The organism is Nitratidesulfovibrio sp. 1201_IL3209, assembly GCF_036763125.1.
GTDB lineage: Bacteria > Desulfobacterota > Desulfovibrionia > Desulfovibrionales > Desulfovibrionaceae > Cupidesulfovibrio.
The window spans coordinates 1-48555 of sequence record NZ_JBAIYT010000031.1; the positions used below are offsets into that span (position 1 = coordinate 1).

Here is a 48555-nt window from a genome sequence, read left to right on the forward strand (position 1 = left end):
GTCCGGGGGAGGAGACCCTTTTCCAAAAGGGTCCCTCCCCCGGAAGAATTTGGGTTTGTCAGCAGTCTGAAAGGGAGGCCCCATGGGGCCTCCCTTTGTCGTTCACTGTTCCGGGGGGGGGGGAGGGGGGGGCGGTCCGGCTATTTGGCCACCTTGGCGCGGCGCAACTGGATGTAGGCGTTGCGCACCGAGGTGTACGGCTCCACCGCGCTCTTGGTCACGGCCTCGTAGCTGGAGATGGTCTCGTCCGCCTTGTTGAACTCGCCGTAGGCCCGGCCCGCGAAGTAGGTGAGGTCGTCGTCCACCATGTAGCCGAACGGGTCGGCGAAGTAGTCGCCCGCAAGGCCCACGCTGTCGCGCAGGGTGCTGGGGCCGATGACCGGCCAGACGATGTAGAAGCCTTCACCCGCGCCCCATACGCCCAGGGTCTGGCCGAAGTCTTCCTTGTCCGGTTCCACGATGGGCTTGTCCTTCTTGGCCACGTCGATGAACCCGGCCATGCCCACGGTGGAATTGATGATGAACCGGCCCATCTCCACCCCGGCCTCCATGGGCTTGCCCTGCAACAGACAGTTCAGGAAGCGGATGGGAAAGGCCAGGTTGTGGAAGAAGTTGCGCACCCCGCTGCGCAGTTCGTCGGGGGTCACGGCCACGTAGCCCTGGTGCACCGGCTTGACGACCTTGAGCAGCAGCGCGTCGTTGATGGCGAACCACATGCGGTTCCAGCCCTCCAGCGGGTCGGGCACCATGTCCTCGTTGCCGGTGTCGTAGTCGTCGAGATCGGCGGAAATGGTGGGCGCGGCATGCTGCGCGCCTTCGGCGGGCGTGTCGGCGCGCGCGGCCGCCGGGGCCAGCAGCAGGGCGCAGGCAAGGCATGCCGTGTACAGCGCGAGTGTGATGCGGAACGAACCTGCGGGCATGGAAACTCCCTCCGGGAGCGGATTCATGGTGCGTGCGCCGGGCACGGCCCGTTCCGGCTAGCCGGGCTGGCCCGATTGGGCGGACTGGCCCGACTGGCCCGATTGAGCTGACGGGGCGGGTTGGGCGGGCTGCTTGCGCACTTCCTCGGCCTTGGCCTGCACCCGCTCGATGAGCTGGTCGGCGGTGCCCTTTTCCAGCAGGTCCTGGAACTGGGTGCGGTAGTTCTTGACCATGCTCACGCCCTCGATGATCACGTCGTACACCACCCAGGCCTGCTGGCGGTTCTGGAGCATGCGGTAGGCCACGGGCACCTGCTTGTCCTTGATCACCACGGTGGTCTGGACCTCGACCTTGTCGCCCTTGCCGCTGACCAGTTCGCCGGTGAACAGCACCTGTTCGCCGCTGTAGCCGTCGAACTTTTCGAGGTAGGTGGCCCGCAGCAGCGAGGCGAACGCCTCGGCGAAGCGGTCCTGCTGGTCGGGGGTGAACGAGCGCCAGTTGACCCCCACGGTGCGGGCCGAGAACTCGCGGAAATCGAAGATGTGGCGGATTTCGTCCTCCACCTTGTCCATCAGGGCGGGGCGCTGGGCCGGGTCCGTGTAGCCCGGCTGCTTGACGATGCCGAGGATGCGGTCCACGGAGGCCTTCAGCGTTTCGCGGGCCGCGCCCGCGCTGTCGGCGGCGGCCAGGGCCGCGCCGGTCCAGCAGGAAAGGACGGTGACGAGCAGCGCGGCAAGGGCCGCGCCGCGCAGGAATATGCGGATGGGCATGGCTAGACTCCCCCGAACACGTACTTGCTGATCAGCGATTCGATGTCGATGGCCGATTCGGTTTCCGTGATTTCGTCGCCCTCGCCCAACTGGTCTTCCGAACCGCCGGGCGAGAGCTTGATGTACTTGTCGCCGATGAGGCCACTGGTCTTTACCGAGGCGATGACGTCGTCGGTCAGGTGCACGCCTTCCTTCATGCGCAGGCTGACCACCGCCACCGGCTTGTCCGGCGCAAGCGTGATGCCCGCCACGCGGCCCACGGGCACGCCCGCGATCTCCACTTCCGCGCCCACGCGCAGACCGGTGATGGAGCTGAACCGGGCATGCACGGTGTAGCCCTTGTCGGACAGCAGTTCCATGCGCCCCAGCTTTACCGTGAGGTAGCCGACGCACAAAAGTCCGACGAGCACGAAGATGCCGACCGATGTTTCTCGCGAATACTTCTTCATGATGCCCTTCCCGTATCCGTTGGGGGCTGTTGTTGCCGTATGTCCCCGGCCGCCGTCAGCGGTCCGGCCAGGCGTGGCGATCCGGCCAGTCGTCAGCGGTCCAGCCAGGCGTCCAGGGCCTGCTGCACCTCCGGCGCCAGCGTCACGTCCGCCCGTTGGTCCTCGTCGGCCCGCCGGTCCAGAAAGCTGCGCACGTAGGGGTCCTGCGTGGCGCGCAACTCGTCCACCGGCCCCGCGAAGGCCGCCGTGCCGTCGTGCAGCATGAGCACGTAGTCGGCGATGGCGTCCAGGCTGCGCAGGTCGTGGCTGACCACCACGATGGTCATGCCGGGAAAATTGGCCCGCATGTCCAGCAGCAGGTGGTCCATGCGCGCGGCGTTGACCGGGTCCAGGCCCGATGTGGGCTCGTCGCACAGCAGGATGGGCGGGTCCATGACGATGGCCCGCGCCAGGCCCGCGCGCTTGCGCATGCCGCCGGAAAGCTGGTTGGGGTAGTAGTCGGCGTAGTCGGCCAGGCCCACCAGGGCCAGCTTGTGCAGCACTATCTGGCGGATGGTGTCCCTGGGCAGGCCGGTATGCTCGCGCAGGGGTAGGGCCACGTTGTCGCCCAGGGTCAGCGAGCCCAGCAGCGCGCCGTCCTGGAACAGCACGCCCATGCGCCGCCGCACCTTGCGGAAGTCGCGCCGGGGCAGGGCGAACAGGTCGCGCCCGCCCACCGAAAGGGTGCCCGCCATGGGCCGTTGCAGGCCCAGCACGTGGCGCAGCAGGGTGGACTTGCCGCAGCCCGAGCCGCCGATGATCATGGAAATTTCGCCAGCGGGCAGCAGCGCGTTCACGTCGCGCAGCACCACGTGGTCGCCGTAGCCCACCGTGAGGCCGTCAAGCCGTATGTCCCATCCGGAAGTCGCGCGCATGGCCGTGGTCTCTTCTTACAGCAGGAACGAGGTCAGCACGTAGTCGGCCACCAGCACGAACACGCACGAAAGGACCACGGCGGAGGTGGTGGAATTGCTGACGCCTTCGGGCCCCACGCCGTCGCGGCGCATGTGGGTGAAATAGCCCTGGTAGCAGCTTACCGTGGCCACGATGACCGCGAACAGCAGCGACTTCATGAAGCCGCCGGTGATGTCGGCCATCTCCACGCTGGACTCGATGCGGTAGAAGTACACGCCCTCGTTGATACCCAGCAGGGTGACCCCGGTGACGTAGCCGCCAAGGATGCCCACCACGTCGAACACCGCCGTCAGCAGCGGGAACGAGATGAGCGAGGCGGCGATGCGCGGGGCCACCAGGTAGGCCATGGGGTTGATGTCCATGACGTCCAGCGCGTCGATCTGGTCGGTGATGCGCATGACCCCGATCTCGGCGGCCATGGACGACCCGGCCCGGCCGGTGACCATGATGGCCGTCAGCACCGGGCCCAGTTCGCGGATCAGCGAAAGGGCCACGGCCGCGCCCAGCAGCCCTTCGGACCCGAACTTGACCAGCGTGTAGTAGCCTTGCAGCCCCAGCACCATGCCGGTGAACACCCCGATGAGCAGAATGACGAACAGCGACTTGGAGCCGATGACGAACACCTGGTTCAGGATCTTGGGGATCTGCTTGGGCGAGGCGAAGATGAGCCGCAGGCCGTCCGCCAGGAACAGGAACATGGCTCCCATCTCGCCCAGCAGGCGCAGGGTGGCCGCGCCAAGGGCGGTGACGGGGGCGAGTATGTTGGGGCCTGTGCTCATGGCGTTCTCTCCCGGCGGGCGGGCGGTGGGGGCGGCGGCGCGGGCCGTGGAGCCCCGCCTGTCCGTTCCCGGTGTCTTCACATCATTACATGCTAGTCCCGACGCAACATGCCGTCAAGGCTGCCCTATCGGGAAACCGGCGTCTTGCTGCGCAGAATCACCTTGTCTATGCCGTGTTTGGACAGCGCGGCGCGCAACTGGCGCGTGTCTTCCGGCGTGCCCCGGAACAGGGCGTTCAGGCGGTACCACGACACGCCGTTTTCCACCGAGGAATCAAGGCGCGCCTTGATGCCGGACGCTTCCAGCTTCGCCTTCAGGGCGTTGGCCGGGTCCGCCGTCTTGTAGGCCGCCACCTGGTACACGTAGTCGAAGCGTTCGCCGTCGGCGGATTTGGTTTCCGCCGTTTTGGTATCCTTTGGGGCGGGCGCGGCGGAGGCTGCGGTCGCGGCGGCCTTCTTGTCGTCCTTCTTGGCGTCCGTCTTGGCCTCGGGCTTCCGGGCGGTCTTGGAATCCGGCTTGGAATCCGTTCTGGCGTCGGCCTTGCCCGCCGTCCTGGCGTCCTTCTTCGGATCGGGTTTCGGATCGGGCTTCTGGTCCTTTTTGCCGCTCTTGGTCACGATTTCCGTGGCGTTCACCGACACGCCCGCATTGCCCGATATGGGGGCGGGCTTGGCCCGCAGGGAATCCATGAACTGGAGTTCCTCGGGCTTGAACACTCCGCCGGGCATGGGGGTGGGTCCCGCTCCGGCAGTCGCGTTCACGGCGGGCTTGGGCATGATGCGGTCGATGCCCAGGCGTTCCTCCGGGTTGTAGCCGCGCCCCACGATGACGCCGAGCACGAACACCCAGCCGAAGCCGATGACGGCCACGATGCCCGCCGAAATGAGCGAGGGCAGGGTGACGTTGATGGTGTAGACGCCCTTCCTGCGTCCGCCATCCTTCTGCCCGCCCCGTCCGTTCGGTGCGTTCGGTACGGGTTGCCCTTGTCTGGGTGCTGCCATGCCTGGTTCCCGCGCCCCGGCGCGTCTACATGGCCTCGGGCGCTTCGACGCCGAGCAGGTTCAGGCCGTTGGCCACGGCCCGGCCCACGGCGCGCAGCAGGGCCAGCCGGGCCACGATGGTTTCCGCGCCGTCGGCGTTCAGCACCGGCACCTTGGCGTAGTAGCTGTGCAGGGCGCCCGCCACTTCCATCAGGTAGAAGCTGACGTGGTGCGGGGCCAGCCCTTCGGCGGCGGCCGAAAGGGTGTCGGGCATGCGGTCGATAAGGCGCAGCAGGTCCAGTTCTTCCGGCAGGGCCAGCGGGGCCAGCGCCGCCGCGTCCACCCGGGCGGGCAGGACGATGCCGCGCTCCGCCGCCTTGCGCAGCACGGCGCGCACGCGGGCGTGGGCGTACTGCACGTAGTACACCGGGTTGTCCATGGAGCGCTGCTTCACCAGTTCCAGGTCGAAATCGAGGTGGCTGTCGCTCTTGCGCGAAAGGAACATGAACCGCGCGGCGTCGGCGCCCACTTCCCTGACCACGTCGTGCAGGGTTTCGAACTGCCCGGCGCGGGTGGACATGGCGATCTGCTCGCCGCCCTGCAACAGGTTCACCAGTTGCACCAGGATCACGTCGAACTGTTCGGGCCGCTTGCCAAGGGCGGCCACGGCGGCGCGCATGCGCGGCACGTAGCCGTGGTGGTCGGCGCCCCAGATGTCCACGACGAGGTCGAAGCCCCGGTCGTACTTGTTGTCGTGGTAGGCGATGTCCGAGGCGAAGTAGGTCAGCGTGCCGTCGGACTTGCGCAGCACGCGGTCCTTGTCGTCGCCGAGGGTGGTGGTGCGGAACCACAGCGCGCCGTCCTGCTCGAAGGCGAGGCCCGCCTGCTTCAGCCGTTCGAAGGTCTTTTCCACCGCGCCCTCGCGGACCAGCGAAAGCTCGGAGAACCACACCTGGTGCTCCACGCGGAAGTCGGCCAGGTCCTGCTTGATGCCGTCCATGATGGAGGTCATGGCGTACTCGAAGCAGCGGTCCTGGCCTTCGGCCTCGGGCAGGTCCACCAGGCCGGGATCCCTGGCCAGCATTTCGGCGGCGATGTCCTTGATGTAGTCGCCGCGATAGAAGTCCTCGGGCAGGGTGAACGGACGGCCGGAAAGCTCCAGCGCGCGCAGCCACACCGAAAGGCCCAGCAGGCGCATCTGCCGCCCGGCGTCGTTGATGTAGTATTCGGTGGTCACGTCGTACCCGGCGAAGCGCATCACCCGCGCCAGGCAGTCGCCCAAGGCCGCGCCGCGCCCGTGGCCGATGTGCAGCGGCCCGGTGGGGTTGGCGGACACGTACTCCACCTGCGCCTTGCGGCCCGCGCCCACGGTGGTGGCGCCGTAGCGCTCGCCCGCCGCCTCCACGTGCAGCACGGTTTCGCGCCAGAAATCGGGCGAGTAGGTGACGTTGAGGAAGCCCGGCCCGGCGATGTCCACCGAGGCGATGGCCGGGTCGGAATCGCGCAGGGCGCCGGCAAGGCGCGCGGCCAGTTCGCGCGGGGGCACGCCCGCGTCCTTGGCGAGCACCAGGGCGATGTTGGCGGCAAGGTCGCCGAACGACTTGTCGCGGGGCGGCTCGAGGGTGGCCTTTTCGGGCCAGGAAAGCCCCATGTCCTTCACGATGGCCTGAAGGGAGGCCAGCAACTGCTGACGTGCGCGCATGTGATGTATGGTGTTCCTGTTGGCTTGGAATGAATGACTGCGTGGGCGGCGCCGTTCCGAAGGGGCGCGCGCCGGGCTGGCCCGGATTCCGCGCGCGGCGGGGCGTCCCGGCCGCGACAGGCTCACGTATGGCCCACGTACGGGCCACGTCCGGCAAGGCCGCCGTGCGCGGAATGGATGCCGCCATGGCGGGGGCGTTTGGTCCAAGGTGGGTCGTGTACCAGAAATCGGCGCGACTGCAAAGCCGCCGGGACGCTCGGTACCGGCGGGCCGCGCGCGGCGGACCGCATGGGGGGCGGAGTGGGGAGCGCGGGTTGTTTGACGCGGCGGGATGGGGAGCCGCACGCGAAGGGCCGGGTGCGCATGCGCACACCCGGCCCGTGGAATGTCTGCCTGTCGATGTGTGTGGGGAGCGGGGCGGAGCTAGAACGTCAGGGCGTCGGCCTGTTCCAGGCTGCCCGCGCCCTCGGCGGTCCAGCCGCCTTCCTCCGCGGCGGGCACATTTGAAGCCGCCCCCATGCCTGCAAGGATGGGACCCACCATCTTGGTCAGCACGCCCTTGGGACCGGACTCCACCCAGCGGCGCACCCCGGCGTTCCACTGGTTGGTCACGGTGGCGATCCACTGCACGGAAGAGGTCATCTGCCGGGTCATGACCTCGTGCAGCGATTCGCCGTCGGTGACGGCCTGGCCGGTGACGTTGCAGTACACGGCAAAGCGCGGGCGCGACCAGGTGGCCGTGCGCATGGCCTTGGCCAGTTCCCTGGCGGCCTCGTCCATGAGCGGGCTGTGGAAGGCCCCGCTGACGGGCAGGACGAGCGCGCGGCCCTTGCGGTCCTTGACCCTGGCGGCGGCGTCGGCGATGGCGTCGCGCGTGCCGGACAGCACCAGCTGCCCCGGCGTGTTGTAGTTGGCGATGCGGATCATCTGGCCGGTGGACTCGGCGGACTCGGCCACCACGGCCTCCACGTCGGACCGGGAAAGTTTCAGCACGGCGGCCATGGCCCCCTTGCCGTCGGGGTCGGCCTCGGCCATCAGGCGGCCGCGCAGGGCCACCAGTTCCAGGGTGCTGTCCACGGAAAGCGCGCCGGATGCGGCGGCCGCCGCGTATTCTCCCAGGCTGTGCCCGGCGGTGCAGGCCGGGGAGACGCGCCCGGCAAGGCGCAGCCACAGGGACAGGTTGACGGCGGTCAGCGCGGGCTGGAGGTTGCGGGTATCGGCCATGGCCTTCTCGTCGCCGCCGTCCCAGTATATTTCGCGCAGGGGCAGGCCGCTTGCGCGTTCGGCCTTCTTCCACAGGTCCATGGCTTCGGGCATGGCGTCGGCCACGTCGCGGCCCATGCCGGGTTCCTGCGAGCCCTGGCCGGGGAACAGGATGGCGAGGTCGGTACGGTTCATTCGGTGTCGCTCCAGACGTAGGAATGGCGCCGGGCGTGTCCCGGCCGGGGGATGTGCGGTATCGTGCGCGGGGCGGACGCGGGGGCCGTCCCCCTCAGGCCCCCTCAGGCCCCCTCAGGACGGTGCGGCCACGGCGCCGCGCAGGGCGCGTCGCCCGTTCGCTGCATAGTCAAACACGCGCGCCGACGCAAGTGGTGCTGTCGTTTTCGCCCGCGCGGCATGGTATGGAAAGCGGCCGGTGCTTGCCAGCATCCGCAGGGGCGGCTACAAGGCCGCCAGTTCCCGTGTCCGGCGCGCGCCGGGCGGTCCATTCGCAGGAGACGCCATGCCCCCCGCTGAAGTCCACGTATCCATGAAGGAACTGGCCCGGCTGTGCGCCGAGGCCGGTTTTGCGCCCGACGAGACGCCCGAGGCCGCGCAGGCGGTGCTGGCGGGCTATCTGGAACTGCTGATGAAGTGGAACCGGGTCATGAACCTGGTGGGCACGCGCACCTGGCAGGCCACCTTCCGCACCCTGATCGTGGACAGCCTGCACCTGGCGCGCTTCCTGCGTTCGCTGCCCCTGCCCGAAGCCCCGGAAACCTGGGACCTCGGCGCGGGGGCCGGGCTGCCGGGCATCCCCCTGCGCGCGGTGTGGCAGGCGGGCATCTATCATCTTGTGGATGCGCGCGAGAAGCGCACCCTGTTCCTGTCCAACGTGCTGGCCCGCCATCCCCTGCCGGGCACCGTGGTGTTCCGGGGCAGGGTGGAGGAGTTCATGCCCACGCGGCCCAAGGCGGATTGCGTGGTGAGCCGGGCCTTCCTGCCCTGGCCGGAGGTGCTGGAACTGGTGCGCGGTCATGTGGCCCCCGGCGGGGTGGTGGTGTTCCTGGCCAACGAAGGCGCGCCCGCAAGCCTGCCCACCGGCTGGCGGGTGGCGGCGCGGGCGGAATATGCGGTGCAGGCTTCGCCGCCGCACGGACTGCAAGGACGGGGCGGCGCGGCGGGGAAGGGCGCGGAACCCGGGACCGCCATGCGCCACCTGTGGGCGCTGGCGCTGGCCTGAGGCCGGGCATATCCGGACAGGACAGGCCAGACAGGTCAGGCCGGACAGGCCCCGGCGGCGTTATTTTTCGGGCGGGTTGCCCATCAGCGCGCCGAGTTGCGATTTGCGGAAGATCAGCCTGGTGGCGGCGGCGTCGGCCTTGTCCGCCACGTCCATGAGGCGTTCGAGGAATTCGAGGATTTCGTGGCGGCGTTCCTCGGGCGAATATTCGAATTCGTCATCCAGGCGTTCCGACGTCAGGTATTCCTCGATTTCGTCGAGATACTTCATGTTCAGCATGGCGGCGTCTCCATGGGCCGACGGGGCTGGCCCGGCGGTGCGGTGTGGTGGCGGCGCGCGGCCCGATGCGCGGATGTCAGCGGATGTGCGCATGGGCCTGGCGGTTCGGGCGGGCGGCAGCCCGCGCGGATGTTCGGTTCGCGCAGTGCTCTACCGCATTTCGCGGCGCAGGTGAAGCGGTTGTCACCACCTTTGCCGCATCCCGGCCCCGCTGGCGATGCGCCGCCGTTTCGCGTATATCCCCCCTGCGCGGTCCACGGGCCGCAGCCCTTTTTCCACGGCAGGAAGCCATGAGCGTGCACGCGCCCGAAACATCCCCCCTCGCCGCCTCCTGCGCCTACCACCCGGAATCCGGGGGCAACGGCGAAGGTGCTTCCCCACGCGACGGCCGGGACGGCCCGGAAAGGCTCCCCTCGGACCGGCTCCCGCCGGACCGGCTCTCGTCGGACCGGCCCCCGGCAAGGCGGTCCCCCGCCGCCATGCTGCGCGCCGCTCTCGCCGCGCTGTGTTCGCCGGGCGGGCGCGCCGTGCTGCTGGGCCTGCTGGCCTTCTGCACGGCCTTCGCCATGCGCATGCTGGAATACCCCGCCTGGCAGACCCCGGAATACCAGTTGGACGGCGAATACCTGCTGGCCACCCACGACGCCTATCACTGGACGGCGGGGGCCGACGGCTTCGAGTTCGGCGCGGGGCACCCCATGTCCGAACTGGTGCGCTACGTGGCCTTGCTGACCCATTCCACGTCGGGAGAGGTGGGCTTCTGGCTGCCGTCGGTCATGGGCAGCCTGCTGGCGGTGGCGGTGTTCGCCTGGGCCGCCGCGCTGGGCGGCATGGAGGCCGGGCTGTGCGCCGGGGTGCTGGCCTCGCTGGCGCCCGGCTTTCTGGCCCGCACCCTGCTGGGCTACTGCGACACCGACCTGGTGACCCTGCTGTTCGCGCTGGTGGCCGGGCTGGGACCGGGGCTGTGGCTGGCCCCGCGCCTGCGCACCCTGCCGGGGATGGCCGTGGCGCTGTACCGGCGGCTGCGGCGCGGGCCAGCGCGGGCAGCAGGTGGCGGAGCCACGCCCGATGCCGGCGACGACGGCGACGACGGCGATGCCGGCGGCGATCCCCTCGCCCCCCGCTGGATGGCGGTGCTGTTGTGCAGCGGCCTGCTGGGCTGGTGGTCGCAGGAATGGCATTCCATGTTTCCGTACCTGGTGCGCTACTACGCGCTGCTGGTGCCCGGCCTGGCCGTGGTCTTCGGCAGGCGCGGCCGCCGGGCGGACCTGATGGTGGGCGGGCTGCTGTACGCCCTGCCCATGCTGGGCGGCTGGCCGGGCTTTGCCGGGGCGGCGCTGCTGGCGGTGGGTCTGCGCGGGCCGTGGCCCTTCCTGCGGGCGCTGGCCGAACGGCGGGTGGTGCACGCCGCGCTGTGGCTGGTGGTGCTGTGGCTGGTGGCCGACGCCGAAGTGTTCCAGACCATGCTGCGCTCGGCCCAAAGCTACATCAAGCGGGCGGGCGACGCCGTGGCCCAGCCCGATGGCGACGTGCTGGTCTACCCCTCGGTGGCCCAGAGCATCATCGAGGTGCAGGACCTTTCGGTGGCCGAGGTGCTGGCATACTTCCATCCGTGGATACCCGCCGCCCTGGCTGGGCTGGCCGGGTTCGGGGTGGCCCTCGTCGCGCGTCCGGCGGCGCTGTTCCACCTGCCGCTGGCGGTGCTGGCCTTCCTGTCCATCAAGCTGGGCGGACGCATGGTGATGTTCGGGGCGCCGGTGATGGCGCTGGGCATCTGCATGCCGGTGCACTGGCTGGCGGGTCTGGTGCTGCGCGACAATTTCTACCGCACCGCCGGGCGGCTGCTGGTTTCCGCCGTGCTGCTCATGCTGCTGGGCGCGCCGTACCTGGAAGTGATCCCGGCCATGACCCAGGGTCCCATCCTGAACAAGCGGCACGCGGCGGCGCTGAAGTTCCTGCGCACCAACACGCCGGAAGATTCCATGATCTGGAACTGGTGGGACTGGGGCTATTCCACCCACCATTTCTCGCACCGCTCCACCATCGCCGACGGCGCCAGCCACGGCGGGCCTTCGCTGTTCGTGCCCGCCGCCGTGTACGCCTCGGACAATCCGCGCTTCGCCCGGCAACTCATCAAGTACGCGGCCAGCAAGGGCAACATCCCCGGCAACGTCTTCGAGGGCATGAACAATCACGACGCCGACGACCTGATGCGCAAGCTGGCCGCCCGGAAGGAGCCGCTGGTCGCCGCGCAGGGCAGGCAGTACCTGGTGGTCAGCTTCGACATGCTGCGCCTGGGCTTCTGGATCACCACCTACGGCCGCTGGGATTTCCTGGCCAGGGAAGGGCGGGGCTACCAGATCGCCTCCATCAGCAAGCCGTTGCAGTTCAGCATGGAGAACGGCGTGGTGCTGGTGCAGAACATGGACCCGGTGTACGCCGAATCCATCGACGTGTTCGACGATACCGGCCTGCAACGCCAGATGTACTTCCGGTTCAACGGGCGGCACTTCATCTTCAACCGCACCACCGGCGACAAGCTGGTCATCGACGACGACATGTACAACACGCTGATGGTGCAGCTGTTGCTGTCGTCACCGGAGGACCCGCGCTTCACGCCTTATTTCAAGCTGGTGTTCGACAACGTGCATACGCGCGTGTACGAGGTCTTATAGAACGTCGGGATGCTATTCACTATTTAATGATGATACGGAGAACCGCGCAGAATGCAGTCCGCGCGGTACAACTGTTCCAGCAGCACCACCCGGGCCATCTCGTGGGGGAAGGTCATGGGGCCAAGGGACACGCGCAGGGCGGCCCGCTGGAGCACGGCCGCGTCCAGCCCGTAGGCGCCGCCGATGACGAAACAGGGCACGGCCGTGGCGTTTTCCGTCAGCCGGTCCAGCAACGCGGCGAACTCGCGCGAGGTGTGGGCCTTGCCGCGTTCGTCCATACATACCACGATGTCGGCGGGGCCAAGGGCGGCCAGCAGGCGAGCACCTTCGTCGGCGTTGCGTCTGGCGGGCGGCAGGGCGGCGTCGCCGTCGCGGACCAGGGTTTCGGTCACGCGCCAGGTGTGGCGCAGCCGTTCCATGTAGTGCGCGGCGGCCTGCTGCCAGAACGGCGTCTTCAGCTTGCCCACCGCCAACAGGCGCAGTGATTTCACGAAACCTCCGGGTGCGTGCGTTTCCGGGCCATGGTCTATCCCGGAGCGGAGCGGGGGGCAAGGCGTGCCGCGCGGCGCGGCGTCCGGCCCGATGCCTCGGTTTCCTTTTCGCTACCTGACCCAACAACGGATTGCGTCATGCTGAACATGGACGATGCGGCCGCGCTGCTGCGCGCGGGGCGGGTGGTGGTGTTCCCCACCGAGACCTTTTTCGGGGTGGGCTGCCTGGCCACCCATGCCGGTGGAGTGGACGAGGTGTACCGGGTGAAGCGCCGCGTCCACCGGCTGGCCCTGCCGGTCATCGCGGGCCACATGGACCAGTTGGCCCAGGTGGCCGCCCGCATGGATCCGGTGGCGGAAGGGCTGGCCCGGCGGTTCTGGCCGGGGCCGCTTTCCGTGCTGCTGTCCGCGGCGCCCGGCGTGCCCGCGCCGCTCACCGGCGGCACGGGCCGCGTGGCCGTGCGCCTGACGCCGCACCCCGTGGCCCGTGAACTGTGCCTGCTGGCCGGTGGCCCGCTGGTGGCCAGCAGCGCCAACATCAGCGGCCGCCCGGCCGTGACCCGCGTGGCCGACCTGGACTCGGAACTGGCGGCCGAGGTGGCCGGGGTGCTGGACCTGCCCCCCGCCCCGCCCGGCGGGTTGCCCTCCACGCTGGTGGAGGTGCTGGATGGGGGCGGTGCCGGTGCCGCTGCCGGGCTGCCCCGCCTGCGGGTGTTGCGGGCTGGGGCCGTTTCGGTGCAGGCCCTGCGCGACGCCGGGTATGCGGTGGAGTGAGCGGTTGGGGGATTCCCCACCGGGTCAGTACAAAAAATTTCCGACGTCCCTGGGCGGAAAAAGGGCTCGCCAGACCGCGCCCGGCCGCATCGGACGGGCGCTGCGCGGCGGCGGCACAGGACGCGGCAAAAAAGTTGAACTGATTGTGCGAACGGCCTGTGCCGCGAACTGGTCGTGCGGGTGCCGTAAAATACAGTGAAAACAATCGACTATGCCTTGGCCGAGAAGTCCGGGCATGCCCGGCGACCCCGTATCCGCGCATTGGCACACCGCTTGCTATATCCTGATCACCTTCCTTTCTTTGCAGAGAGCCGGTCCTACAGGGGTGTGGGGCCGGTTTTTCTTTTGCGCGTTGCCCGCGCCTGTCGGGGGGCGTGCTTCCCCCCGCGTCTACCTTCGCGCGTTCAGCAGCGCCAGCACTGCGTCCAGCACCGCCTCCACCGTAATGGCGTCCATGCACGGGGCCGCCTCAGGCATCTGGCCCACGTCAGCGCCCTCTTTTCCTCCACGGTTCCGCCGACCGCACCCAAGATCGCGCAGGGTGGCGGAGCAGGGCGCGCAGTCCAGGGGGCTGGCCAGCGCCATGGCCCCGTGCGGCCGCCACGTTGCGGCGGGGGCCGGGCCGAACAGGGCCAGCACCGGCGCGCCGTGCAACGCGGCAAGGTGCAGCGGCCCGGAGTCGTTGCCCAGGACCAGCCGCGCCCTGCGCAGTACTTCCGCCAGTTCGCCGTGGTCGGCCGGGGTGACCACCGGCACCCCGCGCCCTTCCGGGTGACCTTCCGGGCGTTCTTCCGGCATGAGGGCGTCGAGGGCAAGGCCGCGCTCCAGTTCCGCCGGGCCGAGCACGTACAACGGATTGTACCCGGCCCTTGCCAGTTCCCCGGCCAGGGCGGCGAACCGTTGCGGCGGCCACTGCTTGGCCCGGTGCCCCGCGCCGGGCACCAGCACCACGGTGTGCGAATCCGCGCCTTCCCAGCCGCCGAACAATCGTTGCCATGTGCCGTGCCAGTCCGCGTCCCAACGGGGTGTCCAGGGCAGGGCGGCCGGGGATGCGCGTTCAAGCTGGTTCCGCAATGCGTCGGTGACGTGCCGCGCGGGCTCCGCTTCCCGCGTGGTCCTGCCCTGTTCACCCTTGTCCTCTTCGCCGCCGTTCGGCCCCGGCGGCAGGCAGGGCAGGGACACGATGCGCGGATGGGCGGCCACCGGCAGGCGGTCCAGGCAGAACCACGCCATCGTGGCTCCCGTCAGGTCGTCCGGCCATGCCGGTGTGCCCTGTTCGCCGTACAGCCCTTCCAGCGCCCGGCGCATGGCCGGGGGGCAGGGGGCGTAGCCCAGCGGGGCCAGCCAGCGCATGCGCTCCATGTTGCCCGCGAACAGCAGGCGGGGGGCGTCGTCAACGCGGGGCAGGCCGCCATCCTCTCCGGCAGCGTCCATCGTCGCGCCTCCGACCGGGGGGCGTTCCGGCCCGCCGCCTTGCGCCCAAACGCCGCGCGCCAGCGCCAGCAGGGCGGGCCAGGCGCACAGGAAGTCGCCCAGCGCCCCGTTGTGCACGGCTATCAGCTTGTCACTTTTCATCTCTGCGCGTACTCTGGGATAGTGGTGTCGTATCCGCCGCCTTCCGGGACAGGGTGTTCCGGCCCGTCGGCGGGTGGCGGGGGCCGAGGCGAAGCCTGCGGCCAGCCCGGCAATGGTCACGCCCGAAACCGGACCGGTATCGATGGAACATCGCGTCCCCTGCCCGCACTGCGGCGGCTCCGTGGTCATGTACCGCAACCCCGCGCCCACCGTCGACATCCTCATTCACGAGCCGGGGCGGGGCATCGTGCTCATCCGGCGGCGCAACGAGCCGCCCGGCTGGGCGCTGCCCGGCGGGTTCATCGACTACGGGGAATCGGCCGAGGCGGCGGCGCTGCGCGAGGCCCGGGAGGAAACCGGGCTGGACGTGGAACTGACCGGCCTCGTGGGGGTGTATTCCGAACCGGGGCGCGACCCGCGCCACCATACCCTCAGCGTGGTCTATGCCGCGCGGGTGCGGGGCGGGGCCAATGGCGGCGCGGCGGCCGCCCCCGTTGCGGGACCAGTTGCGGGACCCGTTGCAGGAGATGACGCGGCCGACGCTGGGTTCTTCGCGCCGGACGACCTGCCGCACCCCATGGCCTTCGACCACGCGAAGATCATCGCCGACTGGCTGCGCGGCCGGGCATCCTGCCCGGAGCACGCGGGGGAAGAGGCCTGAGGCGGACCGGTGACGGGCGAGGGGCGGCGGGACGCGGGACGCGGCGGCCCGCCACGCGGACCGATGGAGCAAGGACGGGCCTGCAGCCCCGACACGATCAGGACGCAAGCGCCAGGCGGCGCGCAACGCGTCGCGCGGCCGCGCCGCGCGCGCAAGGGGAGGAACGCGCGATCATGCGACGTGAGGTCGTTTTCGTCACCTCGGAAATGTATCCCTTCTCCAAAAGCGGGGGCCTGGGCGACGTGCTGGGCGCGCAGCCCCTGGCCCTGCACCGCATGGGCGTGCCCACGTCGGTGATCACGCCGTTCTACGGCCGCCTGCGCACGGCGGACTACGGCATCCACCTGACAATTTCCGACTGTCACGTGGGCTACCCGTGGGACCCCATCACCTGCGACGTTTACGAGGCCGACTACCACGGCATGAAGGTGTACTTCGTGCACCGTGGCGAATACTTCGACCGCCGCTACTACTACAACGACCACAAGGGCGACTATTTCGACAACTGCGAGCGGTTCATCTTCTTCTGCCGCACCGTCATGGCGCTGCTGCGCCGCCTGGGCACGCCGCCCGCCGTGCTGCACGCCAACGACTGGCAGAGCGGGCTGGTGCCCGCCTACCTGCACTTCTGGCGGCAAACCGACCCGTTCTGGGCCGACACGCGCAGCGTCATGACCATCCACAACCTGGCCTTCCAGGGGCGGTTCGCCTCGCGCCTGTTCACGGGCTGCGGCCTGCCGCCGCAGGCGTGGGCCATGGACGGGGTGGAATTCTGGGGCGACTTCAACCTGCTGAAGGCGGGCATCGCCTACGCCGACATGGTCACCACGGTCAGCCCCAGCTACGCCCGCGAAATCCTGGGGCCGGCCTACGGCTGCGGGCTGGAGGGCATCCTCCAGGCGCGCCAGCACGCGCTGCACGGCATCCTCAACGGCGCGGACTACGGCATCTGGAACCCGGCGCAGGACAAGTTCCTGCCGTGCCGCTACGGCCCTCCGGACGGCTCTGGCGGGACCGATCCGCAGGGCTTCGCGGGCAAGCAGCGCTGCAAGACGGCCCTGCTGGACGAACTGGGCCTTGCGCCGGAACTGGCCCACCGGCCGGTGCTGGGCTTCATCGGGCGGCTGCGCGGGCAGAAGGGCATCGACCTTCTGCTGGACATCGTGCCCCGGCTCATGGAGCGCAACGTGGGGGTGATCATCCTGGGCGAGGGCAACCTGGCGCACGAGGCGCGGGCGCTGGACCTGATGGAGACCTACCGGGGCAGGCTGTGCGCCATCGTGGGCTACACCGAGGACCTCGCCCACCGCATCCAGGCGGGCAGCGACATCTTCCTCATGCCCTCGCGCTACGAACCCTGCGGCCTGACCCAGATGTACGCCCTGCGCTACGGCACCCCGCCCGTGGCCACGGCCGTGGGCGGCCTGCGCGACACCATCGTGCCGTGGCCGTCGCCCGAGGCCACCGGCTTCACCTTCGGGCGGTCCGATCCGCAACTGTTCCTGGAATCCATCCTGGACGCCGTGAACTACTGGGAACACGACACCGAGGGCTGGCGCGCCATGATGACCCGCGCCATGCGCCAGGACTTCTCGTGGGAGCGGGCCGGACGCAGCTACGTCAACCTGTACAGGCAGTTGGGATTCGACTTTTCCTGATGTCCACACGTCGGCGGAACCCGGCCATCTCCCGGAACCGGCCCGTCTCCTTCGGAACCGGCTGACCCCAAGCCACGGAACGCACACGCCATGCAGCTTACCCATCCCGCCTTCATCGAGCCCTTCGACCTGTACATGTTCGGCAAGGGCGAACACTGGGACCTTTACCGGGTGCTCGGCGCGCATCCCGCCACGCAGGACGGCGCGCAGGGCTACCGGGTGGCCGTGTGGGCGCCCTCCGCCCGCGAGGTGCACCTGGTGGGCGACTTCAACGACTGGCGCTGGGGCGAATATCCGCTGTACCCGGTGGGCGTTTCCGGCGTGTGGGCGGCCTTCGTGCCGGACATGCGCAAGGGCGCGCTGTACAAGTTCGGCATCCGCACCAATGACGGGGGGAACGGGGGGGACGGGCGCATCGTCTACAAGACCGACCCCTTCGCCCTGTACGCCGAAATGCGGCCCGGCGTGGCCGCCGTGGCCTGGGACATCGACAATCATCAGTGGGCCGACGGCGACTGGATGCAGCGCCGCGCCGAGGCGGGCACGCCGCTGCGGCAGGCCGTGTCCATCTACGAGGTGCACGCGGGCTCGTGGCAGCGCAAGACCGACGGCACGGGCGTGGGCGGGCACCCCTTCCTGTCGTGGGACGAACTGGGCGACGGGCTGATCCCGCACGTCCAGAACCTGGGCTTCACCCACATCGAACTGCTGCCCGTGGCGGAACACCCGCTGGACCAGTCGTGGGGCTACCAGACCGGGCACTACTACGCGCCCACATCGCGCCACGGCAGGCCCGAGGACTTCAAGCGCTTCGTGGACCGCTGCCACCAGGCGGGCATCGGGGTCATCCTGGACTGGGTGCCCGCGCATTTCCCCAAGGACGACTGGAGCCTTGGCCGCTTCGACGGCACGGCCCTGTACGAGCACCTGGACCCCCGCCGGGGCGAGCACCCGGACTGGGGCACCTTCATCTTCAACTACGGCCGCCACGAGGTGCGCAACTTCCTGCTGGCCAACGCCCTGTACTGGCTGCGCGAATTCCACATCGACGGCCTGCGCATGGACGCCGTGGCCTCCATGCTCTACCTCGACTACTCGCGCGAGGACGGCGACTGGCTGCCCAACGACCACGGCGGGCGGGAAAACCTGGACGCCGTGGAATTCCTGCGCCAGCTCAACGTGGTGGTGCACGGGCAGTTCCCCGGCGCCATGACCATCGCGGAAGAATCCACCGCCTGGCCGGGGGTGTCGCGCCCGGTGTACACCGGCGGCCTCGGCTTCACCTTCAAGTGGAACATGGGCTGGATGCACGACACGCTGGACTACTTCCGGCACGAGCCCGTCCACCGTTCCTACCACCACAACGCGCTGACCTTCTCGTTGCTGTACGCCTTCACCGAGAATTTCGTGCTGCCGCTCTCGCACGACGAGGTGGTGCACGGCAAGGGCGCGCTGCTCTCCAAGATGCCCGGCGACATGTGGCAGCAGCAGGCCAGCCTGCGCGCGCTGTACGCCTACATGTGGGCGCATCCCGGCAAGAAGCTGCTGTTCATGGGCGGCGAGTTCGGCCAGTGGAACGAATGGGACGAAAGCCGCGCGCTGGACTGGTGCCTGTACCAGTTCCCCGCGCACGGGGGCATCCACGCCCTGCTGCGCGACCTGAACTCCATCCTGCGGCGTGAACCGGCCATGCACGTGCACGACCACGACTGGACCGGGTTCCGCTGGATGGACTTTTCCGACTGGGGCGGCTCGGTGATCAGCTTCGTGCGGCAGTGCCCGGACGGGGAAGGCGCGCCGCCCGTGCTGTGGGTGTTCAACTTCACCCCGGTGGTGCGCGAATACTACCGGGTGCCCGCGCCCAGGGGCGGCGCGTGGCGCGAAGTGCTGAACACCGACAGCGAGTACTACGGCGGCTCCAACGTGGGCAACGGCGGTGAGTTGCAGGCCCGCAGCGATGACTGGGGCGGCGGACACCACCTCGTCCTGACCCTGCCGCCGCTGGCGGGGGTGGCCCTGATGCCGGGGTAGCCCGGGTTTGCTGGGATCTTCAATTTGTGCGGGGGAGGGACCCTTTTGACAAGCTGCGGTCACCGTCTGTAAGCCTCACGCTTCGCGGTCGGCTAACATCTGCCGCAAAAGGGTCGGTAATACCTAACCAAACAGGCCCTAGTCCTGTTTGGTTAGGTATTGCCTGAATGATTTGTAGAGTTGCTCCATATTCAAGCACAGTTCCAGAGGTGAAGACCTGTGAGCCGTAAAAAGGACGGAAAAGGAGCTGTGCGGCTGATCCGCAACAGCACGGCGGAGTTCCTGATCTTCACCGGACAGGCGGGCGAACAAAGCATAGAAGCCCGTTATGAGGATGAAACCGTCTGGCTTTCGCAAAAGTTGATGGCAGAGCTTTTTGCCGTCAGCGTGCCCACCATCAATGAGCATCTGAAAAACGTTTATGAAACCGGCGAATTGGGCCGTGAGGCAACCATTCGGAATTTCCGAATAGTTCAACAGGAAGGCGGGCGCAACGTTTCTCGGCAGGTGGATTTTTACAACCTGGACGCTATCATTTCCGTGGGCTACCGGGTCAATTCCGTGCGAGCCACGCAGTTCCGCCAGTGGGCCACGCAGGTTTTGCGGGAATTCGCAATCAAGGGCTATGTGCTGGATAAAAAGCGCCTGGAAAACGGCGCGTTTCTCGGCGAAGACTACTTTGAGCGGCTGCTGGAAGAAATCCGGGAAATCCGTCTCAGCGAGCGTAAGTTTTATCAAAAGATCACCGACATTTACGCTACGAGCGTGGATTACAGTAAGGATGCGCCGACCACGCGCGCTTTTTTCGCCACTGTGCAGAACAAGCTGCACTTCGCCATACACGGCCATACCGCCGCCGAATTGATTATGGAGCGCGCCGACAGCGATAGGGACCACATGGGCCTGACCAGTTGGGAACGCGCACCGGACGGTAAGATCGTCAAAACAGACGTGGGGATCGCCAAAAATTATCTGGCGAAAGAAGAACTGGAATCCCTTGGCCGTATTGTCAACGCCTGGCTGGATTTGGCCGAAGAGCGGGCGCGGCGCCAAGTACCCATGACCATGGAAGACTGGGCCAAGCGGCTGGACGGCTTTCTGAATTTTACCGAGCTGGAAATTCTGCGGGACAGCGGCAAGATCAGCATGGAAATGGCGAAACAGCATGCGGAAAGCGAGTTCGAAAAATACCGCATTGTGCAGGATCGTTTGTTTGAAAGCGATTTTGACAAGAGCGTGAAGGCGTTGATGGAAGAAAAGAAAGGCAAGTGGTAGGGCATGTCCTGATGCTGAACGTAATGCGCCGTCAGCTTATCCAACTATAACCACGAGCTGAAGCTTTCTGCGCAATGATACAACCCACTGCACACTCCATACTCCTCGAGCGAGCCCAGGCGCTTTGTCATGAACACGGCGCTTCGCTGCTTTTTCTGACGCTGTTCGGCTCCACCCTGTACGGCACGGAAACGCCGGGCAAGTCCGATCTCGACGTGCGGGGAATTTTTCTGCCTTCCAAGGAGTCCCTGGCCCTGAACAAGGCGCCGAGGAGTCTGCATTTCTCCACCGGCAACAATGAGCGCCGGAACCTGACCGGAGACATGGATATCGATCTGTGGTCCGTGCAGCATTGGTTGTTGAAACTTTTGCCTTCCGGCGATACCGGCGCGTTGGATGTATTGTTTGCGCCTTCGCATACGGCTTGCACGCTCTATCGGCATCCGGCGCTGAATGCCGTGTTTGCGGAACCTCTGCGACTGATGGATACCGGCAAGGGAAGGGCCTATGCCGAATACAGCCTGGGCCAGGCGAAAAAGTACGGCATCAAAGGTTCCCGCGTGGGCGCGCTGAAGGCGGTTCGAGCCTGGCTACAAACACATTGCCCGGATCCGCAACCGAACGAGCGCCTGGGAGATTGTCTGGATGCGCTTGCCGCTTCCTGCGCGGATGCCCGTTTTTGCTCTATTGTCACCGTCCAGAACAAACGCGCCTTACAGCTTTGCGGCAAGCTGCATATGGACACGGTTCGCATGCCGGAGTTGGTCCGCCGTGTGGAAGCCGACATGCGGCGCTATGGAGCGCGGGCCGAGGAGGCTGAGCGTAACGAAGGCCTGGATTTCAAGGCGCTCTCCCACGCATTGCGCGCCTTGGACCAAATGGAGGAGTTGCTGCAAACCGGAAAAATCGTCTTTCCCTTGCGAAGTCGGAATGAACTGATCTCCGTAAAGAAAGGCGAATATCCCTGGCGCGAAGTGGAACCGCGTATTCTGGAGCGTCTTGGGGCGGTGGACGCGCTACGGAAAAATGCGCCGTTTACCGGCACATATGATGCCGGCTTTGCCGAATCCTGCGTACTGGCCTGTTATGCTGGAAGTACAGGGCATACCGCCGTACCGGTCTGCAACACGTGTTTTGTCGAAGGCTTTTCCGTTCCCGCCGATACCCTGGACGCCATCCAGGCCAAGCTGGACGCCGCCGAACGGGAACATGGCGTCAAAGTCCTGTACGCCGTGGAGTCGGGCAGCCGGGGGTGGGGATTTGCTTCCGAAGACTCCGATTTTGACGTGCGCTTCATCTATGCCCACGAACCGGAATGGTACCTTGGCGTCGCCCCGGAAGAAAAGCGCGACGTCTTGGAACTGGGCATTGACATGACGCCGGTGGGCGAACTGGACATCAACGGCTGGGAACTGCGCAAGGCGCTCAAACTGTTCCGTCTGTCCAATCCGCCGCTTCTGGAGTGGCTCAGCTCGCCGCTTGTGTATCGGGAAGCCGGGCCGCTGGCCTCGCTCCTTCGAGCTGCCGCGCCATCCTGCACTTCTCCCATCCGGACCTGGCACCATTACCGCAGCCTGATGGAAAAAAGCCGGGCGCGCTATTGGGAAAAGAAGGCTTCCATCAAGGCGTGGTTCTATTTGCTGCGGCCCTTGCTCGCAATGGGCTGGATTGAGCAGGGCAGAGGGGTGCCGCCCATGCGTTTCGACGTGCTCATGGACGGCGTCGTTGCCGAGGCTGCCCTGCGAAAAGAACTGGATGCCCTGGTGGAAGTCAAACGCCGGGGCGGCGAGAAAGACGGCTTTACGCCGCCTCCGCTGACAGAGGCCTTTGTTCGCAGTGAGTGGGGCCGGTTGGAGCGGGAGGTGCCGGCTCTGGCTGCGGAACACCAAAAAGCCGACTTGGATGCGATGTTCAAAGCAACGCTTGCGGGTGTCTGGCCTTATTGGCCGCACAGTGGCATTCCATGGAAGCTGTAATTTTGACTGGGGGCAGGTTCCCAAAGAAGGCTTTAAGCCGCAAGCTAGAGAAAAAAACGTCACCCATCGGCGGCAGATCTATAAATATCGATGCAAAAGCATTCAGCAATTTTTCCGGCTTTGTGTCGGTTTAATTTACTGTTTTTACACATGGTTTTGGTCTGTCAGGGCTTGGCCTGATGGTCTGGCGCTGATAAATTCTGATTTGGAGACAGCCCCGAGGCGCGGCGATCCACGCGGATGTGAAAGATGGCCGCGTTGCCCCGCATGCCGGTGCGGCATGCGTTTTCGTCCGCCCCCCTTTCTCCCTGTCTTTCCCCTTCACCTTCGGGCCGCGATTGCGTAGATTCCGCCCGCCCGCGCACGATGCGCGGGCGCATTCCGGAACCGCGGGGACGCACATGACCGAACCGAGAATCATCGTGCACGGCGGCGCGTGGACCATCCCCGCCGACCGGCGCAAGGCCCACATCGACGGCTGCCGCGCGGCCGTGGGCGCCGTGTGGGGCGAACTGCAACGCGGCATGCCCGCGCTGGAGGCCGTGCGCCTGGCCGTCAACGTGCTTGAGGCCGACCCCACCTACGACGCCGGGCGCGGGGCCGTGCTCAACGCCGACGGGCAGATAGAACTGGACGCCGCCATCATGGACGGGGCCACCCTGAACTTCGGGGCGGTGGCGGCGGTGCGCGGCTTCCTGCACCCCGTGGACATCGCCCGCAAGGTCATGGACACCGAATTCTGCTTTCTGGTGGCTGAAGGGGCGGAACGCTTCGCGCGCGAGGCGGGCATTGGAGCCATCGACCCCGCCGAACTGGTGGTGGAGCGGGAGGTGCGCCTGTTCAACGAACTGCGCGCCCGCGCGGGGTTCAGCACCCACGACGCGTTCCGGCCCCAGGGCGGGGTGACCGGCGCGGCGGAGACCGGTGACGCCGCATGCCGCTGCCCCGAACCGCCCATGCCCAAGGGCACCGTGGGCGCGGTGGCGCTGGACGCGGCGGGCGACATCGCCGCCGCCACCTCCACCGGCGGCACACCCATGAAGCGGCCCGGCCGGGTGGGCGATTCGCCCCTGTGTGGCGCGGGCACCTACGCGGACAACGAAACCGGTGGGGCTTCGGCCACCGGCTTCGGCGAAGGGATCATCCGCGTGCTGCTGACCCGCTCCGCCTGCGACTTCCTGCGCGATGGCAACGCAGCCCCCGACGATGCCGCCCGCAAGGCCATCGACCTGCTGCACCGCCGGGTGTCCGGCCACGCCGGGCTGATCATGCTGGACCGGCGCGGCCGTTACGGCGTGCACTGCAACACCCAGCACATCGCCCATGCCTTCGCCGTGCCGGGCGGGGGCATCCACGCGGACGTGAACGTGCAGCGCTGACTCCGGATATGGACAGCCCGCGCGAATGCGCATAGCCTGTGCGGCATGCGTGCGGAACCGTTGCTGATAACCCTTGGCGACGCCAACGGCCTCGGGCCGGAGCTGGCGTGCCGCCTGCTGTCCGGGCCGTTGCCCGACCATCTGGCCGGGCGGGCGTTGTTGCTGTTGGGGGCGGAAGCCTCGCTGCTGGCGCATCTTTCCCTGGCGGAGGGCACCCCCTTCTGGACCCGGGTGGACGACCCGGCGCGGGCGCTGGCCCCGTCTGGCGAGTCAGGAGCCCCCGGCGTGTACCTGTACGAGCCGCCGGGCCTCGACGGCATCCGCGTACAGGTGGGGCAGGCCACGCCGGACGGCGGCAGGGCGGCGGGCGTGGCCCTGTCCACGGCCTGCGACCTGCTGCTGGCCCCGGCGTCTCCGGGCGTCCGGTCCCTGCGTGGCCCCCTCGGACTCGTCACCCTGCCGCTGCACAAGGCCATGCTGCACGCGGCGGGCTACGACGTGCCCGGTCACACCGAATATCTTGCCCGGCGCGCGGGCCTTGGCGACGACGAGGTGTGTATGCACCTTGGCGGCGACGTGCTGCGCGTCAGCCTGGTGACCACCCACCCGCCCCTGCGCGATGTGCCCGGCCTGATCACCCGCCAGCGGGTGCTGCACTGCCTGCGCCTGACGGCGGCCCATGTTCGGGCAATTCGGGCAATTCGGGCCATCGGAGCCACGGGGCCGGTGGCGGTGTGCGGGCTGAACCCCCACGCCGGGGAATCGGGCCGCATCGGGCGCGAGGAGATCGACGTCATCGCCCCGGCCGTGGCCGACGCCGTGGCCGAGGGGCTTGACGTCGTCGGCCCGCTGCCCGCCGACACGCTGTTCGTCAAGGCGGCGCGCGGGGCCTACTCCGCCGTGCTGGCCATGTACCACGACCAGGGGCTGGCCCCCCTGAAGATGCTGCATTTTTCCGACGCCGTGAACGTCACCCTGGGGCTGCCCTTCGTGCGCACCTCGGTGGACCACGGCACGGGCTTCGACATCGCCGGAACCGGCACGGCGGACACGGGCAGCTTCGCCGCCGCGCTACGCCTTGCCTGCACCCTCTGCGACGCAAAGGACTGAGCCATGTACATGGGAATCGACGTCGGCGGCACGCATACCGATGCCGTGGTCATGGACGGCCGCACCATGGCGGCCAGCGCCAAGGTGCCCACCGACCACCACGACCTGCTGGCCTCGGTGCGCGCGGCCATGCAGGCCCTGTTACAGCCCCGTACGGCGGTGGATCCGGGCCGCATCACCCGCATGAACCTCAGCACCACCCTGTCCACCAACGCCATCGTGGAAGGCAAGACGGAGGACGTGGCGGTGGTGGTGTCCGCCGGGCCGGGCATAGACCCGGAACACTTCCGCGTGGGGCGGTTCTACTTTCCGGTGGGCGGGTCCATCGACCACCGGGGCGAGGAGATTGCTCCCCTCGACCCGGCCGAGATGGAACGGGTGGCCGCCGCCTGCTGCGACGCGGGCGTGCGCCTGTTCGCGGCGGTGGGCAAGTTCTCCACCCGCAACCCCGCGCACGAGGCGGCCATGGGCGAAGCCCTGGGCGCACGCGGCGGCGGCAGTCCCACACGCTGCGGCTGCGGCGACTTCGTCTCGCTGGGGCACCGCCTGTCGGGCCAACTGAACTTTCCGCGCCGGGTGGCCACGGCCTACTACAATTCTGCGGTATGGCGGGTGTACAACCGCTTCGCCGACGCCATCGAGCAGTCGGCCCGCGAATTCGGCATCACCGCGCCCATCCACATCCTGAAGGCCGACGGCGGCACCATGCCGCTGGCCGTCTCGCGCGAACTGCCGGTGGAATCCATCCTGTCCGGCCCGGCGGCCAGCGTCATGGGCATCATCGCCCTGTGCAAGATCAGCGAAGACTGCGTGATCCTGGACATCGGCGGCACCACCACGGACATCGCCGTGTTCGCCTGCGGTTCGCCGGTCATCGAGAAGGACGGCATAGAGGTGGGCAGCTATCCCACGCTGGTGCGCGCGCTGAAGACGCGGTCCATCGGGGTGGGCGGCGATTCGCGCCTGCACGTGGCCGCCGGGGCGGTGCGCGTGGGGCCGGAGCGGGCCGGGGCCAGCATGGCCATGGGCGGAACGCGGCCCACGCTCATCGACGCGCTGAACTTCCGGGGGCACGCCGCCGTGGGCGACGTGGCCGCCTCGGCGCGGGGCATCCGCGAACTGGCCGGGCTGTGGGACCTGTACCCGGAACGTCTGGCCGACGACGCCATAGCCGAGGCCGTGGCGCGCATCTGCGTTGCCGTGGCCGACCTGGTGGACGAGGTCAACGCCCGTCCGGTGTACACCATCATGGAACTGTTGCAGGGCAGGGTGGTGGAACCCGCCGCCGTGTACCTGATGGGCGGCCCGGCCAAGGTCATGCAGCCACTGCTGGCCCCGGCGCTGGGCAAGCGGGTGGAGGTGCCGGACGACTTCGCCGTGGCCAACGCCATCGGCGCGGCGCTGACCCGCACCACGGCGGAACTGGAACTGTTCGCGGACACCGAAAAGGGCGTGCTGTTCATCCCCACTCTGGGCGTGGAGCGCAAGACCGAACGCGGCTTCGACCTGGAGCGGGCCAAAAACGAGGCGCGGCAGGCCCTGCTGGACCATCTGGCGGGGCTTGGCGTCACCGGCGGCGAGGCGGCGGTGGAGGTGGTGGAGGCATCGTCGTTCAACATGGTGGGCGACTACGGCACCGTGGGCCGCAACATCCGCGTGAAATGCCAGGTGCGGCCGGGAATCATGGGGGATGGGGCAAATGGCGGCCGGGGCGGGAACGGTTGCGGGTGCAAGCCCTGCCCCGACGAGGCCGGGGCGTGAGGAAGACGTTTTCGCGGGGCGCGGCCGGGGTGACATGCCTGCGGCGCGGGGCGGTGCGCACCCGCCGCGTCTGTCTGCCGCTGCTCGCCGGGGTGATCATGCTGGCTTGCGCCGTCCTGCCGGGCGGCTGGGGGCTGTTGCCCGGTTTTGCCGAAATGCCTGGCGTGTCCGGCGTGCAGGGGGCCATGGCCGCAACGGCCAACGCCACGGTGACTACGCCCGCCGCTCCCTCCGTCACCGCGCCCAAGGTGGCCGCGCCCAAAAGTCCTTCCGTGCCCGCCGTGTCCGGCCCGGCGGCCCCCAAGGGGGCGGCTGCACGGCCCGCGCCCGCTTCCGTGACGGGACAGGAGCAGGGGCAGGGCAAGGCACAGGCCCACGGCGAACCTTCCCTTTCCGACATGATCGGCCAGATGTTCATGGTGGGCTTTCGCGGGGCGCAGGCGCAGGCCGCGGCCCTGCGCGCGGGCGGCGTGCCGGGCCTGGGCAAGCTGCTGCGGCCCGGCGCGGTCAACGCGGTCAACGCGACCAAGGCGACCAACGCTGCCCCGCCAGCCGGAAACTCGACCTACGGCGTGAATGAGGTATTGGCCGACATCCGCGCCGGGCGCGTGGGCGGGGTCATCCTGTTCGACCGCGACTTGACCACCGGCAGCCCGGAGCGCAACATCATCTCCCCCAAGCAGGTGCGCGCGCTGTCCGCCGCGTTGCAGGCCGCCGCCTCCGCGTCCCCCGCCGGGCTGCCGCTGTTCGTGGCCGTGGACCAGGAAGGCGGCCGGGTGCAGCGGCTGAAGCCGGAGCGCGGCTTCACCCAGTATCCCCCGGCGCGCCAGTTGGGGCAGGGCACGGTGGACGAAACCCGGCTACGCGCCGTGGCCATGGGCCGAGAACTGGCGGATGCGGGCGTGAACCTGAACTTCGCGCCGGTGGTGGACGTGGACGTGAACCCGGACAGCCCGGCCATCGGCAGGCTGGGGCGGGCCTACGGGCGCGACCCGCGTGCGGTGGCGGCCCACGCGGCGGCGTTCGTCAACGGCATGGCCCAGGCGGGCGTGGTCTCGTGCCTCAAGCATTTTCCCGGCCACGGCAGCGCCCGCGCCGATTCGCACCTGGGCGTCACCGACGTGTCCGCCACCCGCAGGCCGGAGGAACTATGGCCCTACCGCGCGCTGCTGCGCCCGGCGGGCAACGCCTGGGCCGACGGCTGGGGCGGCATGGTCATGGTGGGCCACCTGTACGACAACCGGCTGGACGCGGCGCACCCGGCCACCCTGTCGCGGGCGGCCATCGACGGGTTGCTGCGCCGCGACATGGGCTGGCGGGGCGTGGTCGTCACCGACGACTTGCAGATGGGCGCCATCACCGACCGCTACCCGCTGGAAGAGGTGGTGTTCCGCGCCGTGGACGCCGGGGCGGACATCCTGCTGTTCGGCAACAACCTGCGCTGGCAGCCGGACCTGGCCGCGCGGGCGCACGCAACGCTGACCGGCCTCGTACATTCGGGGCGCATCTCCGAGGACCGAATCCGCCAGTCGTACCAGCGCATCGCCCGGCTGAAGGGGCTGCTGCGCGCGGGGGATGCCACCTTGGCGGGCAACGGGCTTGCCATGCCCGAATTGCCGGACCTGCCCGATGTCGGGGATGCCACCAAGGTAAAGAAGATAGACTCTGGTACCAATGCTGGTGTTGTGTTGCAGAACTGACAACCATGTGAAAATGGACAGCGTTATGCCCCACCCAATTGAAAAATTTGGGAGGAGCGGCAGCCGTTACATGAGCGCGAAGCGCGAGTGTTACGGATGGCGACAGCAAAGATTGGGGGTCCGGGGGAAGGAACCTTTTTCAAAAGGTTCCTTCCCCCGGTACGGTCTTTTCAACATATTGGGCTCTACATGCACATCGTCCTGTACCACCCGGAAATTCCGCCCAACACGGGCAACGTGGCGCGGCTGTGCGCGGCCACGCGCACTGCGCTGCACCTCATCGAGCCGTTGGGCTTCAGTCTGGGCGACCGCTACCTGAAGCGGGCCGGGCTGGACTACTGGCCGCACGTGGACCTTTCCGTGTGGCCCGACTGGCAGGCGTACCTGGACGGGCCGGGGCGCGAGCGCCGCCTGGTCATGACCAGCGCCCGCGCGGGCGGGGCGGTGCACCGCTTCGAGTTCACGGAGCGGGATGCCCTTGTCTTCGGGCCGGAGACCACCGGCCTGCCGCCGGAGGTGCTGGACGCCACGCCCCATCACGTGCGCATTCCCATCTGGGGCGAGGTGCGCAGCCTGAACCTGTCCACGGCCACGGGCATCGTGCTGTATCAGGCGCTGGCGCACACCGGGGCGCTGGAAGGGCGCTGATGGTTTCCGTCTATCAGGTATGGGAGGTATGGGGGGTGTGGGGCGCATGGGGCCTGCTGGCCGTGCCGCCGCTGGCCCTGATGCTGGACCTGTGGCTGGGCGACCCGCGCGGCCTGCCGCACCCGGTGTGCGGCGTGGGCCGCGTGCTGCGCCGGGCGGAAGGAATGGCCCGCCGCCGTGCCGACAGGCTGCCGGAAGGGGAACGGCCCGCCGCCCTGCGCCGGGCAGGCGTCCTTGCCGTCATGGCCGTGGCGGGCGGCTCCGCACTGGCCGTGTGGCTGCTGTCCAGCCTGCCGGTTCTCGCCCCTTGGCTGGGCGGGCTGGCGGCGGTGCACTTCGCGTGGGCCGGGCTGGCCCTGGGCGGCCTGTTGCGCGAGGGGCGGCGCACGCTGCACGCCATCGAGCACGGGACGCTGGACGAGGCCCGCACGGCGGTGTCCATGCTGGTCAGCCGGGACACGGCCGCGCTGGACCGGCCGGACCTGCGCCGCGCGCTGGCGGAAACCCTGGCCGAGAATTTCAACGACGGCTTCGTGGCCCCGTTCTTCTGGTTGCTGCTGGGCGGCCCCGCCGCACTGTGGGGCTACAAGACGGTGAGCACCATGGATTCCATGTGGGGCTACCGCACGGAACAATGGCGCGACCTGGGCCGGGCCTGCGCCCGGCTGGACGACCTGCTGGCGTGGCTGCCCGCGCGGCTGTCCGCGTTGTTCCTGTGGCTGTCGGCACCGCTGGCATCCCCGGATGGGGGGCGCGGCGGCTGGCAGGGCTTCGGCCCCATGGCCCGCGACGCCCGGACCATGGAATCGCCCAACGCGGGCTGGCCCATGAGCGCCGCCGCGTGGTTGCACGGCGCGCCCATGGGCGGACCCACCCCCTACTTCGGGGTGGTCAGGCACAAGCCGGTGCTGGGGCCGCGCCCGGACGCTACGCCCTCCGCCCCCGCGCCCTCCGTTGCCTCGTGGGACGCCGACCGGCTGGAAGCGCTGCTGCGCCACCTGCGCGTGGCCGGGCTGGCGGCGGCGGGCTGCCTGTGGGGCGCGGCGCTGCTGCTTGCGCGTTGACCTGACCGGCAGGATGACGGAGCCGGACGCGGCGGGTGATGGACCGGAAAGGCAAAGGGAGGCGCTTCGGAAAGCTCCTCCCTTCTTTTGTCGTGGCATGCCGGGGTCCGGGGCACGTCCCGTCAGCGCAACTGGCTGTCCTTGCTGCCCTTGCGGTTGTACAGCGAAACAGTCTGGCGGTCCCGGTCGGCCTCTTTCTGGCACTGCACGCACAGGCGTACGCCGGGCAGGGCGCGCTTGCGCGCCTCCGGGATGGGGTCGCCGCATTCCTCGCAGAAGTCCAGGCCCGGCCCTTTGGGCAGGCTGTCGCGCGCCCGTTGCACCTCGTCGGCGATGGAATCGCGTATCTGGTCGTTGACGGCGTTGTCGCCCGCCCATCCGGTGGCCATGGTCGCCTCCTTGCGCGGCGGATCGCCCGCGCAGGATATGTCTGTAATGCCTGCGGCCGCACTTGCAAGGGGGGCTGACCGACAAGCAGGGTGCCCTGGCGGCGGATCGCCCGCTACGGCGCGTCGTCGCCCACGTCGTCGGCGCGGTCGGGGGCGGGGGTCAGCAGCACGCGGTCGATGCGGCGGCCGTCCATGTCCACGATCTCGAAGCGGTAGCCGCGCCAGCGCAGGGAATCGCCCAGGCGGGCAATGCGGCCCAGGCGGTGCAGCATGAACCCGGCCAGGGTTTCGTACGAACCGGGGCGGTCATCGGGCTCGTCGGGCGCGCCCAGGCCCACCAGCGAGCACATTTCCTCGAAGGGCAGCAGGCCGTCCAGCAGCCAGCTGCCGTCCTCGCGCTGCATGGCGGCGGGTTCCGGATCGCCGGCGTCGTCGGGAATCTCGCCCACCACGGCTTCCAGCACGTCGTAGGTGGTGATGACGCCCTGCACTTCGCCGTACTCGTCCACCACCAGGGCGAAGGGCAGCCCTTCCGAGTTGCGGAACAGATCCAGCAGGGTCAGGGCGCGGGCCGTTTCGGGAATGTACAGCGGCTGCCGGACGAAGCTGTCCATGGGGATGGCCGGGTCGTCCAGCCGGGCGGCCAGGAAGTCGCGCGCCTTGAGCACCCCGGTGGCGGCGGCGATGTCGCCCCGCGCCACGGGAAAGCAGGAATGGGACGACTGCGCGATGCGCAGCATGCTCTCTTCGTCGGGCTGGTCCAGGTCCAGCCATTCCACCTGCGAGCGGTGGGTCATCAGCGACCCCGCGCGCCGGTCGCCCAGCCGGAAGATGCGTTCCAGCATGTCGCGCTCGGCGTGTTCCACCACGCCGGATGCGGCCCCCTCGCCGATGAGCCCCCGGATATCCTCTTCGGTCACCGCCCTGTCGCCGCCTTCGGGCAGGCGCAGCAGGCGCGAGGCCGCGCGCGACGACGCGCTGAGCAACTGCACCAGCGGCAGGGACACGCGCAGCAGCAGCGCCATGACCGGCGCGGTGCGGCGGGCGCACGCCTCCGGATTGCCGAAGGCGATGCGCTTGGGCACCAGTTCGCCAAGAATCAGAGTCAGGTAGGTGATGATCAGGATCACTAGGCCGAAGCCCAGCGGGCCGCTGTAGGGGCGCAGCACGTCCACGCGGGCCAGCGCGGCGGAAAGGTGCCCGGCCAGCGCGGCCCCGCCGTAGGCCCCGGTGAGGATGCCCACCAGGGTGATGCCGATCTGCACGGTGGAGAACAGCCGGTCGGGTTCGCGCAGCAGGCGCAGGGCCGTGGCCGCGCCCTTGGTGCCGCGTTCCGCGTCCTGGCGCAGGCGCACCTTGCGCGAGGCCACCAGCGACATTTCGGCCAGCGAGAAGAAGCCGTTGATCAGGATGAGCAGGACGATGACGCCTGCCTCGAAGTAGAGGGAACCGGATGTGCCTGTGTCGTCCATAGGGCGTGGTGTGGGGTGGGGGGCGCGCTGCCCCGGCATGCCGGGCGCGCGGGTGGTGGCCGCCGGAAGGGTCAGCGGACGGGCCGGTGAGCGGAGTGCGCGGCGTCTCTCCGGTTTTCATCGCCGGTCCGCGCCTGTGTCATTCCGTAATGTTAGGACGCGCGCGGCCCGCAGGCAAGGGCGAAACGGAAAATTCGCGCGAATGCCCGGAAAGGATGGCGGGCGGGATGGGGCTGGCGCGGCGGGTCAGGCAACCTCGCCTGCGGCCTTGCCGCTGGCCCAGGCCCAGTGCAGGTTATAGCCGCCCAGTTGCCCGGTGACGTCCAACACCTCTCCGGTGAAGAACAGGCCGGGGCGCAACGCGCTTTCCATGCTGCGCGAGGATATCCGGTCAACGCGCACGCCGCCCGCGGCGGCTTCCGCCTTGCGCATGCCCTCGGTGCCCGCGGGCACGGCGGCGTGGGCGTGCACGGCGGCGTGCAGGGCGGCGCGGGCGGTTCTGGACAGTTCGGCGATCCTGCGGTCCGAAATGTCGGGCGGCACCAGCCGGTCCGCCAGACGGGTTGGCAGCAGGCGGCCCAGCAGGGTGCGCGCCAGCAGCTTGCCGTGTTCAGGGACGCGCAGCATTTCGTCCAGGTTTTCGCCGGGCAGAAAGTCGATCTCCACCGGCGCGCCGGGCTGCCAGTGGCAGGATGCCTGCAACGCCGCCGGGCCGCTGATGCCCCGGTGGGTGAACAGCAGGGGCAGGGTGAACGAGACCCCTGCCGTCGTGACGCGGGCGGGCAGGGCGATGCCCGCAAGCCCGTGCAGCGGCCACTGCGGGGGCATGGCCAGCGGCGCCAGAACCGGGCGGGGCGGCGCCACCGCGTGGCCGAACCGGCGGGCGATGCGGTGGCCGATGTCGGTGGCCCCGACCTGCGGCCAGGCCGGGCTGCCCGTGGCCACCACCAGCGAGGCGGCGCGCAGCCGGACGGGCGTGCCGGGGCCGCCGCGCCCGGCGGCTTGCGGGCCGGGCTCCGCGTCGCTGTCCGTATCGCTGCCGGGGGCCTGCGCCGGGGCGATGGTCACCACGAAGGCCGTGCCGTCGTGCTCCACGCCCTCCACGCGCTGGCCCAGCAGAAAGCGGCAGCCCGCCGCGCGGCAGCGCCGCTCCAGCAGGTCGGCCACGTCGTCGGCCGCGTGCAGGCAGAACAACTGGCCGTGCTCGCGCTCTTCCCAGGCGATGGCGTTTTCGGAAACCAGGCTGACCATGTCCCACGGGGTGAACCGGGCCAGGGCGGACTTGGGAAAGTGGGGATTGCCGCCCACGTAGTGCTTCGCGTGCATCTCCAGGTTGGTGAAGTTGCACTTGCCGCCGCCGGCGATGCGCACCTTGCGCCCGGTGGCGCGGGCGTGGTCCACCAGCGTCACGCGGCGGCCGCGCGCGGCGGCGGTCATGGCGCAGAACAGGCCGGAGGCCCCGGCCCCCAGAATGATCACGTCGGTGGCGATGACGTCGGTAGCGGTGCGGGTCACGTGATTATGGTGTGCGGGATGCGCCCGGCGTTGCGGAAGGTTGGGTGAAGGGGCGGGATGCGCCCGTGGCGGCACTCCTACCCGAGGCCGCGCCGCTTGTCACCCCGCGAGTGGGTGAGACGTGGGGGAGACGCGCCCGTTCCGCGCGCCCGTGGTGCGCAACCGCCCATCGACAGCCGCCGCCGGGTGCCGTATGTTCGCCACCGCCACGCCCCGCGTTGCCCGCGACCGTTGCGGGGCCGCCCGAGACCTTCCCCGAAACCGCCCCCGAAAATCCCCCCGGCAGACTTCCCCGAGACCACTCCCAAGGACCGCCTCCCATGCCCGTCTCCTTCGCTTCCAGCTATCGCGCGCCGTTCTTCCTGCGCAACGGGCACGCGCAGACCATCTTTCCCGTGCTGTTCCGTCCCCGCCCGGAGGTGGAGCAGCGCCGCGAACGGTTGCACCTGCCCGACGACTTCATCGACCTGGACCTGACCCCCGCCGACCCCTTCGCTCCGTTCCGGGGCGTGGCGATCGTCTCGCACGGGCTGGAAGGCCACTCGCGCCGCCGCTACGTGCAGGGCATGGCCCGCGCGCTGGCCGCCACCGGCTGGGACGTGGTGGCCCGCAACTTCCGGGGCTGCGGCGGCGAGACCAACCGCCAGCCGCGCATGTACCACAGCGGCGAGACGGAAGACCTGCACGCCACCGTGCGGTTCTGCCTGGCCCGGGGCTACCGGCGGGTGGCGCTGGTGGGCTTCAGCATGGGCGGCAACCAGACCCTGAAGTACCTGGGCGAGAATCCCGGCCGCGTGCCCGCCGAGGTGGTGGGGGCGGCGGCCTTTTCCGTGCCGTGCGACCTGGTGGGCGCGGCCGCCGTGCTGGACCGGCCCGCCAACCGCATCTACATGGAATACTTCCTGCGCTCGCTGCGGGTGAAGATGCGCGAAAAGGCGGCCCTGTTCCCCGGCATGTTCGACCTGGCCGGGCTGGACGCCATGCGCACCTTCGCCGAGTTCGACGAGCGGTTCACCGCGCCGCTGCACGGCTTTGCCTCGGCCATGGACTACTGGCGGCGCAGCGGCTGCCTGCCGGTGCTGCACGCCATCCGGGCGCCGACCCTGCTGGTCAACGCCTGCGACGACCCGTTCCTGTCGCAAGGGTGCTTCCCCGAGGCGGAGGCGGCCCGCAACCCGGCGCTGCACCTGGAGATGCCGCGCGACGGCGGCCACGTGGGCTTCGTGACCCTGAACGGCGACAACCGCTACTGGTCCGAGGCGCGGGCGGCGGACTTTCTGGCGGGGCTGGGCGCGGAACAGGCCGGGCACTGATCCGGGAGGCCGGTGAATCCGCTAATTGAGCCGCCTGTTGTGCTCGGGCATGACCGCCAGCAGGGTGTCCTTGTCCATCGCCTCGGAGCGGGCCAGCAGGCCCTGGCCGCGCAGGGCGGAGGCCCCGATGCGCCGCATCACCGACTGGTAGGCGGGGTGGGCCCTGTCGGGCAGCGTTTCCAGAAAGCCGTGGCGGTTCAGCAGGGTCAGCAGGCTGCGCACGGCCTCGGCCATTTCGGCCATCTCGGCGCACAGGTCGGAGCGCAGGTCCATGTCCAGCGCGGGCTTGGTGCCGTCGGTGCGGGTGGCCTCGCCAAGGCGGCGGAGCATGTCGCGGTCTTCGGTGGTCAGGTTTTCGGCGGCTTGGCGCATGATGTTGTCTTTCATGAGTGTGCCTCCTTGGGCTTGCAGCCGGAAAAGCAGGAAGCGTGCCGTTTGCGTATCCCGTTGGCATGAAACGCGTTCGATGCGCGCTGTCGGAAACCGGACGCGCCGGGTATGGCCATCAGGCCGGGCGGCTGACGGCAAGGCCCGCGCGTCGCCACCCGCACACGAAAGGCGGCCGGAACCCTTCCGGATTCCGGCCGCCGTGCATGCGATGCGGCGTGCCTCTCGGCCGCACGCCTTGCAGCTACGTTCCCCTTGTCTACTTGCCCTTCTTTTTGGCGGCTTCCATCTGGTAGCGCTTCTGGGCGGCCAGGATGGTCTTGCGCAGGCGGATGGACAGGGGGGTGACCTCCACCATCTCGTCCTCGCGCACGAAGTGCAGGGCGCGCTCCAGGGTCATGGGCCGCACGGGGGTAAGGATGACGTTCTCGTCCTTGCCCGAGGCGCGCATGTTGGTGAGCTTCTTTTCCTTGGTGGGGTTCACGTCGATGTCGTTCTCGCGGTTGTGTTCACCGCAGATCAGCCCTTCGTACACCGGGTCGCCGGGCACGCAGAACATTTCGCCGCGCGGCTCCAGGTTGAACAGGGCGTAGGCCACGGCGTTGCCCGAACGGTCGGACACCAGCGAGCCGGTGAACCGGGTGGGGAAATCGCCGCGGTACGGCTCGTACCCTTCCAGGTACGAGTTCATGATGCCGGTGCCCTTGGTGTCGGTAAGGAATTCGTCGCGGTAGCCGATGAGCCCGCGCGAGGGCACGGAAAACTCCAGCCGCACGCGGCCGGTGCCGTTGTTGGCGCAGTTGGTCATGCGCCCCTTGCGGATGGACAGCTTTTCGGTGACCACGCCCATGAACATCTCGTCGCAGTCCACGTACAGGTGTTCGATGGGTTCCAGGCGTTCGCCGTCCTTTTCGCGCATGATGACTTCCGGCCGGCCCACGCACAGTTCGAAGCCTTCGCGGCGCATGGTCTCGATGAGGATGGCCATCTGGAATTCGCCGCGCCCCTTGACGATGAAGCTGTCGCGCTCCTCGGAATCCTCCACGCGGATGGCCACGTTGGACAGGGCTTCGCGCAGCAGGCGTTCGCGGATCTTGCTGGACTGCACCAGCTTGCCTTCGCGCCCGGCCAGCGGCGAGGTGTTGATGGTGAAGCGCATGGCCACGGTGGGCTCGTCCACGCGGATGCGGGGCAGGGCGCGCGGGGCTTCGCGGGTGCAGATGGTGTCGCCGATCTTCACGTCCTCGATGCCCGCCACCACCACGATGTCGCCGGGCTCGGCCTCTTCGGCGTCGCGCAGTTGCAGCCCTTCGTAGACCTGCAACCGGGTGACGCGCAGGGGATTTTCCCTGCCGTCCTCGTCGATGCAGACCAGGGTTTCCTTGGCCTTGACCGAGCCGTGGAACACGCGGCCCACGGCCATGCGGCCGAGGTAGTCGGAATAGGCCAGGTCCGCCACCAGCATCTGGAAGGGCTCGGCCGGGTCGTGCAGCGGGCCGGGCATTTCCCGGACGATGGTCTCGAACAGCGGGGTGAGGTCGATGCGCTCGTCCTCCAGGCCGTGCATGGCCACGGCGTCGCGGCCGATGGCGTACAGCACGGGGAATTCCAGCTGTTCCTCGTTGGCGTCGAGGTCGATGAACAGGTCGTAGATCTCGTTCAGCACTTCCTGCGGGCGGGCGTCCTTGCGGTCGATCTTGTTGACCACCACCACAACCTTCAGACCCGCTTCCAGCGTCTTGCGCAGCACGAAGCGGGTCTGGGGCAGGGGGCCTTCCGAGGCGTCCACCAGCAGGATGGCGCCGCTGGCCATGGACAGGGCGCGCTCCACCTCGCCGCCGAAGTCGGCGTGGCCGGGGGTGTCGATGATGTTGATCTTCACGCCCTGCCACGTCACGGCGCAGTTCTTGGCGGCGATGGTGATGCCGCGCTCGCGTTCCAGGTCCATGCGGTCCATGACGCGGTCGTCCACCTGCTGGTCGGCGCGAAACACGCCGCTCTGGCGGAACATGGCGTCCACGAGGGTGGTCTTGCCGTGGTCGACGTGGGCGATGATGGCGACGTTGCGCAACCTGTCGTTGTGCACTGCGGTGCTCAAGGGAAATTCTCCTGGCGGGATGGGCTTCGGCCACGGGCGGGGCAGGGCCTCTGGCCCGGCGCGGCTGGTGGCTTGGGTGGGAAGACGCGTTCCCGCATGCGGCGGGGAGGCGGGGCGGGGCGACGGCGCGGTGACCTTGCGGCGGAACCCGGCGAGGGGCCATGCGATGCCGGTCACGGCGTATCGCGGAGGGCTTCCATACACCTACGCGTGCCGGGTGGCAAGCGTGTGTCGGCCTGACGAGATGATTAAGTAAATGCAACTGATGGGCAGACAATGGCAAGGGATACGGCTGCGCGCGAGGTGCAACGGTATCGTGGCAGCGCCGGGTGGAGGAACTCCGACCATATCGCGCAGGGGCATACCATCGTATTCGCGGCGGCAGCGGGCCGTGCGCCTTGCATCGCTTCGGTGTGGCGAAACAACCCGCGCGGATTGCGCCCGCCGCCGGAGATCGCCGCCGGAGGCTTTGCGACGGCGGAAGCTCCGGCGTAGCGGGTGCACCGCGAACGGACCGGCGGTAAAGGCAGAACTCGGACCCTGGCCTGAACGACGAGAGCCGCGTGCACATGGGCATTGCGCCGGACAGATCGCCCGAAGGCGCTTGCGCCGCAGGGAAGCTGTCCGGCGAAAATGCGGTGCAGGATACGTTGGGGGTCCAGGGGAGGCGAAGCCCCCCTGGAACGCGGGGGTGGTATGCCCCCCATTAGGTGGACAACGTAAAAAAGCCCCACGAGGGATGACGTTGTAACCTGATGGGGGTGTTTTATGTCACAGCGGAACGTTATGACGTATAGCAAGGAATTCAAGGAGGCTGCGGTCAAGCTCTACCTTGAGGGCGATAAGGGTTACCAGCAGTTAACAAATGAACTGGGATTGAAGGACAAGAAGACACTGCGCACTTGGGTTGCCAAGTTCCAACGTGGTGAATCTCTTGAGGATGGACGAGGCAGACAAGGAGAACGCTGCGGTCGTCCTCGTATAAAGTTCACTTCTGTCGAAGAAGAGCTCAAGTACGTCAAGGCGGAGCTTGAATACGTAAAAAAGTTATATCGCTCCCGGTTCGGCCACGAATGGGGAGCGCACAAAAAGGATGGAACTTCTCGATAGTCGATGAACTGCGAAGTCGGCACCCACTCGCAGTTCTTCTGAAGCATGAAGGTATATCCAAATCTGGATTTTATAAGTGGAAAAAGACATCCTCTCGACATCGTGAGAATGACATCATTGAGATGCATATCACCGCAATCCACTCGTTTCATCCGTATTATGGATACCGCCGAATGGCCGTTGCGCTCAAGCGGGAAGGACTGCTTGTAAACCACAAGCGAGCATACCGACTGATGCGCAAACTCGGAATCCAGTCCGTCATTCGCAACAAGCGGAAATTCTTCGGCAAGGTGGGCAGCAGCCTTTTCCCGGACTTACTGAAGCGAGAGTTTACAAGCTCGCAACCAGGCAAAAAACTTGTGACAGACATTACATATCTTCCTATCAGCAATGGATTTATGTATTTGTCAGTCATCCAGGATCTACACAACAACGAAATTCTTGCCCATACCATATCAAATCGCAACAACCTTGACCTAGTCTTTGCCACCCTGCGTGCTCTTCCTCGGCACACGGAAAAGGCCATTCTGCACTCTGACCAAGGGTTCCAGTATACGCACAAGGCATATGCGGACAGACTTTCTGAAATGAAAATACGGGGTAGTCATTCAAGAAAGGGTAACTGCCTTGACAACGCTGTCGTTGAATCCTTCTTTTCGCACCTGAAAACAGAAATATTCACCGGTAAAAAGGCCTTGCCTGCTGCCGAGACGATGGCCTTGGTAGAAGATTACATCCATTTTTACAATGCGGAACGTTTTCAGAAGAGACTCGGCCAGCTTTCCCCAGTGGAATACAGGAAAAAGCTGGCCGCCTGAATGATGCCCTCGGGGGGCTTTTCACTGTCTACTTGACGGGGGGCAGACCAGGGTGCAGGGGGCCATCGTTCAATGGCCCCCTGCCCACGCCGGAGGCGGCCCAAACTATGAATCAGTACATCCCGTGATGAAAGGCGGAACATTCGCTCCACTAACAGCGGAACGCACTTTTTTCCCCCCTCTACATCCCCTACACCCTCGCCACCACCGCCGCCACCAGCCGGGTCAGCCTGCCCCCGGCCTCGCCCGCCACGCGGATGACCTCTTCCAGCGGGGCCTCGCGCATGCAGTCGGGCAGGTTCTTGTTGGTCAGGCACGAAATGCCCAGCACCCGCAGCCCCATGTGCCGCGCGGCAATCACCTCCAGCACCGTGGACATGCCCACGGCGTCGGCGCCCAACTGGCGGTACATGCGGGTTTCCGCGGGGGTTTCCATCTGCGGGCCGGGCACGCCCGCGTACACCCCGCGCTCCAGCCGCACGCCAAGGCGCGCCGCCTCTTCCATGGCGATGCGGCCCAGCGCCGCGTCGTAGGGGGCGCTCATGTCGGGAAAGCGCGGTCCCCAGGCGTCGTGGTTGGGACCGGTCAGGGGGCTGCGGCCGGTGAAGTTGACGTGGTCGGTGATCAGCATCAGGTCGCCCGCGTCCCAGCGCGGGTTCAGCGCGCCCGCCGCGTTGGTGATGACCAGGGTTTCGATGCCCAGCGCCGCCATGACCCGCACGCCCATGCACACGTCTTCGGGCGGGTAGCCCTCGTACAGATGGCAGCGCCCCTGCTGGAGCACCACGTCCACCCCGCCGATGCGCCCGAACAGGAACCGCCCCTCGTGCGAGGCCACCGTGGACTGCGGAAAGCCCGGTATCCGCGCGTAGGGCAGGGCAACGGGCGCGTCCAAAGCAACGGGCGCGTTCGGGGCATCGGGCGCGTCCAGGGCGTCGGCCAGGCCGCCAAGGCCGGTGCCGCACACCACGCCCACGCGGGGCCGGGGCGTGTGTCCGGTCTGGCCGGAAATGGCGGAGGCGATAACGGATGCGGAATTCTGGACATTTTCCGGGTTTTGCATAAGATCACCGACATTATTGATTGTGCGTGAACGGTGGGGGGCCACCAGACCGGTCCATCCGGTCCGCACTGCCTGCGTCCGCATCCGGGGGGACTTGGCGGCGCAGCACAGCGAACAGGCGGGATGTTAGGTCGAACCTATGGATATAGCAACTTTTTTCGGGGTACTCACGGGCTTCGGCCTAGTGGTCGGGGCCATCATGATGGGCCCCGAGCCGGGGAAATTCTTTGACATAGCAAGCGTGATGATCGTGTTCGGGGGCACCGCGGCGTCCATTCTGGTGACCTTTCCCCTTGAAGAAGTGATGCAGGCGGTGCGGGGCGGCTTCAAGGCGTTCGGCACCAAGCGGGTGCAGGCGCAGGACGTGGTGAACACCATGGTCCGCATCGCCGAGATCAGCCGCCGCGAAGGGCTCATCGCGCTGGAGAACGTGCAGACCGAAAACGCCCTGATCAAGAAAGCCTGCCAGCTCATCGCCGACAACGCCGACCCCGGCCTGATCCGGGGCACGGTGTCCATCGAGATCGCCTCCATGAAGCGGCGGCACAACGTGTCCATCAGCGTGTTCAACCGGCTGGGCGGCTATTCGCCCGCGTACGGCATGATCGGCACGCTCATCGGCCTGGTGCAGATGCTGGCCTCGCTCGACGATCCTTCCTCCATCGGCCCGGCCATGGCCGTGGCCATCATCACCACCTTCTACGGTGCGCTGCTCTCCAACCTGCTGTTCCTGCCCATCGCCGGCAAGCTCAAGGCGCGCAGCATGCAGGAGGAACTGCACCTGCTGATCATCTTCGAGGGGGCCAAGTGCATCCTCGAGAACAACAACCCCAGACTGGTGTACGAGAAGCTTTCCTCGTTCCTGCCCCCCAAGGAGCGCAAGGATGGCAGATGACGACGAACTCGACATGGAAGTGGAAGAGGACGAGCCGCCCATGGAGTGGCTGGCGACCCTTGCCGACATGTCCATGCTGCTGCTGTGTTTCTTCATCCTGCTCTTTGCCCTGTCCACCATCGACAAGACCAGGGTGACCGAGACCTTCGACGCCGTGCGCACGGTGTTCGGCGGCAAGGACAGCGAGTTGACCACATCGGCGGTGCGCAGCGACGATTCGAGCGCGCTGCTGGAAACCGTGCGCCTGCAACGCCAGATCATCGAAGCCCAGCGCAGCACCTATTCGGAAATGCGCACCTACCTGACCCGGAACGGCATGGAGGGCGTCATCGGCGCGGTGTTCGACGAGGGGGTCATAACCCTGCGCATTCCCGCCGAAGTCATGTTCGCCCCCGGCGAGGCGGATCTGAACCCCCAGGCCGAGCGCTACCTGAAACCGCTGGCCGACCTGTTCGTGCGCAAGAAGGACCAGTCCATAAACATCCGGGGGTTTACGGACGACTCGCAACCCAGCCCGACCTCAAGGTTCCGGGATAACTGGGAACTTTCTTCGTTGCGCGCGGTGAGCGTATTACGCTATTTTCTGAAAGCCGGCATCGACTCCAAGCGGTTGACAGCCACCGGGCTTGGTGAGTTAGACCCCCTGTTCCCGAACACCACGGAAGAGAACCGGGCGCGCAACCGGCGCGTGGAGTTCATGCTGGAACGCAGGGTGACCAAATGACGCGGGGGACCTGCTCCACGACCCTGTACGCAACCGGGGGGGCCGGGGATGGCGATGACACACGACGAATTTGAGGATTTCGATTTCACGCTGCCCTCGGACCACGAGGGCGAACGCCGGGCCTACCGCACGTCGGTGCCCGGCCTTGAAGCAAGCGTGGCGGGGAAGGACGGCACGTTCCCCGTGGAAAACGTGAGCGCGGTGGGCATTGCCTTGCACGCCCCCGGCCACGCCTTCTCGGAAGGGGAGAACCTCCGGATCGACCTGCTGATCCTGGGCAGGCCCTACATCACCTCGCTGCCCGCCAGGGTGGCGCGGCTGGGTGGGGTTGGCCTTGTGGGCTGCGAATTCGCCTCGCCGGACTTCTGGCAGGAATCGCGCCTGGACAAGCTGATCCTTGAGGTCCAGAAGCGGATGATCGCCCGGCGCAAGGCGGAATCCGGGCAACGTGATGCGCAGGCCGCCGGGCAGCACCGCGACAGCGGGGCCGCCTCCACCGGCGCGGGCGGTTCCACCGGGCTCACGGTGGACAGCGCTGCCGGGACGGAACTGGACGTCTGACGGCCATGCGCGGGCATGAGGGTGCCCGTGCAGCGGTGCGCGATGCTCCGGCGTCGCGGTGGCGTCGTGCGGCCCATGAAAATGTAACAACCATATCGAGGGACATTGGTGCAGACGAAAGACCACAAGGTGCTGGTGGCGAACAGAGGGGAAATCGCCATTCGCATCGTTCAGGCCTGCCGCAAGCTGGGCCTGGCTTTCACGTGCGTGTACACGGCGGAGGACGCCGCGTCGGGCCATGTGCGCATCGCCCGCGAACTGGGTGGCGACAAGAGCCTTTGCCGCGTCTCTTCCTATCATGACGCCAACGAACTGATGGCCGTCGCCGACGATGCGGGCGCCACCGCCGTGCATCCGGGCTACGGCTTTTTCGCCGAAGACTACCGCTTCGCCCGCCGCGTCTCCCAGCGCGACAGGAAGCTCATCTTCATCGGCCCCTCGTGGCGGGTGATCCGCGAACTGGGCGACAAGATCAACACCAAGCGCCTTGCGCGCAGCCTGGGCGTGCCCACCGTGCCCGGTTCCGACCGGCCCATCTACGACGAGATGGAAGCGGAAAAGGTGGCCCAGAGCCTGTTCGAGTTCCAGGAGCAGCAGGGCATCCGCAAGCCGCTGGTGCTGGTCAAGGCATCGGCGGGCGGCGGCGGCATGGGCATCGAAGAGGTGTACGACATCGACCTCTTCCGCTCCGTGTACCGGCGCATCCGCAACTACGCCCTGCGCCAGTTCAAGGACGAGGGCGTGCTCATCGAGCAGCGCATCCGCGACTTCAACCACCTGGAAGTGCAGGTGGTGTCCGACCGCAGCGGGCGCAACCCGGTGCACTTCGGCACCCGCAACTGCTCCATCCAGTCCACGGGCCTTCAGAAGCGCGTCGAGATCGCCCCCGGTTTCGATCCTTCGTCCATCGAATACGGCTTCGACGCCGCCCAGGTGCTGCGCGACATCACCCACCACTCGCTGGCCATGGCCCGCAAGGTGGGCTACGACAACGTGGGGACCTGGGAATGGATCGTCACCCGCGACGGCCGCCCCTTCCTGATGGAAGTGAACACCCGCATCCAGGTGGAGAACGGCGTGTCGGCCACCATCGCCCGCGTGCGCGGGCAGAAGGGCGTGGACCTCATCGCCGAGCAGCTCCGCATCGGCCTTGGCGAACCGCTGGGCTACGGGCAGGAGGACATCACCTTCGAGGGCGTGGGCGTCGAATACCGCCTCATCGCCGAAGACCCGGACAACCGCTTCACCCCGTGGGTGGGCCGCGTGGACGGCTTCGGCTGGCCCGAGCGCCCCTGGCTGGCCATGCACACCCACGTGCCCAGCGACGACCCCTACGACATCCCCACCGAGTTCGACCCCAACCTGGCGCTGGCCATCATCTGGGGCAAGAACCTTGCGGAAGCCAGGGAGCGTGGCGTGGAATTCCTTGACACGCTGGTGCTGGAAGGCGCCAACAACGCGGGCGAGCCGTTGCGCTCCAACGTCCGGTTCCTGAGGGACAATACGGCGCGGATCCTCAAGTTCTAGGGGCAGGTTCCAAATGGTCCCTTCGCCCGTCGGCATCGTCGCCAACGGACGAAATCTCATTCGGAAACAGCCCCCAGGCACGTTCTGCAAGGCCAGCCCCGCCGGATATGCACAGCCCCGGCCATCGCCGTCCGCCGTCCATACCGGCGGACACGCGGCAGCCTTCGCCCGCCACGGCACCGGCGCGCGAACGCCCTCCGCCAAGCATGCTACCCGAACCCGCCGGAACTGCGGGGAAGCGACATATGGATACCGAAAAGAGAACGCAGCACCTTGCCGAACGTCTGGGCTACATCCGCGACGTGTTCGGCGGAAAGCACAACGAGAACATCGCGCTCCTCGAATCCAAGTTGCAGGAATTCAACCTGCGCCTGTCCGAGGGCTCCATCAGCGACGAAAATGCCGCGCTGACCACCCTGGAAGACCTGTTCGACTTCGTGGAGCGCAAGCTGGAAGCCGAACTGACGCCCATGGACAAGGTGCGCATCGTGCGGCACCCGCAGCGCATCTGCCTGCGCGACATCCTGGAAAACGTCTACGACAACTTCACCGAAATCGGCGGCAAGGACGAGCACTCCATCGACCCCTCCATGCTCATCGCCCGCGCCTACATCACCCGGCGCAGCGGCAAGAAGACCATCAACCAGCCGGTGCTGGTCATTGGGCAGGAAAAGGGCCATGGAGAGGAGTTCCGCAACGGCGGCTCGGTGAAGCCGTGGGGCAACGCCAAGGCCCTTCAGTACATGAAGGTCGCCGAAACCGAAGGCATCCCCATCCACACCTACGTCTTCACGCCCGGCTCCTACCCCGTGGAGGACTACCCCGGCGCGGCCCAGCAGATCGCCCGCAACCTGTACGAAATGGCGGGCCTGCGCGTGCCGGTCATCGCCGTGTTCTCCGAAGGGGGCTCCGGCGGGGCAGAGGCCATCGGCCTGGCCGACCGGCGCCTGATGCTCTCGCACGGGTACTATTCGGTCATCTCGCCCGAAGGGGGGGCGGCCATCGAGGGCCGCCTGCGCCAGGGCCAGCGCGCCGCGCCCGAACTGATCGAGAAGTGCGCCCAGCAACTGCGCATCACGGCGGAAGACAACCTGCGCATGGGCTACATCGACCACGTGGTCACGGAACCGCCCCTCGGCGCGCGCCCGTACCACTACGACTTCTTCCGGGGCCTGCGCCAGGAGATCATCCGCGCCACGGACGAGGTGATCCTGGGTGTGAAGGGCTTCGCCCCGTTCCGGGCCATGGTGTTGCGCCGCCGCCGCGGCAAGGCCGAAACCATGGACCTCGACAACATGTACGTGCGCTGGAGCCTGTCCGCGTCCGCCAAGGACCGGCTGGTGGGCCGCCGCCACCGCAAGTTCAACCGCCTGGCCCGCAACGCCGCGCGCGACAGGCGTCCCGTGCTGCGCAAGCTGTCCAACATGGGCTGGGACGCCTGGTGGGACATCTACTCCTACTTCAAGTACGACCTGCTGCGTAAGCACCAGCAGAAGATCGCCTACCTCGTGGAAGAGGTGGAGGCCGAAGCCCAGGTGCTTATGGAAAAGGTGGCCGCCCCGTGGCGCAAGATCACCTGCGCCCTGCCCGGCGGCTCGTGCCAAAGCAGCGAGGAGACCGAGCGCGAGCTGACCACCCTGTCCGACTGGGACGACGAAGGCCAGCGCAACGGCAACTGGAGCTACGTGAGCCCGCGCGCCAAGGAAGACCGCGCCATCACCTGCCCCAACGCCGCCACCCACGGCTGCCTCGACCTGTGGGCTCCCGACCTGTTCGGCGAATTCGCCGGGGTGTGCACCTACTGCGGTCACCATTTTCCCATGGAATACCAGTGGTACCTGCACAACGTGTTCGACGAGGGCTCCATCTTCGAGTTCAACGCAGAGATCGAGGCGGGCAATCCTCTTGGTTTTGAAGGCTTCGACGTCAAGCTGGAGCAGGCCAAGAAGCAGACCGGCCTGAAAAGCGGCTGCGTCACCTTCGAGGCGCGTATCGACAACGTGAAGCTGGTGGTGGCCATGCTGGTGGCCCCGTTCCGGGGCGGCTCCGTGGGCGCGGCGGAGGGCGAGAAGTTCGTCCAGGCCGCCGAGCGCGCCAAGAAGAAGCGCTACCCCTTCCTGGCCTACGTGCACGGCACCGCCGGCATCCGCATCCAGGAAGGCACCAACGGCGTCATCCAGATGCCCCGCTGCACCATGGCCGTGCGCCGCTACATCGAGGCCGGGGGCTTGTACCTGGTGCTGTACGACACCAATTCGTACGCCGGGCCGCTGGCCAGCTTCCTCGGCTGCTCGCCCTACCAGTTCTCCATCCGTTCGGCCAACATCGGCTTCGCCGGGCCGGGCGTCATCAAGGAGACCACGGGCGTGGACATCCCGCCGGACTACCACCGGGCCTACCGGGCCCTGTCGCGCGGGCACATCCAGGGCATCTGGGACCGCCGCGACGCGCGCGTCAACCTGAAGCAGGCCCTTCTGACCATGGGCGGCCGCAACCTCTACTACCGGTAGGGGCAGGCCCCAACGCAGGATAGGTGACATCCGTGTTCGACATCACGCAATTGCTGGATGAGATAAAGGCGTCTCCCTACGAGGAGATCGTCGTCACCGCGCCGCACACCGGCGTGGTCACGTTCGCCGACGTGCGCGAAGGCACCCGGGTCATCGGGCCTTCCGGCACGTGGAAGGAAAAGAAGGGCACGCTGCTCGCCACCATCGAGCGCGAGCGCAATCAGAAGCCCATTCACGCCGTGGAAAAGGGCGAAGTGAAGGAAGTGCTGCGCCACCTGGAAGGCGCCTTCGTCGAGGCGGGCACCCCCCTCGTGCGGCTGCGCCACTTTCTGTCCAGGGACGAGGTGTTGGCCATCATCCTCAAGAAGGCCCTGCACCTGTTCGTGGCGCCGGAACGCGCCAAGTACTACTTTGCGCCCGACGTGGACAAGAAGGTCAAGGCCTCCGGCCCCCGCTCCGTCTCGCTGCACGAGGGCATGGACCTGTTCATCATGTCGCGCATGAAGCGCGAGGCCGGGCTGGCCTATTCCGGCCCCAGCGGCGTCATCTACGCCGTGTACTTCCAGCACAACGAGAACGTGGATGCGGGCCAACCTCTTATCGGCGTGTGCCCGCCGGACCAGCTGTCCCTCATCGAGGACGTGGTGGCCCGGGTGCAGACCGAGTGGGAAGAACGGGAGTAACCATGGGCAAGGTGTTGCAGGTGCGCGTGTGGGCATCCACCTACCGCGACGAGGACGTGGAAAAGGCCTGGCCGCTGCTTGTGGCCCTTGCCTGGCCCGAACCCTTTGTCCGGCCCGTGGCCGGGGATATTCTGGGACCCGCCGACCGGCGCGGCGTTCTGGAACTGGTGCAGGCCCTTGACGACGGGCTGCGCTTCGCCGGGTGGGACGCCCCCGTGCGCGACGCCCTGGCCGGCCGCGTGCCCGCCATCGTGACCCTGCGCGACAAGCTGGACGCCGCCCTTGCCGAATGGGACGCCCGCGCCGCCAACCGTATCACCGACGAGCTTGAAGAGGCCCTGGACCAGGCCGAAAAGGCCCTGGCGAAGGCGCAGTAGACAAAGGCTGAACCTTCGGAAGAGGGAAAGGCAGAAGAGATAACGGGGGGAAGGGGAGGACACTTTGAAAAGTGTCCTGCTCACCCCCCTTCTTCTTCCCTTCCCCCCGACCCCCTTCCCCTCCCACAAACTTTTTGATTGTGGGGTGGGAGCCATGGGCAAAGCGGGGCGGAGAAACGCCGGGGCAGGGCATCGCCGTTTCCCGTTGTACGGCCTTTCCCGCGCGCCGAGGTTGCGGCAAAACGCATCCCACGGTATCACCCCATAGGGATGGCGGCATGCCGTCCCTCCCACCATAGCCAAAGCCAGACCATCGCAAGGAAACCGACATGCTCAACAAGGTCATGCTCATAGGACGTCTCGGCCGCGACCCCGAACTGCGCTACGCCCAGAACGGCACCCCCATCGCCAACCTGCGCATCGCCACCGATGAATCGTACACCGACCGCGACGGCAACAAGGTCGACCGGGTGGAATGGCACACCGTGGTGGTCTTCCAGCGCGCGGCGGAAAACTGCGCCAACTACCTGGGCAAGGGCAGCCTCGTCTTCGTCGAGGGCAGCCTTCAGACCCGCAAGTGGCAGGACCAGAACGGCCAGGACCGCTACTCCACCGAAATCAAGGCCCAGCGCGTCCAGTTCCTCGACCGGCGCGGCGAGGGCGCGGGCGCCCAGCCCGCCGAAGGCGGAGGCGCTCCCCGCCGGTCCTATCAGCAATCGGGCCAGCAGGCCGGACAGGGCGGTCAGGGTAATCAGGGCGGCCAGCGCCGCAATCAGGCCCCGCAGGGCGACCCCTACGGCGGTGCGGACGAGGACCTCGGCCCGGCCTTCCCCTCCGAGGCCAGCGGCATGGACGACGTGCCGTTCTAGCGCGTCGCCACGGAATTGCACGCACGAAAGCGGGGCCGCCACGGTGCGCCTCGCTTTTTCCTTTATGGCTTTAGCCAGTTGAGGGAGCGAAGCGACCGAAACAGAGAACCACCCGCTATGCGGGTGGAGTCAATCGGTTATACCAAAAAACACCTTTCCGGTTACGCTACAGGTGTTCAAGCCAGTCGC

General features: G+C 67.7%; 41 protein-coding genes. 24 read left to right on the forward strand and 17 right to left on the reverse strand.

Annotation, left to right across the window (positions count from 1 at the left end):
* Nucleotides 1-140: 140 nt before the first annotated feature.
* From V6B97_RS13435 to V6B97_RS13470, 8 genes are all read right to left on the reverse strand, one after another.
* A complete protein-coding gene (locus V6B97_RS13435) occupies nt 141-920 on the reverse strand; it encodes an MlaA family lipoprotein (protein ID WP_333507012.1) in 780 nt (259 codons plus the stop codon).
* A gap of 57 nt (nt 921-977) precedes the next feature.
* Complete coding sequence (locus tag V6B97_RS13440) at nt 978-1691, reverse strand: Tgt2/MlaC family protein (protein WP_333507013.1); 714 nt, start codon at nt 1689-1691, stop codon at nt 978-980.
* A gap of 2 nt (nt 1692-1693) precedes the next feature.
* Nucleotides 1694-2140, reverse strand: a complete 447-nt coding sequence (gene mlaD / locus V6B97_RS13445; RefSeq protein WP_333507014.1) for an outer membrane lipid asymmetry maintenance protein MlaD — start codon at nt 2138-2140, stop codon at nt 1694-1696.
* A 92-nt stretch (nt 2141-2232) separates the two neighbouring features.
* Complete coding sequence (locus tag V6B97_RS13450; protein ID WP_333507016.1) at nt 2233-3054, reverse strand: ABC transporter ATP-binding protein; 822 nt, start codon at nt 3052-3054, stop codon at nt 2233-2235.
* Nucleotides 3055-3069: 15 nt separating this feature from the next.
* A complete protein-coding gene (locus V6B97_RS13455; RefSeq protein ID WP_333507017.1) occupies nt 3070-3873 on the reverse strand; it encodes an MlaE family ABC transporter permease in 804 nt (267 codons plus the stop codon).
* Nucleotides 3874-3998: 125 nt separating this feature from the next.
* Nucleotides 3999-4874 carry an SPOR domain-containing protein gene (locus tag V6B97_RS13460; RefSeq protein ID WP_333507018.1) on the reverse strand — a complete coding sequence of 292 codons (876 nt, stop codon included), beginning with the start codon at nt 4872-4874 and terminating at the stop codon, nt 3999-4001.
* A gap of 25 nt (nt 4875-4899) precedes the next feature.
* The gene (gene argS, locus V6B97_RS13465) at nt 4900-6555 is read right to left on the reverse strand and encodes an arginine--tRNA ligase (protein WP_333507019.1); all 1656 of its coding nucleotides are present in this window, start codon (nt 6553-6555) and stop codon (nt 4900-4902) included.
* 423 nt (nt 6556-6978) lie between these two features.
* Complete coding sequence (locus tag V6B97_RS13470; RefSeq protein WP_333507020.1) at nt 6979-7953, reverse strand: ACP S-malonyltransferase; 975 nt, start codon at nt 7951-7953, stop codon at nt 6979-6981.
* A 325-nt stretch (nt 7954-8278) separates the two neighbouring features.
* Here V6B97_RS13470 and V6B97_RS13475 point away from each other — a divergent pair, with 325 nt between their 5' ends.
* On the forward strand, nt 8279-8998 hold the full coding sequence (locus tag V6B97_RS13475; RefSeq protein ID WP_333507021.1) for a 16S rRNA (guanine(527)-N(7))-methyltransferase RsmG: 720 nt from the start codon (nt 8279-8281) through the stop codon (nt 8996-8998).
* 60 nt (nt 8999-9058) lie between these two features.
* On the opposite strand, the gene V6B97_RS13480 is transcribed toward V6B97_RS13475, so the two are convergent.
* A complete protein-coding gene (locus tag V6B97_RS13480; protein WP_333507022.1) occupies nt 9059-9277 on the reverse strand; it encodes a hypothetical protein in 219 nt (72 codons plus the stop codon).
* A gap of 479 nt (nt 9278-9756) precedes the next feature.
* Here V6B97_RS13480 and V6B97_RS13485 point away from each other — a divergent pair, with 479 nt between their 5' ends.
* On the forward strand, nt 9757-11952 hold the full coding sequence (locus V6B97_RS13485) for an STT3 domain-containing protein (RefSeq protein ID WP_333507023.1): 2196 nt from the start codon (nt 9757-9759) through the stop codon (nt 11950-11952).
* 23 nt (nt 11953-11975) lie between these two features.
* On the opposite strand, the gene V6B97_RS13490 is transcribed toward V6B97_RS13485, so the two are convergent.
* Nucleotides 11976-12443, reverse strand: coding sequence for a 23S rRNA (pseudouridine(1915)-N(3))-methyltransferase RlmH (locus V6B97_RS13490; protein ID WP_333507024.1), 468 nt, complete (start codon nt 12441-12443; stop codon nt 11976-11978).
* 138 nt (nt 12444-12581) lie between these two features.
* Between V6B97_RS13490 and V6B97_RS13495 the strand changes: the two genes are divergently transcribed.
* The gene (locus V6B97_RS13495; RefSeq protein WP_333507025.1) at nt 12582-13217 is read left to right on the forward strand and encodes an L-threonylcarbamoyladenylate synthase; all 636 of its coding nucleotides are present in this window, start codon (nt 12582-12584) and stop codon (nt 13215-13217) included.
* Nucleotides 13218-13607: 390 nt separating this feature from the next.
* Here the strand turns inward: V6B97_RS13495 and V6B97_RS13500 are convergent, their stop codons facing one another.
* Complete coding sequence (locus V6B97_RS13500; protein ID WP_333507026.1) at nt 13608-14792, reverse strand: glycosyltransferase family 9 protein; 1185 nt, start codon at nt 14790-14792, stop codon at nt 13608-13610.
* Nucleotides 14793-14934: 142 nt separating this feature from the next.
* Between V6B97_RS13500 and V6B97_RS13505 the strand changes: the two genes are divergently transcribed.
* From V6B97_RS13505 to V6B97_RS13555, 11 genes are all read left to right on the forward strand, one after another.
* On the forward strand, nt 14935-15453 hold the full coding sequence (locus V6B97_RS13505; protein WP_333507027.1) for an NUDIX hydrolase: 519 nt from the start codon (nt 14935-14937) through the stop codon (nt 15451-15453).
* A 173-nt stretch (nt 15454-15626) separates the two neighbouring features.
* Nucleotides 15627-17111, forward strand: coding sequence for a glycogen synthase GlgA (gene glgA / locus V6B97_RS13510; RefSeq protein ID WP_333507028.1), 1485 nt, complete (start codon nt 15627-15629; stop codon nt 17109-17111).
* Between the two features lie 90 nt (nt 17112-17201).
* Nucleotides 17202-19142, forward strand: a complete 1941-nt coding sequence (gene glgB / locus V6B97_RS13515) for a 1,4-alpha-glucan branching protein GlgB (RefSeq protein WP_333507029.1) — start codon at nt 17202-17204, stop codon at nt 19140-19142.
* Between the two features lie 219 nt (nt 19143-19361).
* On the forward strand, nt 19362-20417 hold the full coding sequence (locus V6B97_RS13520) for a virulence RhuM family protein (RefSeq protein ID WP_333507030.1): 1056 nt from the start codon (nt 19362-19364) through the stop codon (nt 20415-20417).
* A 74-nt stretch (nt 20418-20491) separates the two neighbouring features.
* A complete protein-coding gene (locus tag V6B97_RS13525; protein ID WP_333507032.1) occupies nt 20492-22393 on the forward strand; it encodes a DNA polymerase beta superfamily protein in 1902 nt (633 codons plus the stop codon).
* A 401-nt stretch (nt 22394-22794) separates the two neighbouring features.
* Nucleotides 22795-23772, forward strand: a complete 978-nt coding sequence (locus tag V6B97_RS13530; protein ID WP_333507033.1) for an isoaspartyl peptidase/L-asparaginase family protein — start codon at nt 22795-22797, stop codon at nt 23770-23772.
* Nucleotides 23773-23817: 45 nt separating this feature from the next.
* On the forward strand, nt 23818-24882 hold the full coding sequence (gene pdxA / locus V6B97_RS13535; protein ID WP_333507034.1) for a 4-hydroxythreonine-4-phosphate dehydrogenase PdxA: 1065 nt from the start codon (nt 23818-23820) through the stop codon (nt 24880-24882).
* Between the two features lie 3 nt (nt 24883-24885).
* Complete coding sequence (locus V6B97_RS13540; RefSeq protein ID WP_333507035.1) at nt 24886-26643, forward strand: hydantoinase/oxoprolinase family protein; 1758 nt, start codon at nt 24886-24888, stop codon at nt 26641-26643.
* A complete protein-coding gene (locus V6B97_RS13545; RefSeq protein WP_333507036.1) occupies nt 26640-28343 on the forward strand; it encodes a glycoside hydrolase family 3 N-terminal domain-containing protein in 1704 nt (567 codons plus the stop codon). The genes V6B97_RS13540 and V6B97_RS13545 overlap by 4 nt, the downstream gene beginning before the upstream one ends.
* 189 nt (nt 28344-28532) lie before the next feature.
* Nucleotides 28533-28991 (forward strand): tRNA (cytidine(34)-2'-O)-methyltransferase, encoded by a 459-nt coding sequence (locus V6B97_RS13550; RefSeq protein WP_333507037.1) that lies wholly within the window; start codon nt 28533-28535, stop codon nt 28989-28991.
* Nucleotides 28991-30055 (forward strand): CobD/CbiB family cobalamin biosynthesis protein, encoded by a 1065-nt coding sequence (locus tag V6B97_RS13555; protein WP_333507038.1) that lies wholly within the window; start codon nt 28991-28993, stop codon nt 30053-30055. Before V6B97_RS13550 ends, V6B97_RS13555 begins: the two co-directional genes overlap by 1 nt.
* Before the next feature lie 122 nt (nt 30056-30177).
* Here the strand turns inward: V6B97_RS13555 and V6B97_RS13560 are convergent, their stop codons facing one another.
* From V6B97_RS13560 to V6B97_RS13570, 3 genes are all read right to left on the reverse strand, one after another.
* Nucleotides 30178-30444, reverse strand: coding sequence for a DksA/TraR family C4-type zinc finger protein (locus V6B97_RS13560; RefSeq protein WP_333507039.1), 267 nt, complete (start codon nt 30442-30444; stop codon nt 30178-30180).
* Nucleotides 30445-30557: 113 nt separating this feature from the next.
* On the reverse strand, nt 30558-31916 hold the full coding sequence (locus V6B97_RS13565) for a hemolysin family protein (RefSeq protein ID WP_333507040.1): 1359 nt from the start codon (nt 31914-31916) through the stop codon (nt 30558-30560).
* A gap of 246 nt (nt 31917-32162) precedes the next feature.
* The gene (locus tag V6B97_RS13570; RefSeq protein ID WP_333507041.1) at nt 32163-33431 is read right to left on the reverse strand and encodes an NAD(P)/FAD-dependent oxidoreductase; all 1269 of its coding nucleotides are present in this window, start codon (nt 33429-33431) and stop codon (nt 32163-32165) included.
* Between the two features lie 320 nt (nt 33432-33751).
* Here V6B97_RS13570 and V6B97_RS13575 point away from each other — a divergent pair, with 320 nt between their 5' ends.
* Complete coding sequence (locus tag V6B97_RS13575) at nt 33752-34744, forward strand: YheT family hydrolase (RefSeq protein WP_333507042.1); 993 nt, start codon at nt 33752-33754, stop codon at nt 34742-34744.
* A gap of 21 nt (nt 34745-34765) precedes the next feature.
* Here the strand turns inward: V6B97_RS13575 and V6B97_RS13580 are convergent, their stop codons facing one another.
* Entirely contained in the window at nt 34766-35131 is a 366-nt protein-coding gene (locus tag V6B97_RS13580; RefSeq protein WP_333507043.1) for a hypothetical protein, read from the reverse strand.
* A gap of 259 nt (nt 35132-35390) precedes the next feature.
* The gene (gene typA / locus V6B97_RS13585; protein ID WP_333507044.1) at nt 35391-37229 is read right to left on the reverse strand and encodes a translational GTPase TypA; all 1839 of its coding nucleotides are present in this window, start codon (nt 37227-37229) and stop codon (nt 35391-35393) included.
* A 768-nt stretch (nt 37230-37997) separates the two neighbouring features.
* Here typA and V6B97_RS13590 point away from each other — a divergent pair.
* A protein-coding gene (locus V6B97_RS13590; protein ID WP_442935493.1) for an IS3 family transposase occupies nt 37998-39157 on the forward strand; the annotation gives its coding sequence in 2 pieces (ribosomal slippage) (nt 37998-38324 and nt 38327-39157; 1158 coding nt in all).
* 190 nt (nt 39158-39347) lie between these two features.
* Here V6B97_RS13590 and V6B97_RS13595 read toward each other — a convergent pair.
* The gene (locus tag V6B97_RS13595; RefSeq protein WP_333507045.1) at nt 39348-40220 is read right to left on the reverse strand and encodes a purine-nucleoside phosphorylase; all 873 of its coding nucleotides are present in this window, start codon (nt 40218-40220) and stop codon (nt 39348-39350) included.
* A 139-nt stretch (nt 40221-40359) separates the two neighbouring features.
* Between V6B97_RS13595 and V6B97_RS13600 the strand changes: the two genes are divergently transcribed.
* The 8 genes from V6B97_RS13600 to V6B97_RS13635 all read left to right on the forward strand — a co-directional run bounded on the left by V6B97_RS13600 (nt 40360) and on the right by V6B97_RS13635 (nt 48366).
* Nucleotides 40360-41115: a motility protein A gene (locus V6B97_RS13600; RefSeq protein ID WP_333507046.1), complete on the forward strand. Its 756-nt coding sequence runs from the start codon at nt 40360-40362 to the stop codon at nt 41113-41115.
* The gene (locus tag V6B97_RS13605; RefSeq protein WP_333507047.1) at nt 41105-41839 is read left to right on the forward strand and encodes an OmpA/MotB family protein; all 735 of its coding nucleotides are present in this window, start codon (nt 41105-41107) and stop codon (nt 41837-41839) included. The genes V6B97_RS13600 and V6B97_RS13605 overlap by 11 nt, the downstream gene beginning before the upstream one ends.
* Before the next feature lie 54 nt (nt 41840-41893).
* Nucleotides 41894-42400, forward strand: coding sequence for a PilZ domain-containing protein (locus tag V6B97_RS13610; protein ID WP_333507048.1), 507 nt, complete (start codon nt 41894-41896; stop codon nt 42398-42400).
* A 108-nt stretch (nt 42401-42508) separates the two neighbouring features.
* Nucleotides 42509-43927 (forward strand): biotin carboxylase N-terminal domain-containing protein, encoded by a 1419-nt coding sequence (locus tag V6B97_RS13615; protein WP_333507049.1) that lies wholly within the window; start codon nt 42509-42511, stop codon nt 43925-43927.
* A 245-nt stretch (nt 43928-44172) separates the two neighbouring features.
* A complete protein-coding gene (locus V6B97_RS13620) occupies nt 44173-46437 on the forward strand; it encodes an acetyl-CoA carboxylase carboxyl transferase subunit alpha/beta (RefSeq protein WP_333507050.1) in 2265 nt (754 codons plus the stop codon).
* A 32-nt stretch (nt 46438-46469) separates the two neighbouring features.
* Nucleotides 46470-47120, forward strand: coding sequence for a biotin attachment protein (locus V6B97_RS13625; protein WP_333507051.1), 651 nt, complete (start codon nt 46470-46472; stop codon nt 47118-47120).
* 2 nt (nt 47121-47122) lie between these two features.
* The gene (locus V6B97_RS13630; RefSeq protein ID WP_333507052.1) at nt 47123-47497 is read left to right on the forward strand and encodes a hypothetical protein; all 375 of its coding nucleotides are present in this window, start codon (nt 47123-47125) and stop codon (nt 47495-47497) included.
* 329 nt (nt 47498-47826) lie between these two features.
* Nucleotides 47827-48366 (forward strand): single-stranded DNA-binding protein, encoded by a 540-nt coding sequence (locus tag V6B97_RS13635; protein ID WP_333507053.1) that lies wholly within the window; start codon nt 47827-47829, stop codon nt 48364-48366.
* Nucleotides 48367-48555 lie beyond the last annotated feature (189 nt).

Coding starts and splice junctions, on each gene's coding strand:
- V6B97_RS13635 (WP_333507053.1), top strand. CDS start 47,827: ATGCTCAACAAGGTCATGCTCATAGGACGTCTCGGCCGCGACCCCGAA.
- V6B97_RS13435 (WP_333507012.1), bottom strand. CDS start 920: ATGCCCGCAGGTTCGTTCCGCATCACACTCGCGCTGTACACGGCATGC.
- V6B97_RS13550 (WP_333507037.1), top strand. CDS start 28,533: ATGCACATCGTCCTGTACCACCCGGAAATTCCGCCCAACACGGGCAAC.
- V6B97_RS13505 (WP_333507027.1), top strand. CDS start 14,935: ATGGAACATCGCGTCCCCTGCCCGCACTGCGGCGGCTCCGTGGTCATG.
- V6B97_RS13560 (WP_333507039.1), bottom strand. CDS start 30,444: ATGGCCACCGGATGGGCGGGCGACAACGCCGTCAACGACCAGATACGC.
- V6B97_RS13440 (WP_333507013.1), bottom strand. CDS start 1,691: ATGCCCATCCGCATATTCCTGCGCGGCGCGGCCCTTGCCGCGCTGCTC.
- V6B97_RS13450 (WP_333507016.1), bottom strand. CDS start 3,054: ATGCGCGCGACTTCCGGATGGGACATACGGCTTGACGGCCTCACGGTG.
- V6B97_RS13595 (WP_333507045.1), bottom strand. CDS start 40,220: ATGCAAAACCCGGAAAATGTCCAGAATTCCGCATCCGTTATCGCCTCC.
- mlaD (WP_333507014.1), bottom strand. CDS start 2,140: ATGAAGAAGTATTCGCGAGAAACATCGGTCGGCATCTTCGTGCTCGTC.
- argS (WP_333507019.1), bottom strand. CDS start 6,555: ATGCGCGCACGTCAGCAGTTGCTGGCCTCCCTTCAGGCCATCGTGAAG.
- V6B97_RS13470 (WP_333507020.1), bottom strand. CDS start 7,953: ATGAACCGTACCGACCTCGCCATCCTGTTCCCCGGCCAGGGCTCGCAG.
- V6B97_RS13630 (WP_333507052.1), top strand. CDS start 47,123: ATGGGCAAGGTGTTGCAGGTGCGCGTGTGGGCATCCACCTACCGCGAC.
- glgA (WP_333507028.1), top strand. CDS start 15,627: ATGCGACGTGAGGTCGTTTTCGTCACCTCGGAAATGTATCCCTTCTCC.
- V6B97_RS13600 (WP_333507046.1), top strand. CDS start 40,360: ATGGATATAGCAACTTTTTTCGGGGTACTCACGGGCTTCGGCCTAGTG.
- V6B97_RS13555 (WP_333507038.1), top strand. CDS start 28,991: ATGGTTTCCGTCTATCAGGTATGGGAGGTATGGGGGGTGTGGGGCGCA.
- V6B97_RS13495 (WP_333507025.1), top strand. CDS start 12,582: ATGCTGAACATGGACGATGCGGCCGCGCTGCTGCGCGCGGGGCGGGTG.
- V6B97_RS13455 (WP_333507017.1), bottom strand. CDS start 3,873: ATGAGCACAGGCCCCAACATACTCGCCCCCGTCACCGCCCTTGGCGCG.
- V6B97_RS13610 (WP_333507048.1), top strand. CDS start 41,894: ATGACACACGACGAATTTGAGGATTTCGATTTCACGCTGCCCTCGGAC.
- V6B97_RS13460 (WP_333507018.1), bottom strand. CDS start 4,874: ATGGCAGCACCCAGACAAGGGCAACCCGTACCGAACGCACCGAACGGA.
- V6B97_RS13480 (WP_333507022.1), bottom strand. CDS start 9,277: ATGCTGAACATGAAGTATCTCGACGAAATCGAGGAATACCTGACGTCG.
- V6B97_RS13500 (WP_333507026.1), bottom strand. CDS start 14,792: ATGAAAAGTGACAAGCTGATAGCCGTGCACAACGGGGCGCTGGGCGAC.
- V6B97_RS13620 (WP_333507050.1), top strand. CDS start 44,173: ATGGATACCGAAAAGAGAACGCAGCACCTTGCCGAACGTCTGGGCTAC.
- V6B97_RS13485 (WP_333507023.1), top strand. CDS start 9,757: ATGCTGCGCGCCGCTCTCGCCGCGCTGTGTTCGCCGGGCGGGCGCGCC.
- pdxA (WP_333507034.1), top strand. CDS start 23,818: ATGCGTGCGGAACCGTTGCTGATAACCCTTGGCGACGCCAACGGCCTC.
- V6B97_RS13575 (WP_333507042.1), top strand. CDS start 33,752: ATGCCCGTCTCCTTCGCTTCCAGCTATCGCGCGCCGTTCTTCCTGCGC.
- V6B97_RS13540 (WP_333507035.1), top strand. CDS start 24,886: ATGTACATGGGAATCGACGTCGGCGGCACGCATACCGATGCCGTGGTC.
- V6B97_RS13530 (WP_333507033.1), top strand. CDS start 22,795: ATGACCGAACCGAGAATCATCGTGCACGGCGGCGCGTGGACCATCCCC.
- V6B97_RS13525 (WP_333507032.1), top strand. CDS start 20,492: ATGATACAACCCACTGCACACTCCATACTCCTCGAGCGAGCCCAGGCG.
- glgB (WP_333507029.1), top strand. CDS start 17,202: ATGCAGCTTACCCATCCCGCCTTCATCGAGCCCTTCGACCTGTACATG.
- V6B97_RS13605 (WP_333507047.1), top strand. CDS start 41,105: ATGGCAGATGACGACGAACTCGACATGGAAGTGGAAGAGGACGAGCCG.
- V6B97_RS13475 (WP_333507021.1), top strand. CDS start 8,279: ATGCCCCCCGCTGAAGTCCACGTATCCATGAAGGAACTGGCCCGGCTG.
- V6B97_RS13580 (WP_333507043.1), bottom strand. CDS start 35,131: ATGAAAGACAACATCATGCGCCAAGCCGCCGAAAACCTGACCACCGAA.
- V6B97_RS13565 (WP_333507040.1), bottom strand. CDS start 31,916: ATGGACGACACAGGCACATCCGGTTCCCTCTACTTCGAGGCAGGCGTC.